This window comes from Actinomadura parmotrematis (assembly GCF_019458805.1).
GTDB classification, from domain to species: Bacteria; Actinomycetota; Actinomycetes; order Streptosporangiales; family Streptosporangiaceae; genus Spirillospora; species Spirillospora parmotrematis.
Genome location: NZ_JAIBOA010000002.1, coordinates 278,538 through 334,924, shown reverse-complemented (window position 1 = coordinate 334,924; position 56,387 = coordinate 278,538). Strand labels below are relative to the sequence as shown.

General features: G+C 73.6%; 52 protein-coding genes and 1 tRNA gene (2 of these 53 cut by a window edge). 26 read left to right on the top strand and 27 right to left on the bottom strand.

From position 1 onward, the window contains the following. The 4 genes in view from mfd to K1Y72_RS04365 are tightly spaced (at most 46 nt apart) and all read left to right on the top strand, a layout consistent with a single transcriptional unit that may run on beyond the window. A protein-coding gene (mfd, locus tag K1Y72_RS04380; RefSeq protein ID WP_220163414.1) for a transcription-repair coupling factor crosses the window boundary here: on the top strand, positions 1-3,166 show its 3' portion. 335 nt of this gene lie to the left of the window's left edge; 3,166 of the gene's 3,501 nt are visible here — the last part of the coding sequence; the start codon falls outside the window, past its left edge; it ends in the stop codon at positions 3,164-3,166. 46 nt (positions 3,167-3,212) lie between these two features. Beyond that, complete coding sequence (locus tag K1Y72_RS04375; protein ID WP_220163411.1) at positions 3,213-3,893, top strand: hypothetical protein; 681 nt, start codon at positions 3,213-3,215, stop codon at positions 3,891-3,893. Position 3,894: 1 nt separating this feature from the next. After that, on the top strand, positions 3,895-4,884 hold the full coding sequence (locus K1Y72_RS04370) for a nucleoside triphosphate pyrophosphohydrolase (protein WP_220163409.1): 990 nt from the start codon (positions 3,895-3,897) through the stop codon (positions 4,882-4,884). Between the two features lie 40 nt (positions 4,885-4,924). Further along, positions 4,925-7,150: a transglycosylase domain-containing protein gene (locus tag K1Y72_RS04365; protein WP_308286895.1), complete on the top strand. Its 2,226-nt coding sequence runs from the start codon at positions 4,925-4,927 to the stop codon at positions 7,148-7,150. Positions 7,151-7,183: 33 nt separating this feature from the next. Here K1Y72_RS04365 and K1Y72_RS04360 read toward each other — a convergent pair whose 3' ends face one another. After that, positions 7,184-7,468, bottom strand: coding sequence for a hypothetical protein (locus K1Y72_RS04360; RefSeq protein WP_220163407.1), 285 nt, complete (start codon positions 7,466-7,468; stop codon positions 7,184-7,186). A 122-nt stretch (positions 7,469-7,590) separates the two neighbouring features. On the opposite strand from K1Y72_RS04360, the gene K1Y72_RS04355 reads away from it, so the two are divergent. From K1Y72_RS04355 to K1Y72_RS04340, 4 genes are all read left to right on the top strand, one after another. Then, positions 7,591-8,535, top strand: coding sequence for an NADP-dependent oxidoreductase (locus K1Y72_RS04355; protein WP_220163404.1), 945 nt, complete (start codon positions 7,591-7,593; stop codon positions 8,533-8,535). A 17-nt stretch (positions 8,536-8,552) separates the two neighbouring features. Continuing rightward, a complete protein-coding gene (nhaA, locus tag K1Y72_RS04350) occupies positions 8,553-10,460 on the top strand; it encodes a Na+/H+ antiporter NhaA (RefSeq protein ID WP_220163402.1) in 1,908 nt (635 codons plus the stop codon). 12 nt (positions 10,461-10,472) lie between these two features. Next, complete coding sequence (locus K1Y72_RS04345; protein ID WP_220163399.1) at positions 10,473-10,682, top strand: hypothetical protein; 210 nt, start codon at positions 10,473-10,475, stop codon at positions 10,680-10,682. A gap of 83 nt (positions 10,683-10,765) precedes the next feature. Then, positions 10,766-11,122 (top strand): tetratricopeptide repeat protein, encoded by a 357-nt coding sequence (locus tag K1Y72_RS04340; RefSeq protein WP_220163397.1) that lies wholly within the window; start codon positions 10,766-10,768, stop codon positions 11,120-11,122. A gap of 129 nt (positions 11,123-11,251) precedes the next feature. Here K1Y72_RS04340 and K1Y72_RS04335 read toward each other — a convergent pair whose 3' ends face one another. From K1Y72_RS04335 to K1Y72_RS04305, 7 genes are all read right to left on the bottom strand, one after another. Next, on the bottom strand, positions 11,252-12,655 hold the full coding sequence (locus K1Y72_RS04335; RefSeq protein ID WP_308286894.1) for a sensor histidine kinase: 1,404 nt from the start codon (positions 12,653-12,655) through the stop codon (positions 11,252-11,254). 331 nt (positions 12,656-12,986) lie between these two features. Next, complete coding sequence (locus K1Y72_RS04330; RefSeq protein WP_220163396.1) at positions 12,987-14,177, bottom strand: phospholipase D-like domain-containing protein; 1,191 nt, start codon at positions 14,175-14,177, stop codon at positions 12,987-12,989. A gap of 95 nt (positions 14,178-14,272) precedes the next feature. Further along, positions 14,273-14,653: a MerR family transcriptional regulator gene (locus K1Y72_RS04325; RefSeq protein WP_308286893.1), complete on the bottom strand. Its 381-nt coding sequence runs from the start codon at positions 14,651-14,653 to the stop codon at positions 14,273-14,275. 4 nt (positions 14,654-14,657) lie between these two features. Then, positions 14,658-15,647, bottom strand: a complete 990-nt coding sequence (locus K1Y72_RS04320) for an MDR family NADP-dependent oxidoreductase (protein ID WP_220163395.1) — start codon at positions 15,645-15,647, stop codon at positions 14,658-14,660. 63 nt (positions 15,648-15,710) lie between these two features. Beyond that, entirely contained in the window at positions 15,711-16,730 is a 1,020-nt protein-coding gene (locus K1Y72_RS04315) for an ABC-2 membrane transporter-related protein (protein ID WP_220163394.1), read from the bottom strand. Further along, the gene (locus tag K1Y72_RS04310; protein WP_220163393.1) at positions 16,727-17,608 is read right to left on the bottom strand and encodes an ABC transporter ATP-binding protein; all 882 of its coding nucleotides are present in this window, start codon (positions 17,606-17,608) and stop codon (positions 16,727-16,729) included. Before K1Y72_RS04310 ends, K1Y72_RS04315 begins: the two co-directional genes overlap by 4 nt. Beyond that, positions 17,605-17,997: a GntR family transcriptional regulator gene (locus tag K1Y72_RS04305; RefSeq protein WP_220163392.1), complete on the bottom strand. Its 393-nt coding sequence runs from the start codon at positions 17,995-17,997 to the stop codon at positions 17,605-17,607. The genes K1Y72_RS04310 and K1Y72_RS04305 overlap by 4 nt, the downstream gene beginning before the upstream one ends. A 104-nt stretch (positions 17,998-18,101) precedes the next feature. On the opposite strand from K1Y72_RS04305, the gene K1Y72_RS04300 reads away from it, so the two are divergent. Both K1Y72_RS04300 and K1Y72_RS04295 read left to right on the top strand, forming a co-directional pair. Beyond that, the gene (locus K1Y72_RS04300; protein ID WP_220163391.1) at positions 18,102-18,659 is read left to right on the top strand and encodes a sugar O-acetyltransferase; all 558 of its coding nucleotides are present in this window, start codon (positions 18,102-18,104) and stop codon (positions 18,657-18,659) included. Positions 18,660-18,718: 59 nt separating this feature from the next. Further along, a complete protein-coding gene (locus K1Y72_RS04295) occupies positions 18,719-19,729 on the top strand; it encodes a YihY/virulence factor BrkB family protein (protein WP_220163390.1) in 1,011 nt (336 codons plus the stop codon). A gap of 85 nt (positions 19,730-19,814) precedes the next feature. On the opposite strand, the gene K1Y72_RS04290 is transcribed toward K1Y72_RS04295, so the two are convergent. Genes K1Y72_RS04290 through K1Y72_RS04280 form a run of 3 tightly spaced genes read right to left on the bottom strand, consistent with a single transcriptional unit; the run spans position 19,815 to position 22,547 of the window. Continuing rightward, positions 19,815-20,705 carry an ABC transporter permease gene (locus tag K1Y72_RS04290; RefSeq protein ID WP_220163387.1) on the bottom strand — a complete coding sequence of 297 codons (891 nt, stop codon included), beginning with the start codon at positions 20,703-20,705 and terminating at the stop codon, positions 19,815-19,817. Next, positions 20,695-21,498, bottom strand: coding sequence for an ABC transporter ATP-binding protein (locus tag K1Y72_RS04285; protein ID WP_220163386.1), 804 nt, complete (start codon positions 21,496-21,498; stop codon positions 20,695-20,697). Before K1Y72_RS04285 ends, K1Y72_RS04290 begins: the two co-directional genes overlap by 11 nt. Next, positions 21,495-22,547, bottom strand: a complete 1,053-nt coding sequence (locus K1Y72_RS04280) for an ABC transporter substrate-binding protein (protein ID WP_220163385.1) — start codon at positions 22,545-22,547, stop codon at positions 21,495-21,497. Before K1Y72_RS04280 ends, K1Y72_RS04285 begins: the two co-directional genes overlap by 4 nt. Positions 22,548-22,747: 200 nt before the next feature. Between K1Y72_RS04280 and eno the strand changes: the two genes are divergently transcribed. The 4 genes from eno to K1Y72_RS04260 are packed head-to-tail and all read left to right on the top strand — an operon-like array spanning position 22,748 to position 26,000. Next, positions 22,748-24,031, top strand: coding sequence for a phosphopyruvate hydratase (gene eno / locus K1Y72_RS04275; RefSeq protein WP_220163384.1), 1,284 nt, complete (start codon positions 22,748-22,750; stop codon positions 24,029-24,031). Between the two features lie 7 nt (positions 24,032-24,038). Further along, positions 24,039-24,479, top strand: a complete 441-nt coding sequence (locus tag K1Y72_RS04270) for an FtsB family cell division protein (RefSeq protein ID WP_258571876.1) — start codon at positions 24,039-24,041, stop codon at positions 24,477-24,479. A gap of 25 nt (positions 24,480-24,504) precedes the next feature. Then, positions 24,505-25,023: a DUF501 domain-containing protein gene (locus K1Y72_RS04265; protein WP_220163383.1), complete on the top strand. Its 519-nt coding sequence runs from the start codon at positions 24,505-24,507 to the stop codon at positions 25,021-25,023. A 29-nt stretch (positions 25,024-25,052) separates the two neighbouring features. Beyond that, positions 25,053-26,000: a Ppx/GppA phosphatase family protein gene (locus K1Y72_RS04260; RefSeq protein WP_220163650.1), complete on the top strand. Its 948-nt coding sequence runs from the start codon at positions 25,053-25,055 to the stop codon at positions 25,998-26,000. A gap of 18 nt (positions 26,001-26,018) precedes the next feature. Here the strand turns inward: K1Y72_RS04260 and K1Y72_RS04255 are convergent, their stop codons facing one another. Next, positions 26,019-26,801 carry a DUF2510 domain-containing protein gene (locus K1Y72_RS04255; protein WP_258571875.1) on the bottom strand — a complete coding sequence of 261 codons (783 nt, stop codon included), beginning with the start codon at positions 26,799-26,801 and terminating at the stop codon, positions 26,019-26,021. A 154-nt stretch (positions 26,802-26,955) separates the two neighbouring features. Here K1Y72_RS04255 and K1Y72_RS04250 point away from each other — a divergent pair, with 154 nt between their 5' ends. The 4 genes from K1Y72_RS04250 to K1Y72_RS04235 all read left to right on the top strand — a co-directional run bounded on the left by K1Y72_RS04250 (position 26,956) and on the right by K1Y72_RS04235 (position 30,799). Continuing rightward, positions 26,956-27,810: a uracil-DNA glycosylase gene (locus tag K1Y72_RS04250; protein ID WP_220163381.1), complete on the top strand. Its 855-nt coding sequence runs from the start codon at positions 26,956-26,958 to the stop codon at positions 27,808-27,810. A gap of 211 nt (positions 27,811-28,021) precedes the next feature. Then, complete coding sequence (locus K1Y72_RS04245) at positions 28,022-29,380, top strand: NAD(P)/FAD-dependent oxidoreductase (protein WP_220163379.1); 1,359 nt, start codon at positions 28,022-28,024, stop codon at positions 29,378-29,380. A gap of 23 nt (positions 29,381-29,403) precedes the next feature. Continuing rightward, on the top strand, positions 29,404-30,645 hold the full coding sequence (locus tag K1Y72_RS04240; RefSeq protein ID WP_220163377.1) for a class I SAM-dependent methyltransferase: 1,242 nt from the start codon (positions 29,404-29,406) through the stop codon (positions 30,643-30,645). A gap of 79 nt (positions 30,646-30,724) precedes the next feature. Beyond that, positions 30,725-30,799 (top strand) — tRNA-Leu (locus K1Y72_RS04235). A 224-nt stretch (positions 30,800-31,023) separates the two neighbouring features. Here the strand turns inward: K1Y72_RS04235 and K1Y72_RS04230 are convergent. The 4 genes from K1Y72_RS04230 to K1Y72_RS04215 form a co-directional block, all read right to left on the bottom strand. After that, positions 31,024-31,251 carry a DUF4287 domain-containing protein gene (locus K1Y72_RS04230; protein ID WP_220163375.1) on the bottom strand — a complete coding sequence of 76 codons (228 nt, stop codon included), beginning with the start codon at positions 31,249-31,251 and terminating at the stop codon, positions 31,024-31,026. A gap of 197 nt (positions 31,252-31,448) precedes the next feature. Then, positions 31,449-32,669: an acetyl-CoA C-acetyltransferase gene (locus K1Y72_RS04225; RefSeq protein WP_220163373.1), complete on the bottom strand. Its 1,221-nt coding sequence runs from the start codon at positions 32,667-32,669 to the stop codon at positions 31,449-31,451. Between the two features lie 181 nt (positions 32,670-32,850). Next, on the bottom strand, positions 32,851-34,155 hold the full coding sequence (locus K1Y72_RS04220; protein WP_308286892.1) for an outer membrane protein assembly factor BamB family protein: 1,305 nt from the start codon (positions 34,153-34,155) through the stop codon (positions 32,851-32,853). Positions 34,156-34,359: 204 nt separating this feature from the next. Continuing rightward, positions 34,360-35,430, bottom strand: a complete 1,071-nt coding sequence (locus tag K1Y72_RS04215; protein WP_220163369.1) for an SGNH/GDSL hydrolase family protein — start codon at positions 35,428-35,430, stop codon at positions 34,360-34,362. Positions 35,431-35,608: 178 nt separating this feature from the next. Here K1Y72_RS04215 and K1Y72_RS04210 point away from each other — a divergent pair, with 178 nt between their 5' ends. Further along, the gene (locus K1Y72_RS04210; RefSeq protein WP_220163367.1) at positions 35,609-37,006 is read left to right on the top strand and encodes a cystathionine beta-synthase; all 1,398 of its coding nucleotides are present in this window, start codon (positions 35,609-35,611) and stop codon (positions 37,004-37,006) included. 109 nt (positions 37,007-37,115) lie between these two features. Here the strand turns inward: K1Y72_RS04210 and K1Y72_RS04205 are convergent, their stop codons facing one another. Next, positions 37,116-37,556, bottom strand: a complete 441-nt coding sequence (locus K1Y72_RS04205) for an ATP-binding protein (RefSeq protein ID WP_220163364.1) — start codon at positions 37,554-37,556, stop codon at positions 37,116-37,118. 177 nt (positions 37,557-37,733) lie between these two features. Between K1Y72_RS04205 and K1Y72_RS04200 the strand changes: the two genes are divergently transcribed. Further along, complete coding sequence (locus tag K1Y72_RS04200) at positions 37,734-38,498, top strand: helix-turn-helix domain-containing protein (protein ID WP_220163648.1); 765 nt, start codon at positions 37,734-37,736, stop codon at positions 38,496-38,498. Beyond that, the gene (locus tag K1Y72_RS04195) at positions 38,491-38,682 is read left to right on the top strand and encodes a DUF397 domain-containing protein (RefSeq protein ID WP_220163362.1); all 192 of its coding nucleotides are present in this window, start codon (positions 38,491-38,493) and stop codon (positions 38,680-38,682) included. Before K1Y72_RS04200 ends, K1Y72_RS04195 begins: the two co-directional genes overlap by 8 nt. A gap of 72 nt (positions 38,683-38,754) precedes the next feature. Here K1Y72_RS04195 and K1Y72_RS04190 read toward each other — a convergent pair whose 3' ends face one another. From K1Y72_RS04190 to K1Y72_RS04175, 4 genes are all read right to left on the bottom strand, one after another. Then, complete coding sequence (locus K1Y72_RS04190) at positions 38,755-39,114, bottom strand: hypothetical protein (RefSeq protein ID WP_220163360.1); 360 nt, start codon at positions 39,112-39,114, stop codon at positions 38,755-38,757. Continuing rightward, the gene (locus K1Y72_RS04185) at positions 39,111-39,323 is read right to left on the bottom strand and encodes a hypothetical protein (protein WP_220163358.1); all 213 of its coding nucleotides are present in this window, start codon (positions 39,321-39,323) and stop codon (positions 39,111-39,113) included. Before K1Y72_RS04185 ends, K1Y72_RS04190 begins: the two co-directional genes overlap by 4 nt. A 50-nt stretch (positions 39,324-39,373) precedes the next feature. Next, complete coding sequence (locus tag K1Y72_RS04180) at positions 39,374-40,249, bottom strand: hypothetical protein (RefSeq protein ID WP_220163356.1); 876 nt, start codon at positions 40,247-40,249, stop codon at positions 39,374-39,376. Positions 40,250-40,485: 236 nt separating this feature from the next. Next, complete coding sequence (locus K1Y72_RS04175) at positions 40,486-42,624, bottom strand: MMPL family transporter (protein WP_308286890.1); 2,139 nt, start codon at positions 42,622-42,624, stop codon at positions 40,486-40,488. 187 nt (positions 42,625-42,811) lie between these two features. Here K1Y72_RS04175 and K1Y72_RS04170 point away from each other — a divergent pair, with 187 nt between their 5' ends. Together K1Y72_RS04170 and K1Y72_RS04165 are read left to right on the top strand one after the other, a co-directional pair. Next, complete coding sequence (locus tag K1Y72_RS04170) at positions 42,812-43,960, top strand: cystathionine gamma-synthase (RefSeq protein WP_220163352.1); 1,149 nt, start codon at positions 42,812-42,814, stop codon at positions 43,958-43,960. A 114-nt stretch (positions 43,961-44,074) separates the two neighbouring features. Further along, positions 44,075-45,229 carry an alpha/beta hydrolase gene (locus K1Y72_RS04165; protein WP_308286889.1) on the top strand — a complete coding sequence of 385 codons (1,155 nt, stop codon included), beginning with the start codon at positions 44,075-44,077 and terminating at the stop codon, positions 45,227-45,229. A gap of 36 nt (positions 45,230-45,265) precedes the next feature. Here the strand turns inward: K1Y72_RS04165 and K1Y72_RS04160 are convergent, their stop codons facing one another. The 3 genes from K1Y72_RS04160 to K1Y72_RS04150 form a co-directional block, all read right to left on the bottom strand. After that, positions 45,266-45,772, bottom strand: coding sequence for a hypothetical protein (locus K1Y72_RS04160; RefSeq protein WP_220163350.1), 507 nt, complete (start codon positions 45,770-45,772; stop codon positions 45,266-45,268). Between the two features lie 66 nt (positions 45,773-45,838). Continuing rightward, complete coding sequence (locus tag K1Y72_RS04155) at positions 45,839-47,809, bottom strand: vWA domain-containing protein (protein WP_220163348.1); 1,971 nt, start codon at positions 47,807-47,809, stop codon at positions 45,839-45,841. Between the two features lie 20 nt (positions 47,810-47,829). Next, a complete protein-coding gene (locus K1Y72_RS04150) occupies positions 47,830-49,251 on the bottom strand; it encodes a sigma 54-interacting transcriptional regulator (RefSeq protein ID WP_220163346.1) in 1,422 nt (473 codons plus the stop codon). 143 nt (positions 49,252-49,394) lie between these two features. Here K1Y72_RS04150 and K1Y72_RS04145 point away from each other — a divergent pair, with 143 nt between their 5' ends. Genes K1Y72_RS04145 through ilvA form a run of 3 tightly spaced genes read left to right on the top strand, consistent with a single transcriptional unit; the run spans position 49,395 to position 52,763 of the window. Further along, positions 49,395-50,558, top strand: coding sequence for an FIST signal transduction protein (locus K1Y72_RS04145; RefSeq protein WP_220163344.1), 1,164 nt, complete (start codon positions 49,395-49,397; stop codon positions 50,556-50,558). Continuing rightward, a complete protein-coding gene (locus K1Y72_RS04140) occupies positions 50,555-51,496 on the top strand; it encodes an ROK family protein (RefSeq protein ID WP_308286888.1) in 942 nt (313 codons plus the stop codon). The genes K1Y72_RS04145 and K1Y72_RS04140 overlap by 4 nt, the downstream gene beginning before the upstream one ends. Before the next feature lie 46 nt (positions 51,497-51,542). Next, a complete protein-coding gene (gene ilvA, locus K1Y72_RS04135) occupies positions 51,543-52,763 on the top strand; it encodes a threonine ammonia-lyase (RefSeq protein WP_308286887.1) in 1,221 nt (406 codons plus the stop codon). A 51-nt stretch (positions 52,764-52,814) separates the two neighbouring features. Here ilvA and K1Y72_RS04130 read toward each other — a convergent pair whose 3' ends face one another. The 3 genes from K1Y72_RS04130 to K1Y72_RS04120 form a co-directional block, all read right to left on the bottom strand. After that, on the bottom strand, positions 52,815-54,191 hold the full coding sequence (locus tag K1Y72_RS04130; RefSeq protein ID WP_308286886.1) for a M1 family metallopeptidase: 1,377 nt from the start codon (positions 54,189-54,191) through the stop codon (positions 52,815-52,817). A 171-nt stretch (positions 54,192-54,362) separates the two neighbouring features. After that, positions 54,363-55,787, bottom strand: coding sequence for a M1 family metallopeptidase (locus K1Y72_RS04125; RefSeq protein ID WP_308286885.1), 1,425 nt, complete (start codon positions 55,785-55,787; stop codon positions 54,363-54,365). Beyond that, positions 55,784-56,387, bottom strand: partial view of a M1 family metallopeptidase gene (locus K1Y72_RS04120; protein ID WP_308286884.1) — the end only. Its footprint extends 1,097 nt past the window's final position; the window shows 604 of its 1,701 coding nt (coding positions 1,098-1,701); its start codon lies off the right edge, out of view; the stop codon is at positions 55,784-55,786. The genes K1Y72_RS04125 and K1Y72_RS04120 overlap by 4 nt, the downstream gene beginning before the upstream one ends.

Sequence of the window (56,387 nt, the reverse complement as noted above, 5' to 3'; positions counted from 1 at the left end):
CGACGCCGGCGAGGGCGCCGGCCCGGCGGGCCGCCTCGCCGTCGTGGTGACGCCGGTCCGCGCCGTCCTCCAGCCGATCGTGTCCGGTCTCGCCGACCTGGAGCCGGTGCGGCTGCGGGGCGGCGAGGAGACCGACCTCGACGACGCCGTCCGCCGCCTCGTCGACGCCGGCTACCACCGCGTCGACCTGGTGGAGAAGCGCGGCGAGATCGCCGTGCGCGGCGGCATCCTGGACGTCTTCCCGCCCACCGAGGAGCACCCGCTGCGGGTGGAGTTCTGGGGCGACACCGTCGAGGAGGTCCGCTACTTCAAGGCCGCCGACCAGCGGTCCCTGGAGGTCGCCCCCGAGGGCCTGTGGGCGCCGCCCTGCCGCGAGCTGCCGCTGACCGGGACCGTCCGCGAGCGCGCCCGGCTGCTCGCGCGGGAGCACCCGGCGCTGGAGGAGATCCTCGGCCGCATCGCCGACGGCGACACCGTCGAGGGCATGGAGGCGTTCTCGCCCGTCCTCGCCGACGGCATGGAGCTGCTCACCGACCTGCTCCCGGAGGGCTCGGCGCTGCTGGTCTGCGAGCCCGAGCGCATCCGCACCCGCTCGGTCGAGCTGGTCCGCACCAGCCAGGAGTTCCTGGACGCCAGCTGGGTCAACGCCGCCGCCGGGGGAGAGGCCCCCATCGACCTCGGCGCCGCCGCCTTCCGCTCCCTGGAGGAGGTGCAGCTCCACAACCGCGAGCTGGGCCTGCCCCGCTGGACGATCACCGCTCTCACCAGCGAGGGCGACGCGGTCGACCTGGGCGTGCACCCGGCCGAGGCGTACCGGGGCGACACCGGCCGCGTCGTCGGCGACCTCAAGGGCTGGATCGACGCCGGCTGGCGCGTCGTCCTCGTCACCGCCGGGCACGGCCCCGCCGAGCGCCTCGTCCAGCTCGTCGGGGAGGAGGGCCTCGGCGCGGCCCTCACCGACCTCGCCGGCGAGCCGCGCACCGGGCTCGTCAACGTCTCCACCGGCCTGCTGGAGAACGGCTTCACCTGGGACGCGATCAAGCTCGCCGTCCTCACCGAGACCGACCTGTCCGGGCAGAAGTCCTCCACCAAGGACATGCGCCGCATGCCGTCCCGGCGGCGCGGCGGCGTCGACCCGCTCCAGCTCCACGCCGGCGACTACGTCGTGCACGAGCAGCACGGCGTCGGCCGGTACGTGGAGATGGTCAGCCGGACGGTGCAGGGCGCCACCCGCGAGTACCTGATCCTGGAGTACGCCAAGGGCGACCGGCTGTTCGTCCCGACCGACCAGCTGGAGGAGCTCACCCGCTACGTCGGCGGCGAGGCGCCGAGCCTGCACCGGCTCGGCGGCGCCGACTGGGCCAAGGCCAAGTCCAAGGCCCGCAAGGCCGTCCGGCAGATCGCCGGCGAGCTCATCCGCCTCTACTCGGCGCGGATGGCGAGCCCCGGCCACGCGTTCGGCCCCGACACCCCCTGGCAGCGCGAGCTGGAGGACGCCTTCCCCTACGCCGAGACGCCCGACCAGCTCGCCGCCATCGACGAGGTCAAGGGCGACATGGAGCGCGGCGTCCCGATGGACCGGCTCATCTGCGGCGACGTCGGCTACGGCAAGACCGAGATCGCGGTGCGCGCGGCGTTCAAGGCCGTCCAGGACGGCATGCAGGTCGCGGTGCTGGTGCCGACGACGCTGCTCGTCCAGCAGCACCTGTCGACCTTCACCGAGCGGTTCGGCGCGTTCCCCGTCACGGTGAAGCCGATCAGCCGGTTCCAGACCGAGGCCGAGATCACCGAGACGATGCGCGGGCTCCAGGAGGGCTCGGTGGACGTCGTCGTCGGCACCCACCGCATCCTGTCGTCGGCGATGCGGTTCAAGAACCTCGGCCTGGTCATCATCGACGAGGAGCAGCGGTTCGGCGTCGAGCACAAGGAGGAGCTGAAGCGGCTGCGCACGCAGGTCGACGTGCTCGCCATGTCCGCGACGCCGATCCCGCGCACCCTGGAGATGGGCCTCACCGGCATCCGCGAGATGTCGACCATCCTCACCCCGCCCGAGGAGCGCCACCCCGTCCTCACCTTCGTCGGGCCCTACGAGGAGAAGCAGATCGCCGCCGCGATCCGCCGCGAGCTGCTGCGCGAGGGCCAGGTGTTCTTCGTGCACAACCGGGTCCGCTCGATCGACCGGGTCGCCGCGAACCTCGGCCGGCTCGTTCCCGAGGCCCGCATCGCCGTCGCGCACGGCCAGATGAACGAGCAGCAGCTCGAGAAGGTCATGGTCGACTTCTGGGAGAAGAGCTACGACGTGCTCGTCGCGACCACGATCGTGGAGTCGGGCCTGGACGTCCCGAACGCCAACACCCTCATCGTGGACCGCGCCGACATGTACGGCCTGTCGCAGCTGCACCAGCTCCGCGGCCGCGTCGGGCGCGGCCGCGAGCGGGCCTACTCCTACTTCCTGTACCCGCCCGAGCAGCCCCTCACCGAGACCGCGCACGAGCGCCTCGCCACCCTCGCCCAGCACACCGAGATCGGCGCCGGCATGTACGTGGCGATGAAGGACCTGGAGATCCGCGGCGCCGGCAACATCCTCGGCGCCGAGCAGTCCGGGCACGTCGCCGGCGTCGGCTTCGACCTGTACGTGCGGATGGTCGGCGAGGCCGTCCGCGACCTCAAGGAGGGGGGCGGCGGCGAGGCCGAGACGCCCGACACCAAGGTCGAGCTGCCGGTCGACGCGCACCTGCCGCACGAGTACGTGCCGGGCGAGCGGCTCCGCCTGGACGCCTACCGCCGCATCGCCGCGATCACCTCCGACGAGGAGATCGCCGCCGTGCGCGAGGAGCTCGCGGACCGCTTCGGCCCGCTGCCCGTCCCGGTGCTGAACCTGCTGGAGGTGGCGCGGTTCCGGGCCAAGGCCCGCCGCGCCGGGCTCAGCGACGTCGCGCTCCAGGGCGCCTTCGTCAAGTTCGCCCCGGTGGACCTGCCGGAGTCGCGGCAGGTGCGGCTCCAGCGGCTCTACCCCAAGAGCGTGCTGAAGCCCTCCACCGGGACGCTGCTCGTGCCCGCGCCGAAGACCGCCGCGATCGGCGGCCGCCCGCTGCGAGACCAAGACCTGCTCAAGTGGGCTACGGACCTGGTGGAGGCCCTGTTCCTGGAACCCGCGCGGGCCTAGGCTGGCGACCCGTCCAATGATCTTCGACTCGCTCCGGGGGACCGCCATGCCTGCCATCCTGCCCACGCGCACCGTCCCGGCCGTGCTCGCCGCCGTCCTGGCGGCGGGCGCGCTCACCGGCTGCTCCGGCGGCCCGGTGAAGGCCGGCAGCGCGGCCCTGGTCGGCGACGACCGCATCACGGTGCGCGCGCTGGACGCCGCCGTCACCGACTGGCGCCGCGAGTTCAAGGAGGACGGCGCCGCCAACGCGCTGCGCGCCGACCCCGAGTCCGGCGGCGCCGGCCAGGCCGCGGCGCTCCAGGCGTCGGGGGACGACCTGAGCGGCGCCCTGTCGGGGATGATCGCGATCCGGGTCGCCGACGAGGTCGCCCGCCGCGTCCACCTCGACGTCACCGCCACCGACGTGGACCGCATCGTCGCGCAGATGGACGCCCAGCAGGGCGCCCGCGCCTACACCCTCGCCAAGGGCCTGCCCACGTCCTACACCCGCGACCTCGCCCGGTTCTACACCGTGCAGACCGCCGTCCTCGGCGGCCTGGCCCGCGGCGCGCAGCCCGGCAGCGCCGGGTTCCAGCGGGCCGCGCAGACCACCGAGGCGCTGTTCGCGCGCACCGCGGCCGGGATGAAGATCGAGGTGAACCCGCGCTACGGCCGCTACGACCCCGCCCAGCTCAAGATCGACTCCGTGCCGTCCATGCTGTCCGCAACCGAATCGGGTGTCCGCTGACATGTCCCTGACCCTGCTCGCCACCACCCACCGCGTCGCGCCCGGCCTGCTGTCCTGGCAGGGCTGGGACGCGCTCCGCTCGGCGCCCCGGGTGCTGTCGCGCGTCGACCATCCGCTGCTGCCGTACCTGGAGCCCGCCGGGGTGCGCGCGGAGCAGGTCACCGACCCCGACCCGGCCGCGCTCGTCGCGCTCGCCCGCGGGCACGGCGCGCTGTGGATCCTGTCCCCGGACGGCGACGAGGCGTTCCTGCGCGAGGTCGGCCGGCTCATCGTGGACGACCCGGTCGAGGTGGAGCTGCTGCACGCCTCCTACGACCTGCCCGGCGCCCGCCTGCTGGACCTGGTCTCGGTCATGGACACGCTGCGCCGCGAGTGCCCCTGGGACGCCGAGCAGACGCACGCCTCGCTCGTCCGCTACCTGCTGGAGGAGTCCTACGAGGTCGCCGACGCCGTCGAGGACGGCGACATGGCCGCCCTCCGCGAGGAGCTCGGCGACGTGCTGATGCAGGTCGCCTTCCACTCCGTCGTCGCCGCCGAGCGCGACGACGACACCGCCTTCACCGTCGACGACGTCGCCGCCGGCATCGTCGACAAGCTGGTCCGCCGCCACCCGCACGTGTTCGCCGGGGTCGAGGTGGCCGACGCCGGCGAGGTCAACGCCAACTGGGAGCAGATCAAGGCCGCCGAGCGGACCGCCAAGAGCGGCGCCGGGGCGTCGGTGTTCGACGGCGTCCCCATGGGGCAGCCCGCGCTGCCGCTCGCCGCGCAGCTCCAGCGCCGCGCCGCCCGCCTCGACGTCCCCGGCGACCTCGCCGAGGCGGCCGGCCCCGCCGCCCACGCGTACGGTGAGCGGCTGTTCGCGCTGGTCAGGGAGGCGCAGGCGGCGGGCGCCGATCCCGAGGCGGAGCTGCGGGCCGTCGCGCGGGCCTTCCGCGACCGGGTCGGCGCCTGGGAGCGCGGCGCGGGGAACGGGTCACGCCAAGATCGGTGATGGGGTGGCCGGGGGCGGGGGCGCCGTTTACGCTGGCTCCGTGCCGCCCGGATCCTCCCCCGTCCCCGGTGGCGCGGCCACCCCTGGCCGGCGCCGGCGGCTCGCCGTGCGCCGCGTCCGCGACCTGTGCGCCCTCGGCGCCCTCGCCGGGCTGCTGCTCGCCCTCATGGTGGTGCCGTTCGCCGGGACCGCGGGCGTCGGCGCCCGCGACGCCGCCACCTGGTTCGACGAGCAGCCGAGCGACCTCGACACCGCCGGCGTCGCGCAGCGGTCCCGCATCCTGGCCGCCGACGGCAGCCTCATCGCGACGTTCTACAGCGAGAACCGGGTCGACGTCCCGTTCGCGCGGATCGCGCCCGTCATGCGGCAGGCGGTCGTCGCCATCGAGGACAGCCGCTTCTACGAGCACGGCGCCCTCGACTCCAAGGGCACCGTCCGCGCGCTCGTCACCAACGTCGGGTCCGGCGAGGTGCAGCAGGGCGGCTCGGGCATCACCCAGCAGTACGTCAAGAACCTGCTGATCTCGCAGGCCGACACCCCGGCGGGCAAGGCCGAGGCGCAGGCCCTCACGCCCGCCCGCAAGCTGCGCGAGCTGAAGTACGCCGTCGCGATGGAGAAGAGGTACTCCAAGGACGAGATCCTGCGCCGCTACCTCAACATCGCCTACTACGGCGCGGGCGCCTACGGCGTCGAGGCCGCCGCGCAGCGCTACTTCGGCATCCCGGCGGCGCGCCTGGACCTGAACCAGGCGGCGCTGCTCGCCGGCGTCATCCGCTACCCCTACGCCTACGACCCGATCGAGCACCCCGACGTCGCCCGGCAGCGGCGCGACACCGTCCTCGCCCGGATGGCGCAGCTCCGCCTCATCTCGCCGGAGACCGCGGCCGAGACCGCCGCCGGGCCGCTGGAGCTGCACCCGAAGACGTTCCGCAGCGGCTGCGTGACGAGCAAGGCGCCGTTCTTCTGCGACTACGTGCAGCGCGAGATCCTCACCAACCCGGTGTTCGGGTCCACCGCCGCCAAGCGCGAGAAGCTGCTGAAGACCGGCGGCCTCACCATCCGCACCACCCTGGACACGCAGACCCAGCGGGCCGCGCAGAAGGCCGTCGACCGGCACGTCCCGCGCCGCAACTCCGCGCGCAAGGCCGCCGCCGAGGCGCTCGTCGAGCCCGGCACCGGCCGGATCAAGGGGATGGCGGTCGACCGGGCGCTCGGCCCGAACAAGGAGCGCGGCAAGACCTGGATCAACTTCGCCGCCGACGCCGACCACGGCGCCAGCATCGGCATGCAGTCCGGCTCGACGTTCAAGGTGTTCACGCTCGCCGCCGCGCTGGAGCAGGACATGCCGTTCGGCACCCGGATCACGGCGCCCGGCTCCTACACCCCGACGGGGTTCCGCGACTGCAAGGGACGCCGCGTCGGCGACCCGGACGCCTCGCTCGGCAACTCCGCGGACGGCGAGGGCGGCCGGTCGTTCACCCTGGTCACCGGCACCCACCACTCGGTGAACACCTTCTTCCTGGAGCTGGAGCACGAGGTCGGGCTCTGCGACACGGTGAAGATGGCCGAGCGGCTCGGGATGCGGCAGGCGAACGGCAAGCCGCTGGAGCAGTACCCCTCCTTCACGCTGGGGTTCAACTCGGTGTCGCCGCTCCGCCTCGCCGCCGCCTACGCCGCCTTCGGCGCCCGCGGCAGGTACTGCCGGCCCGTCGCCATCACCTCGATCACCGGGCCGGACGGCAAGGGCCGCAAGGTGCCGTCGGCGCGCTGCAAGCAGGTGCTGGACAAGGGCGTCGCCGACGCCGTCAACCACGTGCTGCAGGGCGTCCTCACCAAGGGCACCGCGGCCGGCATGGGCATCGGCCGGCCCGCCGCCGGCAAGACCGGCACCGTCGACAACTTCTCCGCCGCCTGGTTCGCCGGCTACACCCCCGACCTCGCGTCGGCGGTGTGGGTCGGCGACCCGCGCGGCGGCTACCGCTACCCGATGACCGACCTCTGCATGGACGGCGAGTGCTACGGCGAGGTGTTCGGCGCCACCATCCCCGCCCCCATCTGGCAGGACACCATGGAGGGCGCCCTGCGCGGCCGCCCCGCCGGCGACTTCCACCGCCCGCCCGGCTTCTACTTCAGCCTCGGGTCGGGCGAGGAGGCGCCGAAGCGGCCGAAGAGGAAGACGCCGGCCAAGAAACCGGGCGACGGGAAGAAGAAGCGTGGCGACCCGCCCGCCGCGGCCGACCCGAAGCCCCGCAAGCGCGCCGCCTGACCGGGGGACGCCCCCGGCCCGGCGGCGCACCGGTCACCAGCGGCGGGTCTGGCGGTCCTCCACCTCCAGCGCGGCCTCCTCGGCCGGGAGGTCGTCGCGGGCGTCCTCGTCCTCGCCCTCGCGGGTCTCGCCGCGCATGTACTCCCGGATGCCGATCGGGCCGTCCGCGGACTCCTCGATGACCAGGTCGTCGGGCGGGTCCTCGATGTAGCGCTCGGTCGCCTCGATCTCCGACTCCTGCTCGTCGTCGCCGAGGTCGTCCTCGTACCGGCCCTCGTCGTCGACCGGGCGCTCCTCCTCGAAACGCGGCTCACTCATGATCGTCCCTCCCTTTCCGTGCTCCGCACCTTCCCCGTGTGAGCAGGGGCGAACCGGGTAGATCATCGCAGGGGACGAACACCGCATCACACCTGTCACTCGACGCAACCGGGGGGAACCGCATGCGCGCCATCGCCGTCACCGAGTACGGGGGCACACCGTCGCTGATGACGGTGGACAAGCCGGCCCCGGGGCCGGGCGAGGTCCTGGTCAAGATCGTGGCCGCCGGCCTCAACCCGTTCGACTGGAAGGTCGCCGACGGGATGCTGAAGGACAGCGTGGACGCGCCCTTCCCGCTCGTCATGGGCATCGACGGCGCGGGCGTCGTCGAGGAGGCCGGCGAGGGCGTCACCCGCCTCCGTGCCGGCGAGCCCGTCTACGGCGCGTTCTTCGGCGTCGCCAAGGGCCTCGGCACCTACGCCGAATACACCGTCGTCCCCGCCGACGGCGCGATCGCCAAGATGCCCGACGGCATGATCTACACGCAGGCCGCGGCGGTGCCGACGGCGTCCATGGCGGCGCTGAACGCGGTGCGCGCCGCGCAGGTCGACGAGGGGCGGACGGTGCTCGTCGTCGGCGCGACCGGCGGCGTCGGCCAGTCCGCGGTGCAGCTCGCCGCGCTGCAGGGCGCCAAGGTCATCGCGACGGCCGAGCCCGCCATGGCCGGGCGGATGCGCGACCTCGGCGCCGCCGAGACCGTCGACTACACGAGCGGCGACCTCAACGACGCCGTCCTTGCCGTCCACCAGGACGGCATCGACGCCGTCCTGCACTTCGCCGGCGACGCCGCCGCCGTCCAGCGGACCGCGCGGCTGCTCCGCCCCGGCGGCGCCTACGTCACCACCAACTTCACCGCCAACCCCGACGAGCTGGCGGCCCAGCAGATCCGCGGCGTCAACCTCAACAGCGAGACGAGCGGCGCGCTGCTCGCCGAGCTCGCCGACCTCATCGACGCCGGTAAGCTGAAGATCCACGTTCAGCAGGAGGTCTCCTTGGACGAGGCGCCCGAGGCGATCGCGCGCAGCCGCTCCGGCGGCGCCCGCGGCAAGACCGTCATCCGCGTCTGAGCCCGGCCGCCGCCCCCATGGCCGACGGCACGGCACCCGAACGCACCCTCGTCGAGCGCGCGACGCCCGCCGGGCTGCGCGCCTACCTCAGCACCGAGAGCGGCAGCACCAGCATCCTGCTGGCCGCCACCGTCGCCGGGCTGCTCTGGGCGAACTCGCCCTGGCGCGACACCTACGCGACGTTCTGGGACACCGAGCTGTCGGTGCGGCTCGGCCCGCACGCGCTCGGCCTGGACCTCAAGCACCTGGTCAACGACGGCCTGATGGCGCTCTTCTTCTTCGTCATCGGGCTGGAGATCAGCCGCGAGGTGCAGGTCGGGCAGCTGCGCGACCGGCGGCTCGTAGCGGTCCCGGCGCTCGCCGCGCTCGGCGGCATGCTCGTGCCGGCGCTGCTGTACGCGCTGGTCAACCACGGCGGCGCCGGGGTGAACGGCTGGGGCATCCCGATGGCGAGCGACACCGCGTTCGTCCTCGGGCTGCTCGCCGTCCTCGGCACCCGCTGCCCCGAGCCGCTCCGCGCGTTCCTGCTGACGCTGTCGGTGGTGGACGACATCGGCGCGATCCTGGTCGTCGCGGTCTTCTACACCGAGGACTTCTCGCTGACCGCGCTGCTGATCGCGCTCGCGCTGATCGGCCTCATCGTCGCGTCCCGCTGGCTGCGGCTCTGGCGGACGCCCGCCTACGTCCTGCTCGGCCTCGGCGTGTGGGGCGCGATGCTGGAGAGCGGCGTGCACCCGACGCTCGCCGGCATCCTGCTCGGCGCCCTGGTCACCGTGTACGCGCCGAGCGACCAGCGGTTCCTGGAGGCCGGCGAGCTGGTGCGGCGGCTGCAGCGCGACCCGAGCCCCGAGCTCGCCGAGCGGACCACCCGCTCGGTCCGCGACACCGTGTCGGTCAACGAGCGGTTGCAGCTCCGGCTGCACCCGTGGACCAGCGACGTCATCGTCCCGATCTTCGCGCTGGCCAACGCGGGCGTCCGGCTGGACGGTCCCACCCTGCGGATGGCGGCGACGTCCCCGATCACCTGGGGCATCGTGCTCGCGCTGCCGCTCGGCAAGTTCCTCGGCGTCGCCCTCGGCACCTGGCTGCCGCTCCGGCTGAACTGGGGCGTGCTGCCCGGCAGCCTCGTGTGGGGCCAGGTGCTCGGCGGCGCGGCGGTGTCGGGCATCGGCTTCACCGTCGCGCTGTTCATCACCGAGCTGGCCTTCGGCGACGCCCCCGACCTGCAGGCCCAGGCCAAGATCGGCATCCTGGCGGGGTCGCTGCTGGCCGCCGCGGCCGGCTGGCTGATCTTCCGGCTGGCCTGGAACCGCGGCGAGGTCTGCGCGCCGCCGGGCGCCATGCCCGCCGACGAGGAGGGGTTCGTCCCCGAGCCGATCCCGCCCGTCACCGCCGACGACCACGCCCACGGCCCGGCCGCCGCGCCCGTCACCCTCGTCGAGTACGGCGACTACGAGTGCCCCTACTGCGGCGAGGCGTACCGGACGCTGAAAGCCCTCTGCGACCGGTACGGCGACCGCATCCGCCTCGTCTGGAGGCACTTCCCGCTGCACGAGGTGCACCCGCGCGCCATCGCCGCCGCCATCGTCGCCGAGGAGGCCGCGCAGCACGGCCGGTTCTGGGAGATGCACGACACCCTGTTCCACAACCAGCTCGCCCTCACCGACGGCGACCTCGTCCGCTACGCCCGCGACCTCGGCATCGACGACCCGTGGCGGCACATCACCGAGAACCGGCGGCGGATCGACGCCGATCGCGCGTCCGGCGAGCGCTCCGGGGTACACGGGACCCCGACGTTCTTCGTGAACGGGCGGCTCTACGAGGGCCGCAACGACCTGGCCTCGCTGAGCGCCGCCGTCCAGGCGGCGCTGGACGGGGCCGCCACCGCCGACGACCGGTGCGCGACCGACGGCCGCGCACCCTGATCAGGAGGACAGATGAGCGACGCCAACGACGGCGCCAACGGCAACGAGGCCCGCATCGCCGAGATCGACGAGACGCTGGAGTACCTGCGCCGCCAGGTGCCCGGGCCGACCGACGAGCCGCAGGACTTCGGGGACGCCGGGCAGAACCTCCAGGAGCGCGAGGAGCTCACCACGCAGATCGCCGACCTGGAGCGCGAGCGGGCGTCCCTCACCGGGGAGTAGCGCCGCGAGGGGGCGCGGGGGAATGGAAACGGCCCGGTGACGCTTACAGTCTCGTGACGCAACCCATTCCCGGGAGGGGGACCATGGCCACCTACGAGGACTTCGAGCGCGCCGCGCTGTTCTTCGAGGCCCGCGACTACGCCGGCGCGGCCCGGCTGCTGGACCCGATCGTGGCCGCCGAGCCCGCGAACCGGTCGGCCGTGGAGCTCCTCGCCCGCGCCTACTTCCACAGCGCGCAGCTGTCGCGCGCCGAGGGGGCCTTCCGTGCGCTGATCGAGCTCGACCCGTGCAACGGCTGGGCCCACGAGGCCCTCGCCCGCACGCTGGAGCGGCAGAGCCGCGGCGGCGAGGCGGTGCCGTTCCGCCGGATGGCCGCCGCGATGGGCGCGGCGCCGTCGCCGGAGATCGAGGTCTCCGTCACCGCCGCCGACCTCGCCTGAGGCGCCCCACCCCCGTGACCACCCGGTCACCACTCGTCGAGATGCGGCGTGTTGGGCATTTTCGATCTTCAAAGTGCCCAACACGCCGCAAGTCAACGGATGGTGACCGGGTGGTCATGCTCTGTGCGGTCAGGGCGGGTCGTCGGCGGCGAGCGGGAGGCGGAGGACGAAGCGGGCGCCGCGGCCGCCGTCGGGGCGGTCGGTGATGTCCAGCGTGCCGTCGTGCGCGGCGGCGATGTCGCGGGCGATGGCGAGGCCGAGGCCGGTCCCGCCGGCGTCGCGGTGCCGCCCCTCGGCGAGCCGGGTGAACCGCTCGAACACCTTCTCGCGGTCGGCGGGCGCGATGCCGCCCCCGTCGTCGACGACCTGGACGACCGCCGCGCCGTCCTCGGCGGCGACCGCGATCGCCACCTCGGTGTCCGCGTGCCGGTCGGCGTTGTCGACCAGGTTGGCGAGCAGCCGGCCGAGCTCGTCGCGGCCGCCGTTCACGATGACCGCCTCGTCGGCGTCGATCCGCACCCGGCTGCGGCGCGGCCGGCGCAGCACCACCTCGTCGACCAGGCCGCCGAGCTCGACGGGCTCGAACTCCAGGCGGCGCTGGGCGTCCAGCCGGGCGAGCGCCAGCAGGTCCTCCAGGACGGCCTGCAGCCGGTCGGTGTTGACCAGGGTCGCCTCCAGCGCGTGCCGGAGCGCCGCCTCGTCGGAGGGGTCGGCGAGGGCCAGCTCCAGCTCCGTGCGGAGCGCGGTCACCGGGCTGCGCAGCTCGTGCGACACGTCCGACACGAACGCCTGGAGGCGCGCGACGGCCGCCTCCAGCCGGTCCAGGGTGGCGTTGACGCTCGCGGCGAGCGCCGCGATCTCGTCGCGGTGGGCGGGCACCGGGACGCGCCGCCCGAGGTCGGACGTGGTGATCTCGTCCAGCTCGGCCCGGATCCGCTCGACCGGTCGCAGCGTGCGGCCCGCCGACCGCCACGTCCCGTACCCGGCGAGGCCCGCGAGGAGCGGGACGCAGAGCGCCAGCCCGGCCGCGAGCCACGGATCGGGGAACAGGCCCGGCTTCGAGGCGAGCGCGTAGACCGTCCAGCCGCCCGCGGGCGCCGCCGGCTGGTACTCCACGACGTAGAAGCAGGGCCCGCCGGGCGCGCGGATCCGGCAGCTCACCCCCGCGCGGCGGGTGTCGTCGTTCTCGGTCGCCGGGAAGTCCACCTTCGGGTAGCCCTGCATGCGGGCGCTCGCCCCGGCGATGCGGCCCGACCCGTCCACGACCTGGAGCAGCTCGCCGCCGCCGGTCGGCAGCAGCGGGTTGCTGATGCCGCCGGCCTCGGAGAGGCGCGCGACGAGCCGCCGCCCCTCCTTGGACAGCTCCGCGTCGAGCCGCCGCATCGCGTACTCGCGGACCAGCACGAGCGTGACGACGTACAGGACGGCGCTGACGAGGGCGGTGACGACGGCGCTCGTCAGCGTCACCCGGGCACGGATGCCGCGCGGCTCGACCCTCGGGACGAGCCGCCCGGGGGCGCTGGACCGGGGCACCGCGACCGCCTTGGCTGAGCGGACAGGACTGCATCGATCATGTCCTGAACAGGGCAAACGCCATCCGATCGGGAGGGTAAAGTCTGCCCAGCCGCCCGCGGGCGGCGGCGCAAGCACGGCGCGGCGCCGGTATTTCAGATGGTGATGACCTCGCTCCGCGACATCCGCGGCGACGGGCGCCGCGCGGCGGACCCGCCGTGCCAGGATCGGGGGGCGCCCGGACGTCCCACATGCGTCCGGGCCGGTGGCCCAGCCCGCGCGGTGACCCAATCCGTGCGCGGGCCGGGCCGGCCGGTCGGAGCCGGGCCGCCGGTCAGAGCCGGGCGACCGGTCAGAGGAAGCGGCGGATCGGCGTCACGGCGAGCTCGCCGGCCCGGTGCCGCAGCCCGCGGCGCCGCCAGCGGCCGGGCGCGATGCGGGTGCTGCGCTCCAGGTCCTCGTCGAAGTGCCGGTCCAGCGTCCCGGTGAGGCCGGGGTCGATGACGGCGAGGGTGATCTCCTCGTCGTGGTCCATGGACCGCCGGTTGAAGTTGCTGGACCCCACCAGCGACACGAGGCCGTCCATGGTGAGGATCTTGGCGTGCATCATCGACGGCTCGAACTGCCAGACGCGGACGCCCGCCTCCAGCAGCCGGTCGTAGTGCTGCTGCCCGGCGAGCAGCGACACCCGCTTGTCGGCGTGCGGGCCCGGCAGCAGGATCTCCACGTCGACGCCCCGCCGGGCGGTGCTCACCAGCAGGTCGGCGAAGTAGGCGTCGGGCGCGAAGTAGGCGGTGGCGAGGCGGATCCGCTCGCGCGCCGACTCGCACACCACCCGCACGAGCGTCTGCAGGTCCTGCCAGCCGATGCTGGCCGACCCGCGGACGACCTGCACGACCGCGTCGCCGGAGCGGTCCTGCGGGGTGAACAGATCGCGGTCGTCGAACAGCTCGTCGTGGCACTCGGCCCAGCCCTGCGCGAACCCCGCCGCGATGCCGTCCACGGCGGGCCCGCGCACCCGGAAGTGGGTGTCGCGCCACTCGCCGGCGTTCCGGGCGTCGCCGCACCACTCCTCGGCGATGCCGACGCCGCCGGTGAACGCGACGCGCTCGTCCACGACCAGCACCTTGCGGTGGCAGCGGTGGTTCTGCTTGAACGGCGACAGGTGGGCGGGCCGCCGGAACCAGGCGACGGTGACGCCGGCCCGGCTCATCGCGTCGAGCAGGCCGCGCTCGATCGGGCGGCTGCCGAAACCGTCCAGCAGCAGCCGGACGCGGAGCCCGGCGCGGGCCCGCTCGGCGAGCGCCTCGGCGAACTCGCGCGCGATGGCGCCGCGCCAGTAGACGTAGGTCATCATGTCGATGGTGCGCTCCGCGCCGCGGACGGCCGCCAGCATCTCGGGGAAGATCTCGTCGCCGTTGCGCAGCGGCTCCAGCGCGTTGCCCTCGGTCGTGGCGATCCCGATGAGCCGTTCCAGCCGGCGGCGGATGCGCTGCGCGTCCTGTTCGGTGGCCTGGGGGAGGGTGGGGGCGGTGCGAGACACGGTGCTCTCTTCGTCGCTTTTGGCGGGGGGTGTCCGCCTGCGCCGTACCCCGCCCCCGGCCCTTCATGCCACACGTGTAGTAGGAGGGCGGGCCGTCAGCCCTCGGCGAGGCGGGCGGCGAGGGCGTCCCGCAGGCGGGTGAGGCGGCCGATCTCGGCGTCCAGCGCGGCGAGGCGGCGGGCCGCGACGCCGCCCGCGCCGTGGCCCGCACCGCCCTCGTCGCCGCTCTCGCAGCCGGGGACGCCGAGCAGGTGCAGGCGGTCGGCGACGGCCCGCACGTCCTCGACGGTGAGGCCGAGCGACAGCAGGTCGCGGACGACCCGCACCCGCGCGACGTCGTCCGGCCCGTACTCGCGCTGCCCGGCGGCGGTGCGCGGCGGGTCGAGCAGGCCGCGCTGCTCGTAGAAGCGCAGCGCGCGCGGGGTGGTGCCCGCCGCGGCCGCCGCGTCGCCGATCCGCATGGCCACCCCCGTCACGTGCTCAGACCTCGGCGAGGACGGCCCCGACGTGCCGCCCGCCGATCAGATCCTGCAACGCGCGCGGGGCGGCGTCCAGGCCCCGGACGCGGGTGTGCGGGAAGGCGATGTCGCCGGACCGCAGCCAGGCCCCGAAGCGGCCGAGCCACTCGGCGCGGGCCTCCTGCGCGGAGCCGGTGACGCCGCGCAGGGTGATCTCCTTCAGGACGAGCTGGTGGGCGTCCAGCTCGACGGGGCCGGTGGTGCCGGGCAGGCCGGGCGCGAGCTGCCCCGCGAGGGTGCCGACCAGGGCGACGCGGGCGCCGGGGCGGGCCGCGTCCACGGCCGCGCGGAGCTGCGCGCCGCCGACGGTGTCGAGGACGACGTCCACGCCGCCGTCCAGGGGCTCGCCGGGCAGGAGGGCGGCGTCGTAGCCGAGCTCGCCGGTCATCCGGGCGGCCTTCCAGGCGCTGCGGGTGGTGCCGAGGACGCGGCCGGCGCCGAGCAGCCGGGCGATCCGCCCGGCCATCGACCCGACGGCGCCCGCGCCGCCGGTGACGAGCACGGTCTCGCCGGGCCGGACGGGCGCGGTGCGGGTCAGCGCGGCGTAGGCGGTGAGGCCGGAGGACAGGTGGGCGGCGGGGTCGGGCAGCTCGTCGCCGAGCGGGATCCAGGCCCCGGCGGGCACGGCCGCGTGCTCGCGCCAGCCGAGCCAGTGCAGGACGAGGTCGCCGGGCCGCGCGCCCGCGCCGTCCGGTGCTTCCACGACCTCGCCGACCGCCGCGCCGGGCAGCGGGTCGCCGGGGCGGAGCGGGGGCAGCGGCGCGCCCGGGACGCCGTCGCCGAGCAGCGACCGGATCGCCGGGAACACCTGGAACCAGCGGTTGCGGACCAGCAGGCCGCCGGGCGGCGGGGCGGGCGCCGCCGCCTCGGCGACGGTGAAGTGCTCCGCCCCCGGCAGCCCGGTGGGCAGCGCGGCCAGCCTGATCTCGTGCGTCGTGGACGGTCCCGGCACGTCGTCCTCCTTCGTCGGCGTGCCGGGACCGTAGACCCTGACGCGCGCGTCAGGGGCAAGCGCTCAGGACAGGCGCCGGATCCTCCAGAAGCAGAAGCCGGTGAGGGCGGCGGTGAGGAGCGCGAAGACGCCGATCTCGATCCACTGGAAGGTCCAGAAGCGGCTGCCCGGGTGGTAGCCCAGGCGCAGGCGGTAGCCCATCTGCGCCATCTGCTGGAAGCAGGAGTCCTTCGGTCCCATGCGGCTCGGGTCCGGCGCGCAGGCGCCCGCGTCCAGCTTCAGCGGGATCGCGTCGACCGACCGCCCGCGCGCGTCCACCACGCCGCGGGACAGCACCCAGGCGCCCGCCGGGGTCCGCGCCTCCACGTGCACGGGGCCGCCGGGGCCGTTGGAGTACAGGCCGCCGACCGTGTCCCGGGTGATCGGGATGTCCGCGCGCACCGGCGTCATCAGGTGCGGGCGGACCAGCAGCGGGATCGCGAACTGCAGGGCGGCGAAGACGGCGAGGGTGGCGGCCATGGCGATCAGCGTCCGGCGGAACAGCAGCCCGGCCGCGACGCCGAGGACGAACGAGAACAGCGCGTAGCCGGCGGGCGCGACGCCGTGCGAGGCGAACAGCGCCGGCTCCAGCCGGGAGGCGTTGCCGGCGCCCGCCTTGAAGAGCGGCTCGCTCCACCACGACACCGCCAGCGTCGCGGCGCCGCCCGCCGCGGCCGCGGCGGTGCCCGCCATGGCCAGCTTCACCGCCAGCCAGCGGCGGCGGCTGACGGTCTGGCCCCAGGCCAGCCGGTGCGTGCCGCCCTCGATCTCGCGGGCCACCAGGGGCGCGCCCCAGAACAGCCCGACGACGGCGGGGACCAGCAGGACGGCCGCCGAGAGCAGCACGAGCTGCACCTGGTGCCCGGAGAAGAAGTGCTGCCGGAACCGGTCGCAGGCTTCGCCGGAACCGCAGCCGGCGAGCCCGTCGCGGTAGTCGCCGGCGAGGCCGGGGCCGGTGACGGCGAGGCCGAGGGCGAGCGCGGCGAGCAGCCCGAAGACCACCGCCGCCTGGACGCGGAACTGCCGCCAGGTCAGCCAGATCACGAGATCACCTCCAGGGCGGGGCGCCGGTCGCCGCCGGTCATGTAGGCGAGGACGATGTCCTCCAGGCCGACCCGGTCGACCGACCAGGCGGGGTCGTGGACGGGCTCGGTGGTCCGCACCAGCAGCGTGCTCTGCCGGTCGGTGTGGCTGGCCGACACCACGTGCTGGCCGGCGGGCAGGTCGGCGGGGTCGCGGCGCGGGCCGGTGAGCAGCAGGTGCTCGGCGAGCAGGTCGTCGATGTCGCCGGCGACCCGCACCCGCGCCTCCAGCAGCATGATCAGGTGGTCGCAGACCCGCTCCAGGTCCGAGACCAGGTGCGAGGACAGCAGCACGCTGAGGTCGTGCTCGGCGGCGGCCTCCATGAGGCCCTGGAGGAACTCGCGGCGGGCGAGCGGGTCCAGGGCGGCGACCGGCTCGTCGAGAACGAGGAGCTCGGGCCGCTTGGCGATGCCGAGGGTGAGCGCGAGCTGCGCGCGCTGGCCGCCCGACAGGCGGCCGGCCTTCTTGGCCGGGTCCAGGCCGAGGCGCTCGATGCGGCGGCGCGCGACCGCGTCGTCCCAGCGGGGGTTCAGCTTGGCGCCGAGCCGCAGGTGCTCGGCGACGGTGAGCCCGGCGTAGGTGGGGGTCTCCTGCGCGACGTAGCCGACCTTGGCGAGCTGGGCGGCGCCGCCCCCGGGCGCGCCGCCGAGCACCTCGATCGTGCCGGACGTCGGCGCGAGCTGCCCGACGACCATGTTGAGCAGGGTGGTCTTGCCGGCCCCGTTCGGGCCGACGAGCCCGACGACGCGCCCGGCGGGCACGTCGAGGGTGCAGTCGGTGAGGGCCCAGCGGCGGCCGTAGCGCTTGCCGAGGCCGCGGGTGCGGACGGCGGCGGTCACGCTATGCCTCGCTGAGCGTCTGCCTGAAAGGTGGCGGTGAACAGCGCCTCGATGCTCTCCTCGTCGAGGCCCGCCATCCGCGCCTTGCGCAGCCAGCGCCGCAGCTCCTGGCGGAGCGGCTCGTGCGCGGCGAGCGAGCCGTCGGTCAGCGTCGCGGTGACGAAGGTGCCGAGGCCGGGCCGGGCGGCGGCGAGGCCCTCGTGCTCCAGCTCCCGGTAGGCCTTGAGGACGGTGTTGGGGTTGATCGCCAGGCGGGCGACCACGTCCTTGACGGTGGGCAGCTGGTCGCCCTCGGCGAGCAGGCCGAGCCGCATCGCGTGCCGGACCTGGCGGACGAGCTGCTGGTAGGGGGAGACGCCGGAACGGGCGTCCAGATGGAACTCGATCATCGTCGCTCCATTTATCTAGTTGCCTAGTACTTTAGGCTCCTGGACCGGGAAGGTGTCAAGGCGCCGCCGTCCGTGATGTCCTGGGAGCGGAGAGGACGGTGCCGATGACCGACCAGAAGCGGCGGATGCTCGCAGGTGAGCCCTACATCGCCGACGACCCCGAGCTCGCGGCCGACGCGCTGCGGGCCGCGCTGCTCGGCGAGCGGTTCAACGGCTGCCCCGCCGACGACGCCGAGGAGCGGCGGGCCCTGCTCACCGACCTGCTCGGCGCGTTCGGGGAGGGCTCGGAGATCCGCCCGCCGCTGCGCGTCGACTACGGCTACCAGATCTCGGTCGGCGCGGGCGTGTTCGTCAACTTCGGCGCCGTCCTGCTGGACGTCGCGAAGATCACGATCGGCGACCGGACGCAGATCGGCCCGAACGTGCAGCTCCTCACCCCGACCCACCCGCTGGATCCCGACAAGCGGCGGGCCGGCTGGGAGTCGGCCCGGCCGATCACCATCGGCGCCAACGTCTGGCTCGGCGGCGGCGTGATCGTCTGCCCGGGGGTGACCATCGGCGACGACGCGGTGATCGGCGCGGGCGCCGTGGTCACCCGGGACGTGCCGCCGCGCGTGGTGGCGGCCGGCAACCCGGCCCGCGTCCTCCGCGAGATCCCGTGACGGGCCGGAATCCCGTGCCGGGCCGGAATGGGGCCGTGCGGCCGGGGTAGAGCCGGTCCGTGGCAGGCGTGGTCGATCGGGCGGACGCGTTCCAGCGGCGCCATCCGTGGGCGGGGTTCCCCCTCGCCGTCGTCTACAAGTTCGCTGACGACCAGGGCGCGTACCTGACGGCGCTCATGACCTACTACGGGTTCCTGTCGCTGTTCCCGATGCTGCTGCTGCTCGTGTCGGGGCTCGGCTACGTGCTGCAGGGCGACCCGCAGGCGCAGGCGCGGGTGCTGGACTCGGCGGTCGCGGGGTTCCCCGTCATCGGCGACCAGCTCACCCGCAACGTGCACTCCTTCCACGGCAGCCTGTTCGGCCTGGTCACCGGCGTGCTGCTCAGCCTCTACGGCGGCCTCGGCGTCATCCAGGCCACCCAGAACGCGCTGAACAAGCTGTGGGGGGTGCCGCGGCTCTCGCGGCCCGACCCGATCCGGTCGCGGCTGCGCAGCCTGCTGCTGATGTTCGCGGGCCTCGCCGCGATCCTCGCCACGGCCGCCGCCGGCGTCTTCGGGCACGGCCTCTGGCCCGCCGCGGCGGCGGCGTCGGTGGCGGTCAACACCGTCCTGCTGACGGTGGCGTTCCGGGTGCTGACCGCGCGGCCGCTCGACGTCGCGCAGGTGCGGATCGGCGCGCTCGTCGCGGCGCTCGCCTGGCAGGGCCTCCAGTGGGCGGGCGCGACGCTGATCGGGCACGTGCTGCGCAACGCGACGGCGACCTACGGGTTCTTCGGGATCGTGCTCGGCCTGATGGCCTGGATCTACCTCGGCGCGCTCACCGTCGTGCTCTGCGCCGAGATCAACGTGGTCCGCGACCGGCGCCTCTGGCCGCGCAACCTGCGCACCCCGTTCACCGACCGCGTCGTGCTGACCAAGGGCGACCGGCGCGCCTACGCCTCCTACGCCGAGACCGAGCGGCACAAGACGTTCGAGCGCGTCGACGTGGACTTCGGCGACCGCGCGGACCGCCCGGACGGCCCGCCGCCCGAATCGGGCGTGCCCGGCGTCCCCCCGCCCGAATCCGAGTGATCGGGGCGTGCGGGCCGCCGCCGCCCGGTGAGCCGGCGGCGGCCCTCACGCCCGGGGTGCCGGGCGGGCTCGGGGCGTGCCGTCCCTAGCCGCGCTCCAGCCCCCACCGCCGCCGCAGGGCGCGGTCGGCGAAGCCGAAGAGCTGGTCGATGATGATGCCGACGATCAGAATGACGATCATGTAGGAGATGACCGCCGGGGTGTCGGCGAGCTCGCGCGCCTGCGACAGCAGCACGCCGAGCGAGGTGGTGTCGCCGAAGACGACCAGCAGCTCGCCGGCCATCAGGCTGCGCCAGGCGAACGCCCAGCCCTGCTTCAGCCCCGCCACGAACGTCGGCAGCGACGCGGGCAGGACGAGGTGCCGGTACAGGTTCACCCCGCGCAGGCCCATCACCTTGCCGGCCCGCAGCAGGATCGTCGGGGTGTAGTCCACGCCCGCGATCAGGCCGTTGGCGATGGACGGCGCCGCGCCGAGCACGACCACGAACAGGATCGCGCCCTCGCTCAGCTTGAACAGCAGGATCGACAGCGGGAACCAGGCGATCGACGGCATCGTCTGCAGGCCGGTGATCAGCGAGCCGAACGCCCGCCGCAGGATCCGCGACTGCGAGACCAGGCCGCCGACCACGGTGCCGATGACGATCGACAGCGCGAAGCCGACGACCGCCCGCCGCAGGGTGAGCGCGACGGCCTCCCAGAACGACCCCTTGGTCATCTGGTCCCAGAACTCGGGCAGCGTGTCGCCCGGCCCGGGCAGGACGTAGGTCTCCTTCCAGCCGCTCCAGACCACCGCCTGCCAGGCCAGCAGCGAGATCGCGACGGCCGTGACGATCGGCCAGAGCGCCGACCAGACCCGGCGGGCCGGGCCGGCCTTGGCCGTGGCGCCGCCGAGCTCCAGCGCGTCCAGGCCGGCGAGCTGCTCGCGCAGCGCCGGATCGATCTCGGGCTGGTCCTTCTTGCCGACGTCAAGCGCCATGGCGGCCCACCTCCTCGCGCAGCCGGTCGGTGATGGTGGCGGCGAGCGCCGACACGTCGGGGGCGTCGATGCGCCGCGGCCGGTCCATCGTCACCGGGAACTCCTCGATGACGCGGCCGGGGCGGCTGGACAGCAGCACCACGCGGTCGCCGAGGCGCACGGCCTCGCGCACGTTGTGGGTGACGAACAGGACGGTCAGCTCGCGCTCGCGCCAGATCCGCTCGATCTCGTCGTGCAGCAGGTCGCGGGTCATGGCGTCCAGGGCGCCGAACGGCTCGTCCATCAGGAGGACCGTTCCGCGCTGGCCGCCCGAGTCGTCCACGGTGAGCGCCAGCGCGCGCGCGAGCGCGACGCGCTGCCGCATGCCGCCCGAAAGCTGGTGCGGGCGCTTCTTGGCGAAGCCGCCGAGGTGCACCGACTCCAGCAGCTCGGCGGCGCGCGCGCGGCGCTCGTCGCGCGGGACGCCGCGCATCTTCAGCGCCAGCTCGATGTTGCTCGTGACGTTCAGCCACGGGAACAGCGCCGGCTCCTGGAACATCAGCGCGACGCGCGCGTTCCCGATATCGACCGACCCGGCGGACGGCTTGTCGAGGTCGGCGACCAGGTTCAGCAGCGTGCTCTTGCCGCAGCCGGAGGCGCCGAGCAGGCAGACGAACTCGCCCGGCGCGACGTCGAGGGAGACCTGGTCGAGCGCCAGCAGCGCGCCGGCGCCCGATCCGAACGCTTTGGAGACGCCCGAAAGCCGGACCGCGGCGGCGGTCCGGCTCGGGGCGGCCGTGTCGGCCTGTGTCACTTGTCGCTCACCGGGGCCTTTCCGCTCGCCTTGAGCACCTCGTTCAGGGGGGCCAGGTTGTAGATGCCGTTCAGGTCGGTCTTGTCCAGCAGCCCGATCTGCTCGGCGTGCTGCGCGCCGGTCGTCAGCGAGGACGCGATCGGGTCGGTGGTGAAGGTGATCTCCTTGAAGGCGGCGTCCAGCACGTTCTGCTTGAGCGGCTTGCCGGTCAGCGTGGTGAGCTGGGCGTTCACGGCCTTCTTGGCCTCGTCGGGCTTGCTGTTGAGGAAGTCGGTCGCCTCGACCACGGCCTCCAGCAGCTTCTTCACCTGGTCGGGGTGCTGCTTCTCGTAGTCCTGGCGGACGATCAGGTTGGTGATGACGAACTTGCCGCCGGGCCAGAGCGAGGACTCGTCGAGCAGCTTCTTGCCCTTGCTCTCCAGGATCAGCCGGGAGGCGAACGGCTCGGGCACCCAGGCGCCGTCGATGCTGCCCTGCGCGAACGTCTGCAGGGTCTGCGAGTTCTCCTGCGGGACGACCTTGACGTCGCCGCTGCCGTCCTTGTTGGCGGTGAGGCCGTTCTGCTTCAGCCAGTAGCGGATCGCCACGTCCTGGGTGTTGCCGAGCTGCGGGGTGGCGATCTTCTTGCCCTTGAGGTCCTTGACCGAGTTGATCCCCGGCTTCACCACCAGCGCGACACCGCCGGAGGCGGCGCCGGAGATGATGTGGATCGCCTTGCCCTTGGACTTGGACCAGGCGTTGATCGACGGGTTCGGGCCGACGAAGGTCGCGTCCACCGCGCCGGAGAACACCGCCTCGACGGCGGCCGGGCCGGCGTTGAACTGCGACGCCTTCGGCGCGGTGCCGAGGTGCTTGGTGAAGATCCCCTGCTGGAGGCCGACCAGGGCGGTGGCGTGCGTGATGTTCGGGAAGTAGCCGAGGCGGAGCGCGGCGGCCTTGCCGCCGGACGAGCCGTCCTTGGAGTCGTCGTCGCCACACGCACTGAGCGTCCCGGCGGCCAGGATGGTCAGAGCTGCGGCGGCCACAGCGGCGCGGAACCTACGGTGCATGGTCAGCTATCCCTACTAATCCGGTTGGATTGACGTGGACAGTAGACAAGGTGGGTAATAGAAACGTCAAGTCACCAGGTCGTGACGGTTTGGTCACATGGGTGTGCTTTGCCCGCGCGGCGAGCCCGCTGGGCGCCCGGAGGCGGCTCTCGATAGGCTGCGGGGCGAACCGTCCCCTCACCTGAACAGGGAGAAGCCCGATGTCGTCGATCGAGGCCGTCAGCGCCCGGGAGATTCTCGACTCCCGCGGCAACCCGACCGTCGAGGTCGAGGTGCTGCTCTCCGACGGCGCCGCGGCCACCGCGGCCGTGCCGAGCGGAGCGTCCACCGGCCAGTTCGAGGCCGTCGAGCTGCGCGACGGGGACGAGCGCTACAACGGCAAGGGCGTCCGCAAGGCCGTCAAGGCCGTCAACACCGTCATCGACGAGCAGCTCGCGCAGTGGGACGCCACCGACCAGCGCGCCGTCGACGCCCGCCTGATCGACCTGGACGGCACCGCCGACAAGTCCGAGTTCGGCGCCAACGCCATCCTCGGCGTCAGCCTGGCCGTCGCCCGCGCCGCCGCCGTCTCGGCCGGGCTGCCGCTGTTCCGCTACGTCGGCGGCGCCAACGCGCACCTGCTGCCGGTGCCGATGATGAACATCCTGAACGGCGGCGCGCACGCCGACACCAACGTCGACGTCCAGGAGTTCATGATCGCGCCGATCGGCGCGCCGACGTTCTCCGAGGCCGTCCGCTGGGGCGCCGAGACCTACCACGCGCTGAAGTCGGTGCTGAAGGCCAAGGGCCTGAACACCGGCCTCGGCGACGAGGGCGGCTTCGCCCCCGAGCTGCCGAGCAACCGCGACGCCCTCGACCTCATCCTGGAGGCGATCCGCAAGGCCGGCTTCACCCCCGGCCGCGACATCGCGCTCGCCCTGGACGTCGCCGCCACCGAGTTCCACGCCGACGGCGCCTACTCCTTCGAGGGCGCGAAGCGCTCCGCCGCGGACATGGCCGCCTACTACGGCGAGCTGATCGCCAACTACCCGCTGGTGTCCATCGAGGACCCCCTCGACGAGCAGGACTGGGCCGGCTGGACCGCCCTCACCGAGCAGGCCGGCGGCAAGGTGCAGCTCGTCGGCGACGACCTGTTCGTCACCAACCCCGAGCGCCTGACCCGCGGCATCGCCGAGGGCGCCGCCAACGCCCTGCTGGTCAAGGTCAACCAGATCGGCACCCTCACCGAGACGCTGGACGCGGTCTCCCTCGCCCAGACGAGCGGCTACCGCTGCATGATGAGCCACCGCTCCGGCGAGACCGAGGACACCACGATCGCCGACCTGGCCGTCGCGACCAACTGCGGCCAGATCAAGACCGGCGCGCCCGCCCGCAGCGACCGCGTCGCCAAGTACAACCAGCTGCTCCGCATCGAGGAGGAGCTCGGCGACGCCGCCCGCTACGCCGGCGCGGCGGCCTTCCCCCGCTTCGCCGCGGAGGGCTGAGCCTCCCTTGGCCGCCGGCGAGGACCGCAGCGCCGCCCGCACCGGGGACGACCCCGGCGCGGGCGGTGGCGCGCGCCGCAACGCGCTGACCAGCCGGGCCGCCATCCTCGCGGTGGTGATGTGCGCGATCGCGCTCAGCCTGGCCTACCCGGTGCGCGAGTACATCGCGCAGCGCCAGGAGATCGCCGACCTGCAGCACAAGCAGGCGGTCGCCCGCGAGCAGGTCGACGAGCTCGCCCAGCACAAGCGGCGGCTCTCCGACCGGTCCTACATCGAGCGGGAGGCGAGGCGCCGGCTGCACTACTGCATGCCGGACGAGAAGTGCTACATCGTCCTGGACGGCGGCGACGGCACCGGCCGCACGCCCGCCGCGGGCGGCCCGGCGAACAGGCCGCCCTGGTACGAGACGCTGTGGCGGTCGGTGGAGACCGCGGACCGGGACCGCTGACCGCCCGCGCGGGGAGACGGAACACATGATCGACGAACGCGACGAGGCCGCCGTGGCGGCCCAGCTCGGCCGCGAGCCGCGCGGCGTCCGGCGGGTGGCGTACCGCTGCCCGTGCGGGCTGCCCGCCGTCATCGAGACCGCGCCCCGGCTGCCCGACGGCACGCCGTTCCCGACGCTGTACTACCTGACCTGCCCGAAGGCGGCGTCGGCGATCGGCACCCTGGAGGGCACCGGGATGATGCGCGGCATGCAGGAGCGGCTCGGCACCGAGCCGGCGCTGAAGGACGCGTACGCCGCCGCCCACGAGGACTACCTGCGCCGCCGCGACGACGCCGCCCGCGAGGACGGCGTCGAGCCGCTGCCCGCCGGCACCCAGAGCGCCGGCGGCATGCCCGAGCGCGTCAAGTGCCTGCACGCGCTCATCGGGCACGAGCTCGCCGTGCCGGGCGCCAACCCGTTCGGCCGCGAGGCCCTGGAGGCGCTGCCCGAGTGGTGGCGGTCCGGCCCGTGCGTGTGCGTTCCCGAACCCGAGGAGGCCCCGTGAGCGACGGCGTGAACGGCGGCGCGGACGGCGTGACCCGGGTCGCCGCGATCGACTGCGGCACCAACTCGGTGCGGCTGCTGGTCGCCGACATCGGCGCCGGCGAGGACGGCGGGACGCTCACCGACGTCGAGCGCCGCATGGAGATCGTCCGGCTCGGCCAGGACGTCGACCGCACCGGGCGCCTCGCGCCCGAGGCGCTGGACCGCACCTTCACCGCGATGCGCGGCTACGCCGACCTCGTCGCCCGGCGCGGCGCGGAGGTCGGCCGCGACCTGAAGATCCGGGTGGTGGCGACCAGCGCCACCCGCGACGCCGAGAACCGGGCCGACTTCGTCAGCGGCGTGGTGGACATCTTCGGCGTGGTGCCCGAGGTCGTGTCCGGCGAGGAGGAGGCGCGGCTGTCGTTCCTCGGCGCCACCCGCGAGCTCGCCGCGCTGCGCCCGCCCCGCCCCTACCTGGTGGTGGACATCGGCGGCGGCTCCACCGAGTTCGTCCTCGGCGGCTCGCGCGTCGAGGCGGCCCTGTCGGTCGACATCGGCTGCGTCCGGATGACCGAGCGGCACTTCAAGGACGGCGATCCGCCGTCCCCCGAGCAGATCGCCAGCGCTTCCGCCGACATCGACGACGCGCTCGCGCTCGTGCGCGGCGGCGTCCCGGTCGACGAGGCCCGCACCCTGGTCGGCCTCGCCGGCTCGGTCACCACGGTCGCCGGCATCGCCCAGCGGCTGCCCGCCTACGACTCCGCGCGCATCCACCTGTCACGGATCACCGCGCCGCAGGTCCACGAGGTCACCCGCGGCCTGCTGCACGCCACCCGCGCCGAGCGCGCCGCGATCGGCGTCATGCACCCCGGCCGCGTCGACGTCATCGGCGCGGGCGCCCTGATCCTGGACCGCGTCATGCGCGAGTACGGCTTCGGCGCCGTCGTCGTCAGCGAGCACGACATCCTCGACGGCATCGCCTGGTCCCTCGTCTGACGGAGGTCCCGGCCCCCGTCAGCGCTGCTTGAGGAGGGCGATCAGGGCCGGGATCAGGACGGCGTTGGGGTTCTGCTGCGGCACGTAGAGGACGGGGTTGGCGCTGCTGGACTGCTGGATCCAGACCCGGCCGCCCTCCATCCGCGCCCCCGAGATCGCCGACCAGCTCAGCGACACCCGGTTGCCGCGCACGCCGCCGGGATGGACGGTGAGGCCCTGCGCGACGTCCACCGACTCGCCCCGGCGGACCTCGGCGGCGAGCTCGGTGACGAGCCGCTGCTCGGCGTTCACCCGGCAGAGCTCGACGAGCCGCCGCCACACCTGCTCGGCGTCGACGCCGCGGCCCGCCGGGTCGACGAGGTCGGCCGAGTCGGTGACGATCTCCAGGCGCGGGCCGCCGTGGAAGGGGTGCCGGCCGACCTGGAACATCCAGCTCGTCCCCGGCCGCTGCCCGAACCCGGCGGGCACGGCCGCCGCCCAGTAGGCGACCCACTCCACGTGCGCCCAGGGCATGGCGGCGTTGCCGTAGGCGAGCCGGTGCGCGTCGGCGTGCAGGCTGAGGCCCCGCACGGTGACCGAGAGCGGCGCGGTGCCGCCCGGCTGCCCCCAGCCCTGCTGCGGCAGGGGCTGCTGCTGGGGCGGCGGCTGCACCGCCTGCTGCGGGACCTGCTCGGGCCGCGCGGGGCCGGACGGCTGGGGGTTGAGGTGCTGCGTCCAGCTCTGCCCGTCCCACCAGCGCATGCTTCCGCTGCCATAGGGATCCGCGTACCAGCCCGGCTGGGTCAAGACATGCCTCCGCATCGCACGGCCCGCCGGACGCCCCGCCCTCCCCGAATCCCGGCGAACCGCATCGTAGCGATACGCATGGTCATATAGGAGTCTTTGCCGGGTAATACGTGTTGCGGTGCGCCGCCCGGCGCCGTCCGGACGCGGCGCGCTCTGGCAGGATCGGTCCATGACCACCGGCAACGCTCCCTACGTGCCGCCCGGGACGGGCTGGCCGGAGGACCCGGCCACGCCCGCGACGCCCGTCGCGCACGACGCGGCCGAGGTGCGCGACCTCGCCGCGGGCGCGGACGGCCTGCCCGAGCTCTGCGCCCGCCAGTCGGTCTGCCGCGCCTGCGACCGGCTGGTCGCCTGGCGGGAGCGGGTCGCGGTGGAGCGCCGCCGCGCCTTCGCCGCCGAGGAGTACTGGGGCCGCCCGGTCGCCGGCTGGGGCGACGGCGCCCCCGCCGTCATGATCGTCGGGCTGGCGCCGGCCGCGCACGGCGGCAACCGCACCGGCCGCATCTTCACCGGCGACCGGTCGGGCGACTGGCTGTTCGCCTCGCTGCACCGGACCGGCCTCGCCGCCCTGCCGACCAGCGAGCGGGCGGGCGACGGGCAGCGGCTGCTCGGCGCCCGGATGGCCGCGACGGTGCGGTGCGCGCCGCCCGGCAACAAGCCGACGCCCGCCGAGCGCGACGCCTGCCTGCCCTGGCTGGCCCGCGAGATCGCCGCGATCGTCCCGCACGTGCGCTGCTACGTGGTGCTCGGCGGGTTCGGCTGGCAGGGCCTCTGGCCCGCGCTGCGGCAGGCCGGGTACGCGCTGCCGCGCCCGCGCCCGAAGTTCGGGCACGGTGTGGAGGTGGAGGTCGGGACGCCGCCCGGCGGCCCGGACGGGCCGGTCACGGTGCTCGGCTGCTACCACCCGAGCCAGCAGAACACCTTCACCGGCCGGGTCACCGCCGCGATGCTCGACGGCGTCCTCGCGCGGGCCCGCGAGCTCGGCGGCCTGCCCGCACCGGCGGCGGGGCAGGGCCCGGCCTAACGGAGAGGGCGGCGGCCGACCCCCCGCTGGTCGACATCGCCGCCCTACCCGTTCGGGCCCCCGTCCGGCCCTGTCCCGCCACCCCTCTGGCGGTACATCTGGTGAGATGCCGCCCGGGGTTCGCGGGTTCGGACGGTTCCGGGATTTTTTCGTGACGCGTTCCGCACCGGCCATGTGTCAAGGAACGCCATATGGGGGTATCGCAGGCACCATGCCCCCTAACAGCCCGTCCTCCAGCGCCCCGGCCCCCGAACACATCGTCATCATCGGCGGCGGCTACGTCGGCATGTACACCGCCCTGCGGCTCCAGCGGAAGCTGCGGAGCGAGCTGAAACGCGGCGAGGTCGTCGTCACCGTCATCGACCCCCAGTCCTACATGACCTACCAGCCGTTCCTGCCGGAGGCCGCGGCGGGCAACCTGGAGCCGCGGCACGTGGTGGCGCCGCTCCGCAAGGTGCTGAAGCGCTGCCGGGTGCTGAACGGCTACGTGACGCGCATCGAGCATGCCACGAAGACGCTCTCGTACGTGCCGGCCGGCGCCGACCCCGACGACGAGGCGGAGCTGCGGACCCTCACCTACGACCGCGTCGTCGTCGCCCTCGGGTCGATCTCGCGGCTGCTGCCGATCCCCGGCCTCGGCGGCTGCGGCATCGGGTTCAAGACCGTCGAAGAGGCGATCTTCCTGCGCAACCACATCCTGCACCAGCTCGACATCGCCGCCTCCAACGACGATCCGCAAGTCCGCCGGCGAGCGCTCACCTTCGTGTTCGTCGGCGGCGGCTTCGCCGGCGTGGAGGCGCTCGCCGAGCTGGAGGACATGGCCCGCGACGCGCTCCGCTGGTATCCCGGCGTCGACCCCGGCGACATGCGCTGGATGATGGTCGAGGCGGCGAACCGCATCCTGCCCGAGGTCGGGCCGAAGATGGGCGAGTGGACCGTCGAGGCGCTCCGCAAGCGCGGCATCGAGATCAAGCTGGAGACGATGCTGAAGTCCGCCGAGGGCGGCCGCATCGTGCTGAGCGACGGCGAGGAGTTCGACGCCGCCACGCTCGTCTGGACCGCCGGCGTCAAGCCGCACCCGGTGGTGAAGAACAGCGACCTGCCGCTGGACGACAAGGGCCGTATCAAGGCGACCGCCGAGCTCGTCGTCGAGGGCACCGAGGGCGTCTACACCGCGGGCGACAACGCGCGCGTCCCCGACCTGTCCGGCGAGGGCGAGTTCACCGCGCCGAACGCCCAGCACGCCGTCCGGCAGGCCAAGCGCCTCGGCGACAACATCGTCGCCGACCTGCGCGGCAAGGACCGCAAGGCCTACGAGCACGCCTACGTCGGCTCGGTCGCCGGCCTCGGCCTGCACAAGGGCGTCGCGAACGTCTACGGCGTGAAACTGCGGGGCCTGCCCGCCTGGTTCATGCACCGGACCTACCATCTGTCACGGATGCCCACGCTGAACCGTAAGCTGCGCATCACGGCCGACTGGACGCTCGCGCTCTTCTTCCGGCGCGAGATCGTGTCGCTCGCCGAGATCGAGCGGCCGCGCGAGGAGTTCGAGCTGGCCGCCAGGGAGTAGCTCCAGGAGAGGGAGGCGGACGCATGCACGACGGGGTCGCCTCCAGGTTGGCGCCGCTGCTCGGCCGCATCCTGCTCGGCGACGAGCGGGACGCGGCCGCCGAGCTGCCGGTCCGGGTCCGCGCCTGGGACGGCAGCGAGATCGGGCCGGCGGGCGCGCCCGCGTTCGTCATCGGCCACCGGCGCGCGCTCCGCCGGCTGCTGTGGAAGCCCGGCGAGATCGGCCTGGCCCGCGCCTACGTGGCGGGCGAGCTCGACATCGAGGGCGACGTGTTCGCCGCGCTCGGCGCGGTGCAGCGGGTGATGCGGAGCGGCGACGAGCCGATCCGGCTGAGCAGCGACGACAAGCGCGAGATCGTCCGGACGGCCGTCACGCTCGGCGCCGTCGGCCCCGAGCCGAAGCCGCCCGCCGAGGAGTTCCCGCCCGGCCGCCGCCAGGAGGGGCGGGCGGGGCCGCTGGAGCAGTCCGCCGCGTTCTTCGAGCGGCTGCTCGGGGCCGGCCTCGCCCACGGCAGCGGCCTGTGGGACGCCGCCGACGACCTGGCGGGCGCGCAGGCCGCCGCGCTCGACGCCGCCGCGGGCCGGCTCGGCCTGTTCCCCGGCGCCCGGGTGCTCGACCTGAACGCCGGCTGGGGCGCCTTCGCCCGGCACGCCGCCGGGCGCGGCGCCCGCGTCGTCGCGCTCGCCCGCACCGCCGAGCAGGCCGCCCGCCTCGGCACCGTCGAGGGCGTGCAAGCGCGCGCGAGCCGCGACCTGGACGGCGCCGGGAACGGCCCCTACGACGCGATCATCGGGCTGGCGGGGGTGGAGGCGCTGGACCTCGCCGTCCCGCGCCTGTACGACCTGCTCGCCCCCGGCGGGCGGGTGCTGCTCCAGCAGCAGGCCCGGCGGCCGGGCCCGCACCAGGTCCGGCGGACCTTCACCACCAGCTACATGTTCCCCGAGGACGGCGAGCTGCGGCCGCTCGCCGAGCTCGTCGCGACGCTGGAGGACGCCGGGCTGGAGGTGCGCGGCGTCGGCGCGCTCCGCGAGCACCACGCCAGGACGCTGCGGGCCTGGGCGGCGAACCTGCAGCGGCACTGGGCCGAGCTCGCCGAGCTCGCCGGCGCCGGGCGCGCGCGGGTCTGGCTGCTCTACCTCGCCGCGTCCGCGCTCGCGGCCGAAAGCGGTCGCATCGGCGTCCACGAGATCTCCGCGATCCGCCGCGACCGCGACGGCCACGCGGGCGTGACCCTGGTCGAGGGACGCGCGGTGATGAGCCGCTGACTCCCGGCGGCCCGGTCCGGCCACCGCGGAATCGAATATCCATCCGGTGGGGCCGGGCGAACGCGGATATGATGACGCCGCCCCTGTGGCCCAATGGTAGAGGCGGGCTCCCTAAAAGAGCTTCATCGTGTCGGTTCGAGTCCGACCAGGGGTACGAGCACCGCGCTGACTCACGGCGGCCGATGACCGGCCCATGGCGCAGGTCGGCCCCCGCACCGGCTCGATCGGCGCGGGGGCTGATCTGTCACGGGGTCTCGGCGCCAGAGTCGGGGACGCGCAGCGTGCCGACCGCGGGGACGATCCGTTGGCGGGACCCCGCCACGTCGTGGCGGCCGCCCGGCGCGTCCGGGACGCGCGGCGGCGGGTGGAGCGGGAAGGTCAGTAGTGGCGGGCGCGGCGGGCGCGCTCGTGCTCGCGCACGAGGGCCGCGGCGTAGCCGTGGGAGAGGCCGTGCTCGTCGGCGAGCCAGTTGCTGCGCTCCTCGCAGCGCACGAACGACGGGCCGTTCTCGATCGTGGAGAACCACTCGGGGAGAGCCCGTCCGGTGACGAGCGGGATGCGGGCGATCAGCTTGCTGTGCGTGTCCGGCGAGTGGCTCAGTGACATTGGCACCTCCAGGTCCCGGGGCTCTTCCTGCCGACTCTGCACCAGCTCACCGCACGTGACAAGGCCCCAACGGTCTCCTATCCCCAGGGTTACGAAGATCCCTTTTGGGGGGATCGATCGTTTCCGAAAACCGGACCGGCCCGGCCCCGCGCCGCGAGGGCGGGGGACCGGGCCGGCGGGAGAGCGCGGGACGGGCGTCAGCTGAGGCGCTCCAGCACCATCGCCATGCCCTGGCCGCCGCCGACGCACATGGTCTCCAGGCCGAACTGCTTGTCGTGGAACTTCAGGCTGTTCAGCAGCGTGGAGGTGATGCGGGCGCCGGTCATGCCGAACGGGTGGCCGACCGCGATCGCGCCGCCGTTGACGTTGAGCTTGTCGATGTCGATGCCGAGGTCCTCGGCGGACGGCAGGACCTGCGCGGCGAACGCCTCGTTGATCTCCACCAGGTCGATGTCGTCGATGGTCAGGCCGGCCAGCGCGAGCGCCTTGCGGGACGCCTCCACCGGGCCGAGGCCCATGATCTCGGGGGACAGGCCGGACACGCCGGTCGACACGATCCGCGCGAGCGGGGTGATGCCGAGCTCGGCGGCCTTGGTGTCGCTCATGACGACCACGGCGGCGGCGCCGTCGTTCAGCGGGCAGCAGTTGCCCGCGGTGACCGTGCCGTCGGGCCGGAACACCGGCTGCAGCTGGGAGATCTTCTCGTAGGTGGTGCCGGCGCGCGGGCCGTCGTCCTTGCTCGCGGTGGAGCCGTCGGGCAGCAGCACCGGGGTGATGTCGCTCTCCCAGAACCCGTTGGCGAGGGCCTTCTCGGCCAGGTTCTGCGAGCGGACGCCGAACTCGTCCTGCGCCTGGCGGGACACCCCGCGCAGCCCGGCGACGTTCTCGGCGGTCTGCCCCATCGCGATGTAGACGTCGGGGACGTCGCCGTCCTCGCGCGGGTCGTGCCAGACGCCCGCGCCGCCCTCGGCGGTCTTGGCGGTGCGCGCCTGCGCGTCGCCGAACACCGGGTTCTGGGTGTCGGGCAGGCCGTCGCTGGAGCCCTTGGCGAAGCGGCTCACCGTCTCCACGCCCGCGGACACGATCACGTCGGCCTCGCCGGCGCGGATCGCGTGCAGCGCCATCCGGGTGGTCTGCAGCGAGGAGGAGCAGTAGCGGGTGATGGTCGCGCCGGGCACCTGGTCCCAGCCGAGCTCGACGGCGACGACGCGGCCCATGTTGTAGCCCTGCTCGCCGCCGGGCAGGCCGCAGCCGAGCAGCAGGTCGTCGATGTGGTCGGCGGTGAGCTGCGGCACCTTGGCCATGGCCGCGGTCACCATCTGCGCGGTGAGGTCGTCGGGCCGGATGTCCTTCAGCGACCCCTTGAAAGCGCGGCCGATCGGGGAACGCGCGGTCGCGACGATGACTGCCTCGGGCATGGGTGGGACTCCCTTGATGGCTGGTACGACTGCTACGGGCTGGTGCGGCTCCTGCGGTGCCGTTCGACCGCCGGCGGCGGGCCTTGTTACCCGCCGGTCACATGCAATGTAGCCGCTGCGGGCCGGGCCCGTACATGCCGGGGCCCCGGTCCGCCGCGCGCCGCGGCCACGAGGTGGCGCGTCACAGCCCGTACATGCCCGGCGCTGTGCCCCGCGCGTCCTTCAGCGCGTGCAGGACGCCGCGCTCGTCCCGCCAGACCCGCCAGCCGTCCACCGCGCCGGTGTACCAGGCGGGCGGCGCCCCCGGCTCGGCGATCTTGCGGCCGGAGGCCAGGTCGTAGGCGCACAGCGGGGCGATCGGGAAGAACCCCCGGTGCCCGGTGATCTTCAGTTCGGGCGGCGTCATCGTGCAGAACGACCAGGCCGGGCCGTCCTTGACCGGCACCCGCGCGCCGTCGCGCAGCCGGTAGGCGACGCCGCCGGGGGCGTCGCGGACCAGGAACGCCAGCCGCGACAGGTCGGCCGGGAACGCCAGCCACCAGGCGGCCTTCGGCGCCCGGTCCGCGCCGAGCGCCGCCAGGGTGCGGCCGGTGGCCGGGTCGAGCTGCTCGAACCCGCCGTACCCGCCGGCCGCCGTCACCTGCCGGGTGACCAGCGCGACCGCCGGGCTCGCGCTCGGGTAGACGCGGAGCAGCCGCTTGCGCTTCCACACCGGCCGGCCGTCGCTCATCCGCAGCCCGAAGAACCCGAACGCCGACAGGCGGCCGCCCTTGGCCGCCCGGTAGGGCGCCAGGTAGCCGACCAGGGTGCCGCCGGACGCGCCGAACGTCCAGCCGCCCGACAGGTTCACGCCCTTCCCGACGACCTTCTCCACCGGCACCGTCCACAGCGTCCTGCCGGTGCGCAGCGCGCGCGCCTCCAGCGTCGGATGCCGGGCGAGCCGGAACACCACGGCGCGGGAGGCGTCGGCGGACTCGACCTCGGCGATGCCCGGCATCGTCCAGAGGCGCCGGCCGGTCGCCGGGTCGAGCGCGACGAACCGGGCGCTCTTGCGGGCCGTGTCCTCCGACAGGCAGAGCAGGTCGCCGCACCGCACCGGGCCGAACGTCGTGTCGACCGGCCGCGTCCACCGCTGCGCGCCGCTGCGCGCGTCGCGGGCGACGAGCGTGGCCTTGGCGGCGCCGGTCCGCTGCGGCTCCAGCGCCACGACGGCCGCGCCCGTCCCGCTCCCGGCGACGGCCGGCGGCTGGACGCCCATGCCGGTGAGGCGGCCCGCCATCGTCGCCGGGCGCGTCCAGAGGCGCCGGCCGCCCGCCAGGTCGAACACGGCGGTCTCCAGCGCGCCGTCGGGGCGCAGGCCGGTGACGGCGGCGACACCGGCGCCCGTCACGGGCCGGGCGACCACGTTGACGCCGGCGGCGCTCCAGCCCTGGGCGGCGCGCGCCCCGCTGTCGCCCCCGCCGCCGGAGCAGGCGGCCGCCGCCACGGAAAGAACGGACAGGGCGACGCAAAGTGACGATCGAGGGGCGTGCGGAGCCATGGGAGATCTCCCGGGGTCGGCGGATCCTGCCGCCGGCCCGGCCGCTGGAGGGCACGGGGGGCAGGAGGGCGTGCGGGGACGGCGCCCGCCCCCTGCGTCACGTACCGTAACAGAGGGAATACGGTGAAGTGGGCAGTTCGCCGAAGACCGCTAGGCGGCGCCGGGCGCCGCACCGGACGCGGCGTCCGGGACGTCCGCGACGGCCCCGGCGAGACGCGGCTGGCGTCCCGGGACGCCCCGTGGCCTGCGCAGCAGCGTCGCCCACCGGCCCCGCCGGCCGCTCTCGCGGCCCGCGACGCGCGCCCCGGCGACCTCGGTACCGGGCCTCTCCACGGCCTCGGCGGCCGCCAGGTAGACGGGCAGGACGCCGCCCCCGGGCGCCCGCCGCGCCGGCGGCAGGTGCTCGACCTCGTCGTGGTCGTGGTCGGGATCCAGGCCGAGCGCGATCGCCATCGACGGCAGCACCGCCATCGCCGCGGCGGCGTAGCCCCGCGCGGACGGGTGGTAGCGGTCGGCGCTGAACATCTCGACGGGCGCGGCGGCGAACTCGCGGCCGAGCAGGTCGCCGAGCGACACCGACCGGCCCCCGTTCTCCACCACCGCGATCGTCTGCGCGGCGGCGAGCTGGCGGCTCGCCCGCTGCGCGATCCAGCGGAGCGGCTGCATCACCGGCTTCACCGACCCGAGATCGGGGCAGGTCCCGACGACGACCTGGCAGCCGGCCTCCCGCAGGCGCCGCACCGCGTCCCCGAGGTGGCGGACCGACTCGCCCGCCGGGACGCGGCCCGTCACGTCATTGGCGCCGATCATGATGACGGCCACGTCCGGCACCGCCTCCAGCGCCCGCCCCGTCTGCCCCTCCAGCGCCGCCGACCGGGAGCCCGACACCGCCACGTTGGTGAGCCGGACGGGCCGCCCGGCGATCGACGACAGGCCCGCGGCCAGCATCGCGGCCGGCGTCTCGTCGGGGACCTGCACGCCCAGCCCGGCGGCGGTCGAGTCGCCCAGCATCGCGAACGACAGCGGCGCGCCCGGCAGCCCGAGCCCGTAGACGCCGTCGGCGACCGGCGGCGACCCGCTCGGCGTCCCCTGGATGATCTTGCGGGCGAGTTTCGCCTCGGCGACCACGAGTGCGAACGTCATCCCGCCGAGGGCGGTGATCCCGCCGCCCCCGACCGCGGCCGCCGCGGCGATCCGCCGCGCCGTCAGTGCCCTCAGCATGATCGACCACCCTTCGTCGTCGGCCAGGTCGAACGCCCCCGTCGAGGTGTTGATGCCCGCTAGCGAGGTTCTCGGCTACCGTCGAAACTGGAATCTATCCGAAGGCACATCCCCGACCGGGTTGACACACACCGCCTGAACGGGGATGTAACACGAACAGAACCGACAAGGACGTCGCGTGCAGGTACACGATTCGCTCGTCGAGCTGATGGGCAACACGCCGCTCGTGCGGTTGCGCAAGGTCAGCGCGGGCGTGCAGCCCCAGGTCCTGGCCAAGGTGGAGTACTTCAACCCGGGCGGATCGGTCAAGGACCGCATCGCGATCCGGATGATCGACGCCGCGGAGGAGTCCGGCGCGCTCGTGCCCGGCGGCACGATCGTCGAGCCGACCTCCGGCAACACCGGCGTCGGCCTCGCCATCGTCGCCCAGGAGCGCGGCTACCGCTGCGTCTTCGTGTGCCCCGACAAGGTCGCCAAGGACAAGATCGACGTCCTGCGCGCCTACGGCGCCGAGGTCGTCGTCTGCCCGACGGCCGTCTCGCCCGACCACCCCGACAGCTACTACTCGGTGTCGGACCGGCTCGCCCGCGAGACCCCGAACGCCTGGAAGCCCGACCAGTACACCAACCGGAACAACCCGCGGTCGCACTACGAGACGACCGGCCCGGAGATCTGGGCGCAGACCGAGGGCCGCATCACCCACTTCGTCGCGGGCATCGGCACCGGCGGCACCATCAGCGGCACCGGCCGCTACCTCAAGGAGGTCTCCGGCGGCCGCGTCAAGATCATCGGCGCGGATCCCGAGGGCTCGGTCTACTCCGGCGGCACCGGCCGCCCCTACCTCACCGAGGGCGTCGGCGAGGACATCTGGCCGGAGACCTACGACCGGGACATCTGCGACGAGGTCGTCGCGGTCTCCGACAAGGACTCCTTCGTCATGACCCGCCGCCTGGCCCGCGAGGACGCCCTCCTCGTCGGCGGCTCCTGCGGCATGGCGGTCGTCGCGGCCCTCCGCGTCGCCGCGACCGCGCCGGACGACGCCGTCATCGTCGTCCTGCTGCCCGACGGCGGCCGCGGCTACCTCTCCAAGATCTTCAACGACGAGTGGATGGTCCAGCACGGCTTCGGCGAGCAGCCGACGACCGAGGCCGCCGTCCGCGACGTCCTGGCCCGCAAGACCGCCGGGTCCTCGGAGCTGCTGCCGAACTTCGTGCACATGCACCCGACCGAGACCGTCGGCGCGGCGGTGAAGGTGCTGAAGGAGTTCGGCGTCTCCCAGATGCCCGTCGTCTCGCCGGGCGCCGGCCACCCCGACGTCATGATCGGCGAGGTGATCGGCTCGGTCGAGGAGCGCGACCTGCTCCGCGCCCTGTACGCCGACCAGGCGGGCGCCGACGACCCGCTGGAGCGCCACCTGAGCCCGCCGCTGCCGGTCGTCGGCTCCGGCGAGCCGGTCTCCCAGCTCATGTCGGCCCTGGAGGGCCGCGACGCCGCCGTCGTCCTCGTCGACGGCAAGCCCGCCGGCATCGTCACCCGCCAGGACCTCCTCACCTACCTCGCCGACACCGACGCCTGACCCGCCACCCGTTGAGATGCGGCGTGTTGGGCACTTCGAAGATCGAAAGTGCCCAACACGCCGCATCTCAACTTCCACCGACCACCCGGTCACTGCCCACTCCGGGCGCTCACACCTCGACGACGACGAAAACCGTCTTGCCGCACGCGGCGCGACGGACACCGAACTCGACGCTGAGCGCCTTCACGATCCCCAACCCCCAGCCACCGGGGTCCTCCCCGGCCACCAGGACGGGCGCATGACCGGCGGCCAGAACGCGCCGCTGCTCGGGCACCCCCGGCGCGTCATCGCGCACGCTGATCCGCAAACGGTCGGCGGACAACAGAAGCCGAAGCCCGATCTCCACATCGCCGCCCCGCCCGGCCTCCACCGCGTTGTTCAGCAGTTCCGCGACCACCAGCAGCGCATCACCGCGCCGCGCGTCGTCGAGCCCGCGCTCCAGCAACCAGCCCTTGACCACTTGTCGTATCGCGGGCACCTGAGCCCTGCCGGCGCGCATTTCGATCACCAGCTCCAGCACCGGCCGGGCGAGACGGGCGACATCTGCCATCACGAGATCACATCCAGAGAGATGGAGGAGAACGTGTGGCCAGGATGTCCTCACACGGCGTACCGTGTCGATGACTCAACGGATATCCATGGATGACGTGGATATTGACCGAAAGGGATCTTTGGCATGGTGAACCGTAGGCCGGCAGCCGATCCAAAGATCTCTATGTGGCACCTCATGGGCTACTACCTGCGGTTCCTTCGCGAGAGCCATGGCATGACAACAACGGAACTGGCTCGCCGCCTCGGGTGCGCTCAGAGCTCGATATCCAGAATCGAGATGGGTTCTCAGCCCATGACCGACATCCGTGCAACGGCGGCGGATGAACTCTGGAGAACGGGCGATCTGTTCGGACTGCTCCTCTACTACGCGAGGAGAGCTACGGACCCCGACTGGTTCAGGTCCTTCACCGCTCAAGAGCGGATCGCGCTCGAACTGCGCATCTTCGCCGCATTGCACGTGCCGGGCCTTGCTCAGACCGAGGCGTACGCCAGTGCGCTGCTGAACGTCGGCAGCGAACCAGACATCGCGGGTTCGCTCGCCAGAAGAATGCAGCGAAAACAAGTCCTAGAGCGCGACCGGCCGCCTTCCGCTCACATCATCATGACCGAGAACGTGATCGACTGGCCTGTGGGCGGCCCGAAGGTCATGTACGAACAGTTGGCCTACCTCCTCTCACTTGCCGGGCGGCCGAACGTCATACTCCGCGTCGTGCCGCGTAGCACCGGTGCCTTCGAGGGATTGGACGGCCCGTTCCAGATCCTCACGCTGCCCGATGGGCCGCTGGCCTTCGTGGAAGCCGCCGTCGAGGGGCGTCTTGTCGCGGACGCCGGGCAGGTAGAAGGATTCAGCAAGCGCTTTGAACGCATCGGCGCGCAAGCGCTGCCCGAGGGCATGTCCCGAGATCTGATCAGACGAGCAATGGAGACATTGAATGTCTAAAACCTGGCGGAAGAGCAGTTATTCCGACGGCGGAACGTCCGGAAACTGTGTGGAAGTGGCGAACCTCGGCACCTCCATCGGCGTCCGCGACAGCAAGAACCCCTCGTGCGGTCACTTGGCCGTTCCCCGCCGTGACCTGGTGGCACTGACCGATCACATCAAGTCTGGCAAGCTCGATCTCTAGGTTCTCAGAGCCATTGGTGTCTCCGAAGCCAGCGGCTTCGGAGACACCAATGGCTCAGCGCGTGCCGAGTTCTCAGTCGTCAGGTGCGAGGAGTTCATCCACGGAGGCGACGCTGAGCGCCCGGTAGGTCCACTCGAGAGTCCGCTGATGCGTGGCTTGGGCGAGCACTCGATCCCAGTCCGTCTTGGTCACCTTGACGCCGCGCAGATGCAGGACCAGCAGAACCGTGTCCGCCTCGCCCGCGACGTGACCGGCCGTGTAGGCCGTGGCGAACCCATGGGCGAGGTCTTCTGCGAATCTCTCGGTGAAGCCTTCGCCGAAACCTTGGGCATAGAGGCTCTTGGCGTAGCCGCTCCGGAAGATGTACGAGCGATCTTCGCGAGAAGCGGTTTCGGAGCTGTCGGGTACTGCTTCATCCGATGAAGGGTTCACGTCCGGGTTCCGTCCCCTTCGCCGGGCAAGAGAACGTCGTCCGTGGAGGTGGCGTTGAGCGCCCGGCGTGCCCACGCGTTCACCTGGTCGAGATCGCCGCAGGCGATCATCCGTTCGCGGTCGCCTGAGAACACCTGGACGCCCCGCTGTTCCAGAATCAGCAGGACCGCGTCCACTTCGCTCTTGATGACGCCCTCTTCGCGGCCCATGGCTCGGAATGTTCCGGAGCTGTCGGACACCGTTCCGTCCGGTGAAGGGTTCACGTTCGGGTGCCGTCTTCACTGTCGGGTGTGAGGACGTCGGCGATGGTGGTGGCGTCGAGGGCCCGGTCGAGCCAGAGGGCGCCTTGGGCGGGGTCGGTGCAGGCGAGCATCTGGGCGCGATCGGCCTCGGGCACCTCGACGCCGCGCTTCTCCAGGATCCGCAGTGCCGCCTTCGCTTCGGTCTTGGCCTCGATGCTCTTGGCGTAGTCGCTCTGGTAGGTGAAGGTTCCGGACTTCATGCGTTCCTCCAGGAGATCCTTGACGTACCCCTCGGCCGCGAGGATGACGAGGTCGGCGTAGTGCTTGGCCTTCTCATTGTCGCCGATGACGTCCAGCGCGGCCATGAAGGTGTCGATGACCTCGGGGCCCTGGTCGGAGGCGCCATAGGCCAGGGTGGACAGCAGGGCGAGTTCGATCTTCTGGGCCGCGGTGGCGGGGTCGGTGAACAGGGGGATCTGGTTCGGTCCGATGACCATGGGGACCAGGATCAGGTTGGGATGGCCGAGGTGGATGACCTGCCGGCAGCGGGCGGCGGTCTTCTCGTCCGGGCAGAGCACCAGCAGGAGCGTCGGGCACTTGAGGTCGGCGCGGACGTCGGCCAGATAGGCGGGCCAGACCCAGTACTTGCCGGGGTCGTGGCGCAGTTGCACCTCGGTGATCACCGCGAGTCGCGGGGAGCCGGCGTCCTCGTAGACGACCAGGCTGTCCACGCGGCGCTGGGCGGCGACGACTTCCGGGCGCTCCTCGCCGCAGGACCGGACATCGCAGCCTTCGGGGACGCTGATGTCCAGCAAGGCGAGCAGGTCGGTCGTCAGTTCGGGTCTCTCGCGGAGGAGCCTCAGCGGGACCTCGTGTTGGGGGGTCGGTGACATGGCGATGACTGTAAGTGTTCGATCCTGCTCTCTCGGTAGTACTTGCGGGTAGCCACTCGAAGGGACGGTCGAGAAAATGGTCAGCGCTCCGGTGGGATCCGGGCGGTGCGCTGTATGCAGACGCGACAGGACCCCGGAGACCGGTGGTCTCCGGGGTCCTGCCGCGTACGGGGCCGGGCCGCGGCGGGTGGGCGGATGGGCGGCGGTTTACCCGCCCCCCGCCGCGGTCCGGCGTTCTAGGAGGGGATGCCCGTACGGGCGTACGGGTCCTCCACGGCGCCGTCCGGGCCGGAAGGGGCCTGCTTGACCGCGTCGCTGTGGCCGGGCCACCAGGCCTTGTGGCCGAGCAGCGCGGTGAGAGCGGGCACGAAGAACGCCGACATGACGAACGCCGACAGCAGGATGCCGATCGCGACGCCGAAGCCGATCTGCGCCGTCATGGACTGCGGCGAGACGACCAGCATCGAGAAGGTGCCGGCGAGGATGACGCCCGCCGCCGCGACGGTCGGGCCCGCGTGCTGGATGCCGAGGGCCGCGCCGCGCCGCGGGTCGTGGCCCTCGCGGGCCTCCTCGCGAAGCCGGGCGATCATCAGGATGTTGTAGTCGGTGCCGATGGCCAGCACGAACAGGTACAGGATGATGGGCAACTGGAACATCAGGCCCGGCTTGTTCTCGATGCCCTGGAACAGGATCACCGTGGCGCCGAGCGTGGCGGTGAAGCCGAGCAGCACCGCGCCCACCAGGTAGATCGGCGCGACGATGGCGCGGAGCAGCAGCGCCAGGATCAGGCCGATCAGCACCACCGCCACCGGCAGGATCACCGACAGGTCGCGGTTGTTGATGGTGTTGATGTCGGCGAACACCGCGGTCTGGCCGCCGACCAGGACCTTCGCGCCGGCCGGCGCGCCCTCGTGGACGTAGTCGCGGAAGGGGCCCTTGACCAGGCTGATGGACTCGCTGGAGTTGGGGTTGTCCTTCAGCGCGACGGCGTACTTGGCGACCGTGGCGTCCTTGTTGAACGTCGGGTCCTGGACGCTGCCGGCGCCCGGCGCGCCCTTCAGCCGCTGCGTGTAGGACGCGAGGGACTGCTTGGTGAGGGGCTGGGCGGACTTGACGTAGACCTCGGTCGGCGTCAGCGTCCCGGCCGGGAAGCTGGACCGCAGGTCCTTCATGGCCTTGGCGGACTCGGTGTTCTGCGGCGCGCTCGCGTTGAAGTCGTAGTCGGCCTTGAAGCCGATCGCCGACGCGGCGAGCGCGATGAGCACGAGGCCCGAGGCGACCGCGGCGATCGCGGGACGGCGGCCGACGCCGGCGCCGATCTTGGCCCAGAGGCGCGGCTTCGGCTCCTTCTTCCACGACTTGGACGGCCAGAACACCGCCGGGCCGAGGAGGGAGATGAGCGCCGGGACGAGCGTCAGCGAGGTGACGAACATGACGCCGACGGCGATGGCGAGCTGCGGGCCAAGGCCACCGAACGCCTTGAAGGAGGCGAGCAGCAGGACGAGGAAGGCGACGATGACGGCGCCCGCAGCGGAGGCGATGGCCTCGCCGACCCGCGCCACGCTGGTGATCATCGCGGTCTTCTTGTCCTCGCCCGCGCGCAGCCGCTCGCGGTAGCGGAACAGCAGGAACAGGATGTAGTCGGTGCCGATGCCGTAGAGCACCACCACCACGATCGTGTTGAACCCCTTGTCGAAGTTCAGATCGAGGGCGTTGCCGATGATCGCGGTGACCTTGGTGGACACCTCCGACACCAGGCCGATCACCACGATCGGCAGCAGCGCCGCGAGGGGCGCCCGGAAGATGATCGACAGCAGCAGGATGATGATGACGATCGTGCCGATGCCGATGAGGGCCATCGTCTCGTTGTCGGACTTCTCATTGTCCACGGTGGAGGCGAGGTCGCCGGTCACGCCGAAGGACAGCGGGCTGCCGCGGAGCTGCGCGCCGGTCTCGGCGCGGATCTGCTTGATGGCGTCCTTGCCCTGGTCCATCGCCTCCTGGTCCTGCCAGTTGTTCGGCAGCGGGATGGCGATGAGCTGGATGGCGCCGGTCGACGCCGGCGGCGTGGCCGTGACGGTGGTGACGCCCTTGATGCCCTTGGCCTTGATGGCCTGCGCCACCTGGCCGATCTTCTGGCTGTCGGCGGCGGTCAGCTTCTGGCCGTCGGACCGCTTGACGACCACCATGGCGGGGCTCGCCTGCTTCTGGGCGCTGGGGAACGCCTCTTCGGCCAGCTTGGCCGCCTGGATCGACTCGTACTTGGTCGGCAGGAAGTCCTGCTGGTCCGTCTTCGTCTTGAGTTCGGGTGCCACGGCGATCAGGGCGGCCGCGACCACCAGCCAGCCGAGGATCGTCCACCACGGATGTCTCACGACGCCGCGCCCAAGGCGTGCGAACATGCGCTTTCCTTACAGTTGTGGTCGTCAGGGGAGTTGTATGGGAAAAGCGTAGAGAATCCCGGCGCCTTTGTGGTCCGCCCAGGAGGGTAAATGCCGGGCGGTACCTGCGGTGGATGCCCTCCTCCTCCAGGAGGGGCCGCGGGTGGATAGCCTCGTTCCCATGGACAACGAGGTTCACCAGGGTTTCGAGACCCTGGCCATCCACGCGGGGCAGGAGCCGGATCCGACGACCGGCGCCGTCGTCCCGCCGATCTACCAGGTCTCGACGTACAAGCAGGACGGCATCGGGGGCCTGCGCGGGGGATACGAGTACTCGCGGTCGGCGAACCCGACGCGTACGGCGCTGGAGACCTGTCTCGCCGGGCTGGAGGGCGGCGCGACGGGCCTCGCCTTCGCCTCCGGCCTCGCCGCCGAGGACGCGCTGATCCGCGCCGTCTGCCGGCCGGGCGACCACGTGGTCATCCCGAACGACGCCTACGGCGGCACCTACCGGCTGTTCGCGAAGGTCGCCGAGCCGTGGGGGGTGGCGTTCACGCCGGCGCCGCTCGGCGACGTGGAAGCGGTGCGCGCCGCGGTGCGCCCGGAGACGAAGCTGATCTGGGTGGAGACGCCCACCAACCCGCTGCTCGGCATCGCCGACATCGCCGCGCTCGCCGGCGTCGCCCGCGAGGCGGGCGCGCTGCTGGTCGTCGACAACACCTTCGCCTCGCCCTACCTCCAGCGGCCGCTGGAGCTCGGCGCGGACGTCGTCGTGCACTCCACGACCAAGTACATCGGCGGCCACTCCGACGTCGTCGGGGGCGCGCTCGTCGCCGCGGACGCCGAGCTCGGCGCCCGCCTCGCCTACCACCAGAACGCGATGGGCGCCGTCGCGGGGCCGTTCGACGCGTGGCTGACGCTGCGCGGCGTCAAGACGCTGGCGGTGCGGATGGACCGGCACTGCGCCAACGCCGAGCAGGTCGTGGCGATGCTGGACGCGCACCCGGCGGTCGAGCGGGTGCTGTACCCGGGCCTGCCGTCGCACCCCGGCCACGACGTCGCGGTGAAGCAGATGCGCGGGTTCGGCGGCATGGTCTCGTTCCGGATGGGGTCGGAGGAGGCGGCGGTGCGGGTCTGCGAGCGGACCCGGCTGTTCATCCTCGGCGAGTCGCTCGGCGGCGTGGAGTCGCTGATCGAGCACCCGGGCCGGATGACGCACGCGTCGGCGGCCGGGTCGCCGCTGGAGGTGCCCGCCGACCTCGTCCGGCTGTCGGTCGGCATCGAGGACGCGCACGATCTCGTCCGCGACCTGGAACAGGCGCTGAGCTGAGGTTTCGCCGGGACGGCCCGCCGCGCGGCGGGCCGTCCCGCGCGGCCGGGCGGCGCGAAAGGTGATCGGCGATCTATGATGTCCGCGCCGGGTACCGCCAAGAAAGGGCCGGGAGTGCGCAAAGTACTGGTCTGTGGGGCCGCGTTCGCCGCCGCCTGCATCGCCGCCGCCGGGGTTCCGGGCGCCGCGGGCGCCGACACCCCCTCCCCGTCCCCGACGGTCGACGTCCCGACCGCTCCCGGGACGGACGCGCCGGTCGCGCCGGGCACGCCGTCCGGGACGCCCTCCACCGGCGGCCCGTCGCCGTCGGCTCCCGGCACCGGCTCGCCGTCCGCCACCGCGCCGGACGCGCCCGCGCAGCAGCCGGTCACCGGCAACGACTCGGTCAGCTCGGCCACGGCCGTCATGGTCACGCCGAAGCCGCCGTCCGCGCGGACCTACGCCTACGGCAAGAGCGCCCGCCAGCGCATCGACGTGTACTGGCGGCGGCAGCCCGGCGCCAAGAAGGCCGCCAAGCCCGCCAAGGGCGCTAAGACGGCCAAGACCGCGAAGGTCGCCAAGCCGAAGGCGCGGCCCGCCGTCCTCGTCCTGCACGGCGGCTACTGGCTGGCGGGCGACAAGAGCGAGTGGCGCTACTTCGCGCGCCGCCTCACCGGGCAGGGCTACGCGGTCTTCGCCGCCGACTACCGGCTCGCGACGACGGCCCGCTGGCCCGCGCAGCGCAACGACGCCCTCGCGGCCATCGCCTTCATCCGCAAGAACGCGGCTCGCTGGAACGTCGACCCCGGCCGGCTCGTCGTCCTCGGCTCGTCGGCCGGCGGCCAGCTCGCCACCCAGCTCGGCACCTACGGGCGCGGCACCGACCTCGTGCGCGGCGTCGTCGCGCTGTCGCCGGTGAACACCCCCTACCTGGCCTACCAGCAGGGGGAGCAGAGCACCGCGTCCGCGCCGCAGCAGAAGCTGCGGCGGGCCGTCGGGGAGCTCACCGGCTGCGTCCCGGACGCGTTCGACGCGGCCTGCTGGGCGCGGCTGGAGGACGCCAACTCCGGCACCCACGTCTCGGCCGGGGACGCGCCGATGCTGCTCATGCACAGCGCGGGCGACTTCGTCCCCGTCACCCACAGCACGGGCCTCGCGTCGGCGCTGCGGGCCGCCGGGGTGGCGGCGACGGTGCGGACGGTCGCGGGGTCGGGGCACGGCGGGGCGCTGCTCAACGACCCGGGCGCCTACGCGCGGATCCTGGCGTTCCTGAAGGCCCGCACCCGCTGACCCGGCGGGGAGCCGCACGGGCTCCCCGCTCGCCCGTCAGTGCCAGACCATCAGGACCAGGATCACGATCCACAGCAGCGCCACCACGCCGGAGATCGCGGCGATGCGGCCGCGCTGCACCTGCGCGACGTCCTCGCCGGTCTTGACGGCGGTGGCGGACGCGGTGGACGCGGCGGGCGCGCCCTCGCCCTCGGCGGGTTCGGGCGCGGCCGCGCCGGCGGCGGCGACGTCCAGCAGGTCGGCGGCCTTGCGCATGTCGCGCTCGACGATGATCAGCAGCACGAACGCGACGACGAACAGCGTCATCGACGCCGTCAGCCACACCTGCGCGAAGTGGCCCTTGGCGAGGAACAGGCCGAACAGGAAGACGCCGAGCGTGCCGAGCCAGTAGATGCGGGTGGTGCGGGTGAGGAACCGCAGCACCGGGACGTCGCCCTTGCGGATGTAGCGGGGGGCCGACATGGTGGCGGCGGTCAGCGGGCCCAGCGTGAAGATCGCGAACCCGATGTGCAGGATGAGGAGCAGGTGGTCGGAGCTTGACATGACGCCGACCCTAGCCCCCGCGATCGCCCGCACCTAGGGCGAACCACTGGCGGGACCGGGGCCGCGTCAGCGGCGGCCCGCCCGCCCGCGCCGCACCCGCAGGTAGTCGCTGACGACGTACTCGCCGAGCCGCTCGGCGTCGGGCGCGAAGACGCGGCCGCCGTTGCGGCGCGCGACCTCCTCGACGAACGAGACGAGCCGCCGGTCGTCGGCGAGCATGAAGAAGTTCATGCCGGCGCCGCGCCGCGTCATCTTGTCGACCTCGGCCATGGTGAGGACGAGGGTGTCGGCCGACGGCGGGTAGTCGAACAGCGACCGGCCGTCGGGCAGCAGGTGCGCGGTCGGCTCGCCGTCGGTGACGACGAGGACGATCGGCTCGAAGTCGGGGTGCCCGTCCAGGTGCCGCCCGGCGATCATGAGGGCGTGGTGCAGGTTGGTGCCCTGCACCATGTCCCAGTCCAGCCCGGCCATCTCGGTCGGGTGCAGGGTGCGGGCGTAGTTGGAGAACCCGATGATCTGGATGGCGTCCTGCGGGAACCGGCTGGTGACCAGGGAGTGCAGCGCGAGCGTCGTCTGCTTGGCGGCGGCCCAGGTGCCGCGCAGCACCATCGAGTACGACAGGTCGACCAGCAGGCAGACGGCGGCGCCGGTGCGGCGCTCGGTCTCCTGGACCTCGAAGTCGTCGACGCCCAGCTTCACCGCGGCGCCGCCGCCGTCCATGGCGTTGCGGCGGATCGCGTTGGACACCGTCCGCACGACGTCGAGGGGCTGCTCGTCGCCGAACGTCCACGGGCGGCTGGTGCCGGTGAGCTCGCCGGCCTGGCCGGCGTCGCGCTGGTCGTGGTCGCCCTGGCGGCCGGAGGCGAGCTGGGAGAACACCCGCCGCAGCGCGGTCTCGCCGAGCCGCCGGACGGCCTTGGGCGTCAGCTCCAGCTTGCCCTTGCGGCGCGCCAGGTAGCCCTGGCGCTCCAGCTCGGCCTCGATGCGCCGCAGGTTCTGCAGGTCGTCGACGGCCTGCCGGCCGAGGGCGCGGCGGACGGCGTCCTCGTCGATGTCGTCGAGGCGGGCGCCGGGGTAGTCCTGGCCGAGCGCCGACTCCAGCCCGGACAGGTCGGCGAGCTCGGCGAGCGCGGACGTCGCGTCGCCCATGCCGAGCGGCTCGTCGCCGGTCATCCGCTCCGAGCCGCCCCAGCCGAGGTCGGGGCGGCGCGCGCGCAGCGCGTCGTTCAGGCGCGTCATCTCCATGGCGAGGCCGGCGTCCTGGAGCATCTGGTCCATGAGGCCGGCGAGCTCCTCGCGCTGCTCGGGCGACAGCGAGTTGAGGAGGCGGTCCATGGCGGCGGCGCGGCGGGCCAGGGAGTCGACGAGCTCCTCCAGGTTCTGCGGGGCGTCGGGGAAGAACTCCCCGTACTCCTGCATGAACCGGTCGAAGTCGTCCTGGGTGTGCTCGCCGCGGGCGTCCCTCTCCAGCATCCGGTTGAGGGCGGCCATCATGTCCTTGACGCGCTCCATGGCCTGCGGGTCCTGGCCTTGCAGGGCCTGCTTCATGCCCTGGAACCGGGCGTCGAGGACCTCGCGGCGCAGCAGGTCCTTGAGCTTCTCGAACGTCTCGCCGGCGGCGCCGGAGCGCCACCGGTAGTCCGACAGGCGCCGGACGGCCTGCGCGGTGTCGTCCGGCAGGGTGTCGAGCTCGGCCTCGCGGAGGCGCGCGTCGTCGGACGGGTCGGGGAACAGCTCGGCCCGCTCCTGCCCGATGGCGGTGTCCAGCAGCGCGCGGGCCTCCTCCAGCGTGCCGTCGAGGCGGCCGCGCTCGCGCAGCTCGCGGCGGCGGCGCCGCACCTCGCGCAGCATGTCGTCGAGGCCGCGCCGGTCGCGGACGCCCGGCAGGCCCCGGCGGAGCAGGTCGCGGAGCGCCTCGTCGGGCCGGACGCCCTCCAGCACGGCGTCGCCGACGGCGTCCAGGGCGTCCCGGACGTCGTAGGGAGGTGCGAGCGGGTCCGGCCCGTCCTGATACGCCCCGTAGCGGTAACGGCTCATGAACGGCCCTTCCTCGGTGATCAGGTGCGGTAGGTGGCGGTCCCGTCGCCCGGCGCGCCGGTGGAGTCCTTGGACAGGCGGCGGGTGAGGAACAGGCCCTCCAGGGCGAACTCCAGGGCGGCGGCGGCCTGGCCGGGGGACTCCCCGGCCAGCTCCAGCCGCTCCATGATCTTGGCGAGGCCGGGGACGGGCCCGACGCGGCGGAGCAGCTCGGCGGCCGGCACCAGCTCGCCCGACTCGACGATCTCGCCGGCGTCGAACTTGTCGAGCAGCCCGGCGAGGTCGGCGCCGCCGAGGGAGCGGCGGAAGGTCTCGGCGGTGGCGCGGCGCAGCAGGTGCTCCAGCACCTCCTGCTCGCGGCCCTCCTCGCTGACCTCGAACTCGACCTTGCCCATCAGCGTCGGCACGACGGCGGGCAGGTCGGCGACGCGCGCGACGGCGTGGTCCTCGCCGGTGATCGCCGCGCGGCGCACCGCGCCCGCCGCGACCGTCTCGGTGCCGGCCAGCGCGAACCGCGCCGACACGCCGGAGCGGGCGTCGACGGCGTTGGACTCGCGGGCCAGGCGGGTGAAGCGGGCGATGACCTCGATCAGGTGGTCCGGCACCTCGGCGGGCCGGCCGCCGAAGTCGGGGAGGTCGGCCTCCTGCCGGATCAGGTCCAGCTCGGTGTCGAGCGTCAGCGGGTAGTGGGTGCGGATCTCGGCGCCGAACCGGTCCTTCAGCGGCGTGATGATGCGGCCGCGGTTGGTGTAGTCCTCGGGGTTGGCGCTCGCGACGAGCAGCACGTCCAGGGGGAGCCGCAGCGCGTAGCCGCGGATCTGCACGTCGCGCTCCTCCAGCACGTTCAGCAGCGACACCTGGATGCGCTCGGCGAGGTCGGGCAGCTCGTTGATGGCGAACACGCCGCGGTTGGTGCGCGGCACGAGCCCGTAGTGGACGGTCTCGGGGTCGCCGAGCGTGCGGCCCTCGGCGACCTTGATGGGGTCGACGTCGCCGATGAGGTCGCCGACGCTGGTGTCGGGGGTGGCGAGCTTCTCGCCGAACCGCTCGTCGCGGTGCTTCCAGGCGACCGGCAGATCGTCGCCGGCCTCGGCGGCGAGGCGGCGGCAGCGCACGCAGACGGGGGCGTAGGGGTGGTCGTTGATCTCGCAGCCGGCGACGACGGGCGTCCACTCGTCCAGCAGCCCGGCGATGGTGCGGATCAGCCGCGTCTTGCCCTGGCCGCGCTCGCCGAGCAGGACCAGGTCGTGCCCGGCGATGAGGGCGCGCTCCAGGTGCGGCAGCACGGTGTCGTCGAACCCGACGACGCCGGGGAAGCGGGCCTGCCCGGATTTCAGCCGGGCGAGCAGGTTGTGGCGGATCTCGGCCTTCACGGGGCGCTGCACGTGGCCGCTGGTGCGCAGCTCGCCCAAGGTGGTCTCGCGTGGTGTGGATGAACGCACGCGATCGACACTACGTCGCGGTCGCGGCGGATCGCACCCTCCGGGCGGGGATTCCCGGGCCCGGGATCGGGCCCGGCGTTTGGGCGGGCCGGTCAAGGCGGGGAGACTGGGAGGGTGTGCAACGAGCGAGGGGAGCAAGGCCGATGACGCGATTCGGTGACGGCCTGGCGGCCGGTCCCGATCTGGTCGAGGCCGCCGAGACGGCGGTCAGGCAGGCGCTGGCCCCCCTGGACGCCCCGCCCGACCTGGTCTTCGTGTTCGTGACCGGCGCCGACCCCGGGACGGTCGAGCGGGCCGCGGAGCGGGCCACGGACGTGGCGGGCGCGCGCGCCGTGATCGGCTGCTCGGCGGCCGGGGTGATCGGCGCGGGCCGCGGGGTGGAGGACGAGGGCGCGGTGAGCGCGTGGGCGGCGGTGCTGCCCGGGGCCCGGCTGGAGCCGTTCCGGCTGGAGACGCTGCGCGCCGAGGACCGGCTGATCGTCGTCGGGATGCCCGAGGGCCGCGACGACGACGTGGTCGGGGTGCTGCTCGCCGACCCCTTCAGCTTCCCGGTGGACGCGTTCGTGGAACGCTCCGGCGACGCGCTGCCCGGCCTGCCGCTCGTCGGCGGCCTCGCCGACGGCAGCGAGCGCGGCGACACGCGCCTGTTCGTCAACGGGGAGGTGTACGACGAGGGCGCGGTCGGCCTCGTCATCGGCGGCCCGGTCGTCGCGGCGACGGTGGTGAGCCAGGGCGCCCGCCCGATCGGCCCCGACATGGTGGTGACGCGCGCCGAGGAGAACGTGCTGTACGAGCTGGCGGGGTCGCCGGCGCTGGAGAAGCTGGAGGAGGTCGTGCTGGCGCTGCCCGAGGCCGACCAGGAGCTCGCCGGCCGCGGCCTGCTGATCGGCGTGGCGATGGACGAGTACGCCGACGAGCACGAGCAGGGCGACTTCCTGGTGCGCGGCGTCGTCGGCGCCGACACCGACACCGGCGCGATCGCGATCGGCGACGTGGTGGACGTCGGCCGCACCGTCCGGTTCCAGGTGCGCGACGCGGGCGCCGCCGACGAGGACCTGTCGGAGCTGCTGGAGCGCTTCGACCTGGCGCCCGTCGAGGGCGCGCTGCTGATCTCCTGCAACGGGCGCGGGCAGGCGATGTTCCCCGACTCCGGGCACGACGCCAAGCTGCTCGGCCGCGCGTTCGGCGGCGCGGGCGTCGGCGGTTTCTTCGCCGGCGGCGAGATCGGCCCGGTCGGCGGCCGCAACCACGTGCACGGCTTCACCGCGTCGATCCTGGCCTTCGGGTCCGCGGGGAGGGACGCGTGAGCGCCGGCCCCGTCCTCGCGATCGACATCGGCGGCACCAAGATGGCCGCCGGGGTCGTCCTGCCCGGCGGCCGGGTCGCCGCCCACGACCGGACGCCGACGCCGCCCGGCGCGGACGCCGAGACGCTCTGGCGGACGCTGCTCGCGGTGGTCGGCAAGGTGACGGCCGAGGCGGGCGACCCGCCGCTGGCGGGCGTCGGCGTCGGCTGCGGCGGGCCGATGACCTGGCCCGCCGCCGAGGTGTCGCCGCTGAACATCCCCGGCTGGCGCGGCTTCCCGCTGCGCGACCGGCTCCGCGACCGGTACCCGGGGCTGCCCGTCCGGGTCCACAACGACGCCGTCTGCGTCGCGATCGGCGAGCACTGGCGCGGCGCGGGGCGCGGGCACCGCGACGTCCTCGGCATGGTGGTGTCGACCGGCGTCGGCGGCGGTCTCATCCTGGACGGCCGCCTCGTCGACGGCGCCAGCGGCAACGCCGGGCACATCGGCCACGTCGTGGTCGACCCGGACGGCCCGCCGTGCGCCTGCGGCGGCCGCGGCTGCCTGGAGGCGATCGCCCGCGGCCCCGGCCTCGTCGCCTGGGCGCAGGGCGAGGGCTGGCGGCCCGGGCGGAGCGCCACCGGCGCCGACCTGGCGGACGACGCCCGCCGCGGCGACCCGGTCGCGGCGGCGGCGATGCGGCGCGCGGGCCACGCCCTCGGCGTCGCGATCGCGTCCGCGACGCACCTGTGCGACCTGGAGGTCGCCGCCGTCGGCGGCGGACTGTCGCAGGCCGGCCCGCTGCTGTTCGACCCCCTGGAGGAGGCGCTCCGCACGCACGCCCGCATGCACTTCGCGCGGCAGGTGGCGGTCGTCCCGGCGACCCTCGGCCAGGCCGCCGGCCTGGTCGGCGCCGCCGCCCTGGTCCACGAGGCGGGCGCCTACTGGAACGCCGACTGACCGGCGGCGCGGGGGCGGCGGGCGGCGGGCGTGGGAAGATCGGGGCGTGTCGGTCGCTCTCGAAGACATCCGGGCCGCGCGCGAGATGCTGCGCGCCGTCGCCGTCCCCACCCCGCTGATCCATTCCCGGGCGCTGTCCGAGGCGATCGGCGGGCCGGTCTACCTCAAATGCGAGAACCTGCAGCGCACCGGCTCGTTCAAGATCCGCGGCGCGTACGTGCGGATCGCCCGGCTGAGCGAGGCCGAGCGGGCCGGCGGGGTGGTCGCGGCGAGCGCCGGCAACCACGCGCAGGGCGTCGCGCTCGCCGCGTCGATGCTGGGCTGCAAGGCGACGGTGTTCATGCCCGCGGGGGCGCCGCTGCCGAAGGTCGCCGCGACCCGCGCGTACGGCGCCGAGGTGCGCTTCCCCGGCCCGACGGTGGACGAGTGCCTGGTCGCGGCGGAGGAGCACGCCGCCGAGACGGGCGCGGTGTTCATCCACCCGTTCGACCATCCCGACGTCGTCGCCGGGCAGGGCACCATCGGGCTGGAGATCCTGGAGCAGCTCCCGGACGTCGCGACCGTCGTCGGCGCGGTCGGCGGCGGCGGCCTGATGTCCGGCGTGGCGAGCGCGCTGCGGGCGGCGCGGAAGGCCGAGGGCGGCCCCCAGGTGAAGGTCGTCGGGGCGCAGGCCAAGCGGGCCGCCGCGTTCCCGGCGTCGCTGGCGGCCGGGCGGCCGACGACCGTGACGGTCCAGCCGACGATGGCCGACGGCATCTCGGTGGGCCGGCCGGGCGACCTCACCTACGACCTCGTCGCCGAGCTGGTGGACGCCGTCGTCACCGTCACCGAGGAGTCGCTGTCGCAGGCGCTGCTGTTCTGCCTGGAACGGGCCAAGCAGGTGGTGGAGCCCGCCGGCGCGGCGGGCGTCGCGGCACTGATGGAGCACTCCTACGCGTTCCGGACGCCGGTGGTGGCGCTGCTGTCGGGCGGCAACATCGACCCGCTGCTGCTGTCGAAGGTGCTGCGGCACGGCCTGGCGGACGCGGGCCGCTACCTGGTGGTGCGGTGCCGGCTGAAGGACCGGCCGGGCGCGCTCGTGACGCTGCTCAGCGAGCTCGCCGAGCTCGGCGTCAACGTGCTGGACGTCATGCACGAGCGGGTCCTCGCGCGCCTGCACGTCGGCGAGGTCGAGGTGCTCATGCACCTGGAGACCCAGGGCACCGGCCACAGCGAGGACGCCATCGCCCGCCTGCGCGCCGAGGGCTACGACATCACCGTCTCGTGAACCGCCCCGGCCCCCGCCCTCGGACGGGGCGGGGGCCGGGGCCGGACGGGCTCAGACGGCGGGCTTGCCCGGCGAGTACAACCACTGCTTCGCCCACACCGACAGGTCCTTGTGCGAGATCCGCTGCGCGTAGCGGACGAAGTCGGCGGTGGAGGCGTTGCCGTACCGGTAGGCGGCCGGCCAGCCCTTCAGCAGCGCGAAGAACGCCTTGTCGCCGATCTTGCCGCGCAGCACGTGGATGGCCATCGCGGCGCGGTCGTAGACCAGCTCGTCGAAGATGTGGTCACGGCCGGGGTCGGACACCACGCCCTGCCAGACGTCGGCGTCGGCCGGCTGGTCGTAGGTGGCGTCGAAGCTCTTCTGCACGGGCGTGCCGGAGAACTTCTCGGCGTACAGCCACTCGGAGTAGGTGGCGAAGCCCTCGTTCAGCCAGATGTCGGCCCAGCGCTTCGGGGTGACCGCGTCGCCGAACCACTGGTGGCCGAGCTCGTGGGCGAGCAGCCCGCCGGACGGGGCGGTCCCCGGGCGGCGCGACAGGTCGTAGACGGGGCGGCCCTGGGTCTCCAGCGCGTACCCGACGCCGGCCTTGACGACGAGGCCGCCGGTCGAGGAGAACGGGTAGCGGCCGTAGAGCGAGGACTCCCAGTCGGTGACGGCGGCGGTCTGGTCGTGGAAGGTCTTGGCCGTGGCGGCGCTGATGGAGAGCGCCCGGTCGGTGGCGGTGATGTTGGGGACGCCGCCGGGCGTCCGGCCCTTCACCACGTCGTACTTCCCGATGGCGATCATCGTGAGCTCGCTGGCCATGGGCTGCCGCGCGACCCAGCGCGTGGTGGTCAGCCCGCCGCGCGTGCGGGTGCCGGCCGGGTCGCCGCCGGCGAGGGCGGTGAGGCCCTGCGGCACGGTCAGCGTGAAGGTGTAGGTGGCCTTGTCGACGGGGGTGTCGTTGACGGGGTAGACGGTCGCGGCGCCGATCGGCTGGTTCAGCATGACGCCGCCGTCGGGCGTGGCGATCCAGCCGGACAGGCCGAGCGCCGGGTCGTCGATCTTCTGCGGGACGCCGGCGTAGGCGACCTTCACCGTGAAGCGGGCGCCCTTGCGCAGGCCCTTCGGCGGCGTGATGACGAGCTCCTGGGCGCCGGTGCGGGCGTAGGCGGCGCGGCGGCCGTCCACGGTCAGCGCGGAGATCTTCAGCGGGCCGAGGAAGTCCAGGTCGAACCGGGACAGGTTCTGGGTGGCCCGCGCGGTGATCTCGGTGACGGCGGCGATGCCCTTGGACGCCGCGTCGTACTTCAGCGCGACGTCGTAGTGGGCGACGTCGTAGCCGCCGTTGCCCATGTCGGGGAAGTAGGGGTCGCCGGCGCCCGGGGCGCCGGGGGTGTACCGGGCGGCGGCGCCCGCCGGCGCCGCGCCCGCGGGCGCCGCCGTCACCACCAGGGCGGCCGCGGCGCCGAGGGCCGCGGCGGCGAGGGTACGGGGGGGTTCCGCTCATGAGCATCAATCCTTGCAGGAACGTCGCTGGGACGTTCCCAGGCTTCCCAGCGGCCCCCCACGGTTCAAGCGCGTTTCGGTATCGAATCGGCCAGGACGTCCCGTCCGGCCCTACCGGCCCTGGTCGCCTGGGGCGGGGAGGGGCGGCTTGGCGGGCCGCTGGAGCCAGTCGTCGAACAGGCCGCCGAGGCGCCGGCCGGAGACCTGCTCGGCGTAGGCGACGAACCCGGCGGTCGTCGCGACGCCGTGCCGGTGCCGCCTGGCCCAGCCCCGCAGGGTCGCGAAGAAGGACGGGTCGCCGACCCGCGTCCGCAGGGCCTGCAACGCCATGGCGCCGCGCTGGTAGACGGCGAACTCGTCGAACAGGTGGTCGCGGCCGGGCGCGGCGGGCCGGATCCGCCAGCGGGGGTCGTCGGCGGGCCGGGCGTAGGTCTCGGCGAAGCGGGCGGCGGCGGACGGGCCGCCGTGCCGCTCGGTCCACAGCCACTCGGCGTAGGTGGCGAAGCCCTCGTTCAGCCAGATGTCGGCCCAGCGGCGGATGCCGACCGAGTTCCCGAACCACTGGTGGGCCAGCTCGTGCACGATCAGGAGGGTGTCGGCTCCGCCGGGGTAGGCGGGCCGGTTCTGGGTCTCCAGCGCGTAGCCGACCTTCTCGTCGTCCACGACGCCGCCGGTCGAGTCGAAGGGGTAGGGGCCGAACAGGCCCGCCTCCCAGTCGGTGACCTCGCCGGTGGTGCGCTGCAGGCCGGCGAGGTCACCGGACGCCTTCGGGTCCTGCGCGGAGATCGACCGGACGCCGCCGGGGGTGCGGCCGTCCAGCACGTCGAAGCGGCCGATCGCCAGGAGCGCGAGGTAGCCGGCCATGGGGCGCGCCGACGCCCACCGGAACGTCGAGGTCGCGCCGCGCCGGGACGTCCCGGCGGGCTCGCCGTTCGCGATGACGGTGAGGCCCTCGGGGACGGTGACGGTGTAGGCGAAGGTGGCCTTGTCGGAGGGGTGGTCGTTCAGCGGGAACCAGGTGGTGGAGCCCTGCGGCTGGGACAGGGCGGCGGCGCCGTCGCCGGTGGGCAGCCAGCCGGTGCTGCCGAGGTTCGGGTCCTGGAGGCGCTTGGGGGAGCCGCTGTAGGCGACCGCGACGGTGAACGTCCCGCCCTTGCGCAGCCCGGTCCGCGGCGTGATGACGAGTTCCTGGCCGTCGCGCCGGAAGGCGGCGGGCGCGCCGTTCACCTTCACCGACGCGACGGTGTTGCCGACGAGGTCCAGGTCGAAGCGGGACAGGTCGGCGGTGGCGGTCGCCGTCATCGTCGAGGTGGCGCGGATGTGCTGCCCGCGCGGCGTGTAGGCCAGCTCGATGTCGTAGTGCCGGGCGTCGTAGCCGCCGTTGCCGGCCCTGGGGAAGTAGGGGTCGCCGATGCCGGCCGCGCCGGGCGCGAAGCCGCCGCCCGCCGGCCGGGCGGCGGCGTGGGCGGCGGCGGGCACGAGGAGCGGGCCGAGCAGGAGGGCCGCGGCGGCGCGGCGGGCCCGGGGGGCGGTCACCACTTGCGGGGCTTCCCGCTCTGGTACAGCCACACCTGGAACAGCCGGTCGAGCTTCTTGCCGGAGACCTTCTCGGCGAGCGCGGCGAACTCGGGCGTCGTCGCGCTGCCGCCGGCCCGGGTGGCGGCCCACCGCTTGAGGATCGTGAAGAACGCCTTGTCGCCGACCCGCTGCCGGAGCGCCTGGAGCGCCATCGCGCCGCGGATGTAGACCGAGAAGCCGAACAGGGACGAGCGGCCGGGGCGGCCCGGCGGCGGGCTGAAGATCGGCGAGTCGGCGGGCTGCCGGTAGTACCGGTCGTAGATCCCCTTGGCGGTGTCGGCGTGGCCGCGCTCCTGCCACAGCCACTCGGCGTAGGTGGCGAAGCCCTCGTTCAGCCAGATGTCCTGCCAGCGGGAGAGGCTGACCGAGTCGCCGAACCACTGGTGGGCCAGCTCGTGGACGACGAACTCCTCGTCGGGGGCGAACCCGGCGTAGACGGGCCGCTCCTGCGACTCCAGCGCGTAGTCCAGGCGCGGGTCGTCGACGATGCCGCCGGACGTGGCGAACGGGTACCGCCCGAAGACCTTCTGCTCCCATTTCAGCGCCGCGACGGTGGTG

Excerpts from the sequence above, each read along its gene's own strand:
- K1Y72_RS04375 (WP_220163411.1), top strand. The coding sequence starts at position 3,213 with ATGCCTGCCATCCTGCCCACGCGCACCGTCCCGGCCGTGCTCGCCGCC.
- K1Y72_RS04370 (WP_220163409.1), top strand. The coding sequence starts at position 3,895 with ATGTCCCTGACCCTGCTCGCCACCACCCACCGCGTCGCGCCCGGCCTG.
- K1Y72_RS04360 (WP_220163407.1), bottom strand. The coding sequence starts at position 7,468 with ATGAGTGAGCCGCGTTTCGAGGAGGAGCGCCCGGTCGACGACGAGGGC.
- K1Y72_RS04355 (WP_220163404.1), top strand. The coding sequence starts at position 7,591 with ATGCGCGCCATCGCCGTCACCGAGTACGGGGGCACACCGTCGCTGATG.
- nhaA (WP_220163402.1), top strand. The coding sequence starts at position 8,553 with ATGGCCGACGGCACGGCACCCGAACGCACCCTCGTCGAGCGCGCGACG.
- K1Y72_RS04345 (WP_220163399.1), top strand. The coding sequence starts at position 10,473 with ATGAGCGACGCCAACGACGGCGCCAACGGCAACGAGGCCCGCATCGCC.
- K1Y72_RS04340 (WP_220163397.1), top strand. The coding sequence starts at position 10,766 with ATGGCCACCTACGAGGACTTCGAGCGCGCCGCGCTGTTCTTCGAGGCC.
- K1Y72_RS04305 (WP_220163392.1), bottom strand. The coding sequence starts at position 17,997 with ATGATCGAGTTCCATCTGGACGCCCGTTCCGGCGTCTCCCCCTACCAG.
- K1Y72_RS04300 (WP_220163391.1), top strand. The coding sequence starts at position 18,102 with ATGACCGACCAGAAGCGGCGGATGCTCGCAGGTGAGCCCTACATCGCC.
- K1Y72_RS04290 (WP_220163387.1), bottom strand. The coding sequence starts at position 20,705 with ATGGCGCTTGACGTCGGCAAGAAGGACCAGCCCGAGATCGATCCGGCG.
- K1Y72_RS04280 (WP_220163385.1), bottom strand. The coding sequence starts at position 22,547 with ATGCACCGTAGGTTCCGCGCCGCTGTGGCCGCCGCAGCTCTGACCATC.
- eno (WP_220163384.1), top strand. The coding sequence starts at position 22,748 with ATGTCGTCGATCGAGGCCGTCAGCGCCCGGGAGATTCTCGACTCCCGC.
- K1Y72_RS04265 (WP_220163383.1), top strand. The coding sequence starts at position 24,505 with ATGATCGACGAACGCGACGAGGCCGCCGTGGCGGCCCAGCTCGGCCGC.
- K1Y72_RS04255 (WP_258571875.1), bottom strand. The coding sequence starts at position 26,801 with ATGCGGAGGCATGTCTTGACCCAGCCGGGCTGGTACGCGGATCCCTAT.
- K1Y72_RS04250 (WP_220163381.1), top strand. The coding sequence starts at position 26,956 with ATGACCACCGGCAACGCTCCCTACGTGCCGCCCGGGACGGGCTGGCCG.
- K1Y72_RS04245 (WP_220163379.1), top strand. The coding sequence starts at position 28,022 with ATGCCCCCTAACAGCCCGTCCTCCAGCGCCCCGGCCCCCGAACACATC.
- K1Y72_RS04240 (WP_220163377.1), top strand. The coding sequence starts at position 29,404 with ATGCACGACGGGGTCGCCTCCAGGTTGGCGCCGCTGCTCGGCCGCATC.
- K1Y72_RS04230 (WP_220163375.1), bottom strand. The coding sequence starts at position 31,251 with ATGTCACTGAGCCACTCGCCGGACACGCACAGCAAGCTGATCGCCCGC.
- K1Y72_RS04225 (WP_220163373.1), bottom strand. The coding sequence starts at position 32,669 with ATGCCCGAGGCAGTCATCGTCGCGACCGCGCGTTCCCCGATCGGCCGC.
- K1Y72_RS04215 (WP_220163369.1), bottom strand. The coding sequence starts at position 35,430 with ATGCTGAGGGCACTGACGGCGCGGCGGATCGCCGCGGCGGCCGCGGTC.
- K1Y72_RS04205 (WP_220163364.1), bottom strand. The coding sequence starts at position 37,556 with ATGGCAGATGTCGCCCGTCTCGCCCGGCCGGTGCTGGAGCTGGTGATC.
- K1Y72_RS04200 (WP_220163648.1), top strand. The coding sequence starts at position 37,734 with ATGGGCTACTACCTGCGGTTCCTTCGCGAGAGCCATGGCATGACAACA.
- K1Y72_RS04195 (WP_220163362.1), top strand. The coding sequence starts at position 38,491 with ATGTCTAAAACCTGGCGGAAGAGCAGTTATTCCGACGGCGGAACGTCC.
- K1Y72_RS04185 (WP_220163358.1), bottom strand. The coding sequence starts at position 39,323 with ATGGGCCGCGAAGAGGGCGTCATCAAGAGCGAAGTGGACGCGGTCCTG.
- K1Y72_RS04180 (WP_220163356.1), bottom strand. The coding sequence starts at position 40,249 with ATGTCACCGACCCCCCAACACGAGGTCCCGCTGAGGCTCCTCCGCGAG.
- K1Y72_RS04170 (WP_220163352.1), top strand. The coding sequence starts at position 42,812 with ATGGACAACGAGGTTCACCAGGGTTTCGAGACCCTGGCCATCCACGCG.
- K1Y72_RS04160 (WP_220163350.1), bottom strand. The coding sequence starts at position 45,772 with ATGTCAAGCTCCGACCACCTGCTCCTCATCCTGCACATCGGGTTCGCG.
- K1Y72_RS04155 (WP_220163348.1), bottom strand. The coding sequence starts at position 47,809 with ATGAGCCGTTACCGCTACGGGGCGTATCAGGACGGGCCGGACCCGCTC.
- K1Y72_RS04145 (WP_220163344.1), top strand. The coding sequence starts at position 49,395 with ATGACGCGATTCGGTGACGGCCTGGCGGCCGGTCCCGATCTGGTCGAG.